The organism is Bradyrhizobium sp. AUGA SZCCT0222 (assembly GCF_018130205.1).
In the GTDB taxonomy this organism is placed as follows: Bacteria; Pseudomonadota; Alphaproteobacteria; order Rhizobiales; family Xanthobacteraceae; genus Bradyrhizobium.
Genome location: NZ_JAFCLX010000014.1, coordinates 1 through 57,671 on the forward strand (window position 1 = coordinate 1; position 57,671 = coordinate 57,671).

The window sequence follows — 57,671 nt, forward strand, 5'->3', positions numbered from 1 at the left end:
CCGTTCAGCAGGTTGATGCCGTTGAACGACGCATCCTGCGATGTCGTCGTGACCTGGGTGATGATGTCATTGTACTGTTTCACCAGGCTCGCGCGAATGGTCTGCGAAGCCGAGTCGGCAACCGCCGCGACCACGGTCGTCGAAGCGGGCAGGAATGCCTTGCCCGCACCAATCGCGGTGCCACCGAGCGCGCCGACGGTGGCCGAAGCCTTATCGTTGGTCGTCGTGATCGTGATCGCGCCGGTGGTGTCGTTAACCGAAGCCTGCAGGTTGTTGGGTGCGAGAGCCGCGTTGAGTTCGGTCAGCGTGTCAACTTCGGCGCCACCGGTACCGAACGTGATGCTCGACGCCGTGCCGCCGCCGGTCGCTGCGATCGTCAGGACGTCGCCCTGCACGAGCGTTGCGCCTAGCAGGTTGGCTGCCGTTCCCCCGGCGTTCGCGCCGCTGGTGACGCTGGATTTGGTCGAATAGCCGGCCGGGGCCTGCAGCACCTGGTTGGCGATCGACTTCGCGGTATCGACCAGCTTCTGCAGCGAGGTGATGCCGGTGTTGGCGGCCTGCAGAACCTGCACGCCGTTGCCAATGCTGTCGAGCAGGTTGTTGATGTCGCTGGCGCGGTTGTTGAGGCCCTGCGCGGTGAAGAAGTTGGTCGGGTTGTCGAGCGCCGAGTTGACCTTGTTGCCAGTCGCAAGGCGATTCTGGGTGGTCGACAGCAGGTCGGCGGTGGACTGGAGCGAGAGCAGGTTCTGACGAACCGAGGCAGAGAGAACGATGGACATGTTTCATACCTTTCTGGTGTGAAAATCGAGGAACAGTCGTTGTCCCAATCTTTTTCGATCGGGTGAGGCCAAACTGGAGCGAAGCCCCCTAAAGAGAAATGAATCGAAACTGGACTCCTCCCGCGCAAAAAAAGGAACAAATTGCCTTCATTGACGCGCCTTACCTCGAAAAACCATTGATATTGCTGCACATTGGGCGACAGACGAAAAAGCAGCCGGTTGGCCTCGTTCACCAATGGTTAACTATAATGGGAAAGGATTGCGTTTGAATCGCCTGGAGGAGCGCCAGCGCGTAGCTGGCGGCACGCTTTCCCTCTTCAATGACTGCGCTTTCAAAACGGCGACGGAGAACAGGCATGGCCTTGAAGGTTGAACTCAAGCCGAACGAGCGGATCATCATCGGCGCCTGCGTGGTGACCAACACCGACCAGCGCGCGCGCCTGTTGATCGACGGCGACAGGATCCCGATCCTGCGCGAAAAAGACATCCTGACGCCCGAGACCGCCGATACGCCGGCCAAGCTGATCTATCTCTCGGTGCAACTGATGTATCTGTCGCCGGATCCGATGGCGCATCACCCGACCTATTTCAGCCTGGTGCGGGACATCCTGAGCACCATGCCGAGCGCGTGGCCTTTCATCGAAGGCATCAACAATAACATCCTGAACGGCGACCTGTACCACGCCCTGAAGGAATCAAAGAAGCTGATCGGCCACGAAGAAGAGCTGATCGCCGACGCGAGAAACCTGCGGGCGGCTAACTCCGGCAGCGAAGCCGATCGCAAGTCGGCCTGATCGGCACCGGACAATACCACAACGACAAAAGGCCTCCGCAAGGAGGCCTTTTTGCGTGTCGGAGGAGCTATCAGCCGGCGATCATCAGAGATATTTGGTCAGCGAGGTCTGGTAGAGCATCGCTGTGGTTTGGTACGAGGCCTGCAGACTGGTCTGCAGTGCGAGAATCTTGGTCGCGACCTCGTCGTCGTTGATGCCCTCGATCGAATCCAGCATCGTCTGCGTGATCGCCTTGGTCTGGGCCTGGCGATCGGTGGCCGCCTTGATTGACGCCCCGGCGCCGGCGAAGTCGGCCTGGATGTCCTGGATCGACTGCGTCCCCGGCACGTCCGCGAGATTCCGGGCAATGCGCTGGTTCAGCGCAGCGATCTGCGCGTTGGCATTGGGATCGGTCACCGACGTCGTCACCGCGGCAAAAACCGCGACGGTCTGCAGTTGCGAGCGCAACGCCTGTTCGTCGGCGCGGGCGCCGTATTGCACCGTGATCGATTGATCGATCTGCGCGACGGCGGTACCGCGCGCGGAATCGGTGCCGGTTTCGCCCTTGTACCAACTGACAGTGTTCGCCGGCGTGCCCGCCACCAGTGTGGTCGCCGCGCCGAACGGTGTGGTGCCGACGCGCATCGGCGGTTGGTCGAAGAAATTGTCGCCAGCCGTCACCGCTGATGCCGCCACCAGCGGCCCATTGGCGAGCTTGCCGATCGAGGTATTGAGGGCGGCGTTGAGATTGGCAGCCGTCGCGGCCGGGTTGGCACCGATGGCGAAGGTGTTGGCCGGCAGCGGCGTCGCCGTCGAGGCCGTCAAAGTGATGTCCTCGGTGGTGCCATCCGGCAGATTGAAGGTGAACTTGACCGATTCGCCTTCAGCCGGGTTGGTGGCACCCAGATCAACCGACATCGCCGCCGGCGTGCCGGTCGGCTGGGTGATCGTCGCGCCCGTCAGCGTCGAGGTGATCGCATTGAGCTTGAGGCCGAACTCGGACGGCGAAGCGTCCTCGGCGATCTGCACTGATGTCACCGACGGCGCCGTCAACACGACGCGGCCGAGGCCGCTAGTGCCGACGTCAGCCTGCTTGCGCTCCAGGATCAATTGCTTGAGCCCGGCCTGGGCGCCGTTGCCGTTCATGATTACGTCGGCGGGAGTCACCGGCGGCGTGTCGGTGGCACGGCCGGAGAACAGGTAGCGATCGCCGGACTTGGCATTGAGCATATCGACGGAATCAAGGAACCCGAGCGATGCGGTTTTCTGTCCCGCGGTCTGGCCGGTGTTGTCGATCTCGCTGACCGCACTGACCGCGGCGCCCTTTACCGACGAGCCGACGTCGACAAGCCGCTGCAGCGACAGGTTGGCGACGCTGATGCGCGTGTTCAGGTTTACCGCGGTATCGGTATAGCCGGCCAGGCCGCTGAGCTGCGAGCGCAAGCCGATAGCGAGGCTGCGGCCACTGCCCTGCCCCGCATAGGTGTTGGAGATCTTGCCGCTCGCCAACTGCTGAGTCAGCGCGTCGAGCTGGCTGCGCAGATCAAGGATGCCTGAGCCGATGTAGGATGTCCGTCCGCTGACGCCGCTAATGGTCATGACTACCTCAAATCGCCTGCATCAGGGTCTTGTACATTTCGTTCACGGTCGACATCACACGCGCATTGGCCGAATAGGAGTTTTGCAGCGACAGCAGATGCGCCATCTCCTCGTCGATGTTGACGCCCGAGGTCGACGACATCTTTTCCTGCAGCGTGTTGAGCACCACATCCTGTCCGCCGGCGAGTTGCGCCGCCGCGTCGGCGGCCGCGCCCTGCGAGCTGGTGAACTGTTGCATGTAGCTCAGCAGCGTGCCCTTGAACGGCGCGCTGGCGCTGCCGACGCCCGATGCCGGCGAATATTGAAACTTTGCCGTGGTCAGTTGCGACAGAATGAAATCGGAACGCGTGGTGTCGCCCGCGGCCGTCGAGGCGCTGTAGAGCACGAGCTTGGAGGGATCCGCGACCAACCCGTTGTTGACGGTGAGACGTCCCGCGAAGCCCGTGATCTGCGAACCCGTCGCACCGATCGCGCCGGTGTAGGGCGAGCCGCTGTCAGTGAACAGCGAGAGCTCGGCGCTGCCGTTGGTCAGGTTGATTTGCGTCGTGGTGACCGAAGCTGCGTTGACCGTGGAGTTGCCGGCGCTGTTCAGCACCGTCAGCGTGGAGCCCGAGCCGGAGAACTGCAGGTCCGATCCGCCCAGCGCCGTGTTCAGTTGAGCAACGACGGAGGCCATGCCTCCCGAAAAATCGATACCGACCACCCGGTCGTTGGGATCGACGGTCGCACTGTTCGGCAGCGGCAGCACGCTGGCGTTGTCGACGCGCATAATCGATATCTGGTGCTGCGTATTGGTCGCGGTGTCGGTGTAGGTGACATGGATGATGTTGCCGGCCTTCAGGTCGGCAACATTCAAATCAAATCCCGACTGCGGGCCTGACGTCACCGCGGTGCCCGCGGTGGTCTTGTCCGACAGCGCACTGGACAGCGATGCCGCGAACTGGTCGAGCTGGTTCTGCGCCTCGACCAGCGACTTGTCGCGCAACTCCGTATAGGCGGCGATCTTACCCGACCTGATGCCGCCCGAGGCAGTTAGATCAATCGATCCGCCATTGGTATAGGAGATGACGACCGAGCCGAGGTTGCTTTTCGACGGGTCGGTGTTCCACTGCGTGTTGGGGGTGACCGTGCCCTGCGCATTGAATGAAAGCCTGGCGGCCTGGTTGCCCACGAGCTCCACGCCGGAGGTGGTGAAGACCGTAATCTGGTTGGCGCCGTTGGTGGTGACGCGAATGTCCATCAGTTCGGACAATTGCGTGATGTACTGATCACGCTGGTCGAGCAATGCCGCCGTCGATGCGTCGGTCGAAGTGCCGCCGAGCGGATTGGCCGATAGTTGGTTGTTGATGGTCGCGATCTGCGACATCAGGTTGTTGGCGGTGTTGACGGAATCGCTGATGCCGTTTTCGGCAGCGCCGCGCAGCGTCTGAATGCCCTGCGTCATCGAATTGAGCTGGCTCGCCAGCACGTTCGCCGCGTTGACGACGCCGATCCGCGCCGACTGGCTGTCGGCGCTGGTCGACAGCGCCTGTACCGCCGTGGTCAGCTTGTTGAACGCATCTTCGAGCGTGCCGACCGAACCCGGGTTGCCGTAGAGGCTCTGCAGTTGCTGCAGAAAGTTGGATCGCAGCGAGGTATAGCCGGCGCCGGAGGTTTCCGTGCGTAGCTGTGCCTGGATATACTGATCCAGCTCGCGGTTGACGCCAACGCTCCGGACGTTGCTGCCAAAGGCCCCGGCATCGGTCGCGACCTGATTCAGTGTCTTGCGAACGTAGCCGGGCGTTTCTGCGTTGGCGACATTCGACGACACCAGTGACATCGCGGCCTGATTGGTGCGCAGGCCGGACATCGCAATGGAGAGTGCGTCGCTGAGACTCATGACAAACTACCGCTCTCGGAAACCGCCACGGAATACTGCGTGGACTATCGCATCACGTTCAGAAGATCCTGGACCATCGTGTTCGCCGTCGTGATCACCTTGGTGTTGGCCGAGTAGGCCTGCTGCGTCACGATCAGCTTGGTGAACTCGTCGGCGATGTCGGTGTTGGACGATTCCAGCGACGAGCCGGAAATGTTGCCACCCTTGCCGTAGAGGGCTTCACCGGATTCGTTGGTGACCTCGAACGCACCGCCATCGATACGCTTCAGGAAGTCGGCGCCGTTGAAGGTCGCCACGCTGACCTCCGCCAGATCGATGTTGCGGCCATTGGAGTAGCTGCCGACGACGCGGCCTTCGTTGCTGACCGATACGCTCTGCAGTTGACCGGCCGCGTAGCCGTCCTGCTGCAATTGGTTCACCTGAGCATTACCGTTGGTATCAGCGAATTGCGTGAGACCACCGGTGCCGAAGGCCATTGTGACATTGCCGAGGCTGGTGCCGGCGACCGTCAAACCGGTCAATGTAATCTGGCCGACAACCGGCTGCATCTGGCCGTTGGTGCCGAACTTGAAATCGGTGCCGACGTTTTGCCAGGAGACGGTGTTGCCGGTGGCGCCGGGATTGACCTGATAGAACAAGTTCCAGGTGTCCGTTGCGCCCTGTGTGGCCGATTCCACTTTGGCCCATCTGAATTGCAAGGCGACTGGAGCGCCGTTGCCGTCGTAGGCGGTGCTGGTGCCGCCGCTGATCGACTCGTCGAGAAACGCCTTATTGTCGCTGCCGATCACGATGCCGGTACCAGCCGTGCCGCCGCCACCGCGAAGCCCCGTGACGGTGCCCGTGAAGCCGAGCGCCTGGAATGCCGATACAGCCGATGCCGACGCACCGGCCGCAAGGGTAAAGTCGTTCGTGGTACCGGTATTCAGCGTGATGGCCCCTGCAGCGGAGACGCTCGAAGCAGGCGCACCGCCCGTGAGGCCATCGATCGTGGTCAGCAGGCCTCCAACTGTCGCGGTGGCAAGGTCGATGAAAGTGGTGCCGGCTACCGGAGCAGGCGCAGCACCGGTGTAGAAGGACAGTGTGTTGGTCGTCGTGACGCCACCGGTGGTGGTCTTGAGCACGAGCGTATCGCCGTTTGCAAATCCAGCAGGAAGTGAGTTGGTGCCGGACGTGCTTGTGAGCAACGTGCCTGCCGATATCGGCTGCGGTATCGTTTCATAGTTGTTCCGCGCGTTACCCAGCACGGCCGTATTGGAATACGGAGTCGCAGGGGTCCCGAGGATTCTCGGATTTGAAATGAAGTCGGCCGGCCGCAGCAACTCCGATCCCGGCACCGAGGTGTCGTGCTTGTTGGTCAGCGGGTAGCTCGCAAGGTTGGCGCGGTAGTCGATCTTGGTTGTTGCCTGCGACGGCAGAAAGTCATTCTGGAAGCGCAGAACCTGCGGCACGCTGCCGCTCGGATTGCCCGTGGTCGGATCGATCGGCACGCCTTCCAGATAGTAGCCGGCGCCATTGACGAGGTAGCCGTTCTTGTCGAGCGAGAAGTCACCGCGCCGGGTGTAACGATTGATGCCGTCGAACACCGGGTTGTTGTCGGAGATGCTGCCGGGCTTCTGCACCGCAAAGAAGCCGTCGCCGTTGATCGCCATGTAAGTCGATACCGCCGCCGACTGCACCGACCCTGCGATGGTGTTGGTGCTGCGCGAGCCGGCGGTGACGCTGCCCGCGAGTTGCGCGGTGCTACCGGTGTCGGGAATGATATCCATGAAACTGGTGTCGATCCGCTTGAAGGCGGTCGTTTGCGAGTTCGCGATGTTGCCGGAAATGTTTTCTAGGGCGTAGGAATTCGCCCGCAGGCCCGCGACGGACGTGGTGAGAGCGCCGAAGATACCCATTACATCGTCTCCAACTTCGATCCGGGCGGCGTGCCGGTGTTTGCCAAAATTCAGGGCCGCAATCGAAGGAAGACGTCGCAAGCGTTATGCCAACATAGAAAATATATTTATATCAATATCTTAAATGAAAAACCCCGGTCCAAGGACCGGGGCACAATTGCCGGGCGGGCAACAATTGCCGGGCAGCAGAGGTGGAATCGGTCAGGTCGCCGACGCCATGGCCGGGTGGAACACCATCCCAAATCCATCGATGCAGTAGCGCAACCCCGTCGGTTTCGGTCCATCGTTGAAGACGTGACCGAGATGGCCGCCGCAACGCCTGCAATGCACCTCGGTGCGCAGCATGCCGTAGGTGCGGTCCTCGGTCTTGCCGAGCGCGTTGTCGAGCGGCTGGTAGAAACTCGGCCAGCCGGTGCCGCTCTCGAATTTCGTCTCCGAGGCGAACAGCGGCAGGTCGCAGCCGGCACAGGCAAAGATGCCCTTGCGGTGCTCTTTCAGAAGCGGGCTCGAGCCCGGACGCTCGGTGCCGTGCTTGCGCAGGATTTCATATTGCTGCGGCGTCAGCTGCGCGCGCCACTCGGCGTCGGTCTTTTCGATCTCGAACTTCTCGGCGGCCTCCGCGGGAGTTGTGCGCAACCAGCGGAAGGCCACAAGGCCGAACAGGCCGGCCACGGATGCGAGCAGGATACGGCGGTCGATCATCTGATGTCTCCGTGCGAGGCGGAACAAGGTGGTTCGCCATCAAATACGGCGCGCGCGTGCGGAAGTTACACGGATCCGTCCGGAATTCGCTCACTTTCCTGCGAGGCGGCGACCGGCGGTATTGCACCGTCCGGGGCTTCCGACGGCGGCTGCGGGCGGACCGGCCGCGACGGACCCGGCGGCGGACGGTGACGGATCGGCGGCCTGGCTCCGGCCTGCCGGCTGGCCTCGGCCACCCGCGCCTCGCGAATCCGCTCCTTGGCGCGCATGCCTTCCCGATAACGGGCCAGCGCGCCCGCGGCCGCTGAACTTCCCCGCCCCCACATGCCGATCAGGTGACCGGCGACCCGCCCGGTCGTGCCGCCTGCCCAGACCAGTTCGAACGGCGAAAAAAGCCGCCAGCGCTCGTCACCCCACAGAATGCTGCGCGCCACCAATTGCCCCGCCATCGCCGCGGTGTTCATCCCCTGGCGGCCGAAGCCGGAGGCGACCCACAATCCTTTCCGCAACTGGCCGATCTGCGGCATGTCGTGGACGGTCACACCGACGGCACCGCCGAAGACATCGGATATTCCGACTTTGCCGAGCTGTGGAAAAATGGTGGAGATTCGCTGCTGGATGGTCGCGCCGAAGCGGCGCGGCCGCGCGTCCCAGGTCGTTTCCGGACTGGCCCACATCAGGCGGTCGCCCTCCACGATCCGGAAATGATCGATGCCGTCGCTGTCGCTAACAGACCCCTGAAAGGTGATGGCGTCCGTGAGGCGCGCGCCGAGCGGTTCGGTCACGGCGGCATAGCGCCAGACCGGCAGCAGCGTTTCCGACAGCCGCCGCAACGGCGCCCCGAGATGGATGTTGCCGGCCAGCACGATGTGCGATGCGCGAAGCCGCGCCGACGGCGTCACGATGCGTTTGCGAATGCCCGAAGGATCGATGCTGACCACGGGCGTGTCCTCGAAGATGCGCGCCCCTGCCCGCCTTGCGAGCGCGGCCAGGCCATGGACATATTTGCGGCCGTCGACCTGAAACGCCTTGGGGTAATAGATGCCGTGGAAATAGTGCCCGGTCTTGAGCTGATCGCGCACCCGATCGACCTGCCAGCCCTCGACTTCGGTCTCGAAATCCTCGCTCAGCGTCTGCAGCCGGCTGATCAGCGTTTCGCCGGCATCAACATTGGAGACTTCCAGCGCCCCCTCGGTCAGCGCGATGCCCGGCATCGCCTCTTCGGTCGCTACGGCGCGAATGTAATCAGCGCCCTCCTTCGACAGCGCCCAGAGCTCGCGGGCATCCTCAAGGCCGACGCGCTCGATCAACTCGCCGATCGGAAGACTATAGCCCGGCATGACGGTGCCGAGCTGGTTGCCGGACGCGTTCCAGCCGACGTGCCGGCCCTCGAGCACAGCAACGCTGGCGCCAAGCCGCGCGGCCTCCAGTGCCACGGTCAGGCCGGCGAGGCCTGCTCCGACCACGCAGATGTCGACATCGAGGTCGAACGACAGGCGCGAGCGAAACGGCGCGTCGTCCGGACCGTTGGTCGCACTTGTGAAAGTCTCTGCCATGGCGTTTTCTTACGGACCGCTGCGGCGCTTGTCACCTTGTCCTGGGCATGAGCCTGTAGATTAATTCAGGCCGAAACGAATCGAGATTGCGCCCATGCGCCGTTTGATGCTGCTGCGTCACGCCAAGACCGAACACGATGCGCCCTCCGGGCAGGACCAGGACCGCCGTCTCGACGATCGCGGCCGGCTGGATGCCGCCGCCGTCGGTGGCTGGATCGGCCGGCACCTGCCCGTTCCCGACACGGTTCTGGTCTCGACCGCGGTGCGGGCGCTGCAGACTTGGGAGATCGTCCGGCAGGCGATGCAGGATGCGGCCAAGGATTTCGCCCCGCCGCAGGTCGAGTTCCTGGCCGAACTCTACGGCGCCGACCCGACGCATCTCCTGCAGATCATCCGCATGGCCGAAGCCACCGATCCGAAGCGGTTGATGGTGATCGGCCACAATCCCGGCATGCATGAACTGGCGCTGGCGCTGTCCGGCAGCGGCGATGCGGCCGCGAAAAAAGCCCTCCATGACAATCTGCCGACCAGCGGCCTTGCGATCCTCGATTTTGCGATCGAGGACTGGAACGAGGTGGCGTTTCGCCGCGGCAACCTCGTGCGCTTCACCAGCCCGAAACTGCTGAGGCAGACGTCGGACGACTAGCCCAGAGATAAAATCGCGAAAACAACCCCATGCAAAGTAGGCCGGGCGGACTTCGGGTCGCCGTCATGCTAGGCTCGTTTCCGACAGGAGGCGCGGATGTTCAAATCCATTCTGGTGCCGCTCGATCTCGCCGACACCGATCTGGCCAAGCCCGCGATCGCAACAGCGGCAACGCTGTCACAGACCTGGAGCGGCACGGTGCGGCTGCTCAACGTCATGCCGATGACGCCGGTGATGCTGGCGGAATATGTGCCGGCCGATTTCGACGCCCAGCAGCGCCAGACCTCGGAAGAGGCGCTCGCGATCGTGGCGCAGGAATCCGGCATCGAGGCGTCGCGCATTTCCGCCGTGGTGCGGCAAGGCGGTATCTATCACGAGATCCTGGAAGAGGCTGCGGCGATCAAGGCCGATTTGATCGTGATGACGTCGCACCGGCCGGCGATGCGGACCTATTTTCTCGGCTCCAATGCCGGCCATGTGGTGCGCTACGCCAAATGCTCGGTGCTGGTGGTCCGGCATTGATGCAGCGATAGCGATACGCAGTCACAATGCAGCCCGGCCGATCGACCGGGCCACAATTCTGTGTTGGTCCAGATCAAGGCACGCAGCCTTTACCGGAGCCGCCCGAGATCCGGGTCTGCGAGACCCCAAACCGCCTGCTCGATGTGGCTGCGGGTTATTCCGATATCGCGGAGTTCACGATCGTCCAGCTGGCGCAGCGCTTTGACCGCCGCCCGGCGATCCAGATACGCGGCGATTACATGCGCCCAGATCCCGAACCGGCGGAGAAATCCGCTCGATGCGAAGGGAATGGCAGGCTGGGCTGCAGCTTGGGACATCATGGTCATTGGTCTTCTCCAATTGGTTTTCACGCGGCAAGGCAATGCCGCCGACGCAATCGCTGGGAATCAGCGGCAGCGCCTTTGGGTCTGATTGTTTGCACTCTCCTCAGTGCAATCTCAGGCTTGATAGGTTCAAAATGATCCGGTACATTCCTCGGTGCAAGTAAAACATTGCTCTCGGTGCAATTATGTCAAAGTTCGAATATCTCAGGCTTGCCGATGCCGTTGCCTCCGAGATCGCCAATGGCGGGCTCAAACCGGGCGATCGCCTGCCGCCGCAGCGCAGTTTCGCCTATGAGCGCAAGATCGCGGTCTCCACCGCGAGCCGCGTCTACACGGAATTGTTACGGCGAGGCCTCGTGGTCGGCGAAGTCGGACGCGGCACGTTCATTTCCGGACAGGCGCCCCGTGCGATCACCACGCTGACCGAACCACGCGGCGCCCGCATCGATCTGGAAGTCAATTATCCGCTGCTGCCGACACAATCAGCCCTGATCGCGAAAAGCCTTGAGGGACTGGAGCGGCCAGAAGCCCTCGAAATCGCGTTGCGGCAAGGCACCAGCGCCGGCACGCAAGCGGCAAGAAACATCGCGGCGGACTTCCTCTCCCAAAACGGCTGGTCGGCGCGCCCCGAGCAGATCGTCTTCACCGCCAACGGCAGGCAATGCATCGCCGCCGCATTGGCCGCGATCGTACCGGCCGGCGGCCGTTGCGGCGTGGAGGCCCTGACCTATCCTTTCATCAAGGGCATCGCCGCCCGGATCGGCGTGACACTGGTGCCGCTGACGATGGACGAGCACGGCGTGCGTCCCGATGCCGTGCAAAAGGCTCACCGAGAAGCGCATCTGTCGGCGCTGTACATCCAGCCGACGGTTCAGAATCCATTGGGCATGACCATGCCGGCCTCGCGCCGCGCCGAGTTGCTGCGCGTCGTCGAGAAACTCGATCTCACCATCATCGAAGATGTGGTCTATGGATTCCTCGACGACGAGGCACCGCTGGCGGCATTGGCACCCGATCGCTGCGTCGTGCTCGACAGCCTTTCCAAGAAGGTCGCGCCGGGTCTGGCGCTCGGCTTCATCGTGCCGCCGCCACGTTTGCGCGAGAGCATGATGGCATCGGTTCGTTCCGGCGGATGGACGGCCTCGGGATACGCTTTCGCGGCCGGGCAACGCATGATGGCCGACGGCACCGCGTCCGAACTCGTCAGGCTCAAGCGCATCGATGCGCAGCGGCGTCAGCACATTGCCGCCGAACGGCTGGCCGGCTTCGAGCTGCAGGCCAACCCGAAATCCTACCATCTGTGGCTGACGCTGCCGCACCACTGGCGGTCGCAGACCTTCGTCGCCGCCGCAGCCCGCCGGGACATCGCGTTGACACCCTCGTCGACCTTTGCGGTGAGCCCCGGACATGCGCCGAACGCAATCAGGCTGGCGCTGGCCGCACCGCCCGTCGACCAGCTCGATGCGGCGCTGCGCACGCTGGCGGGAATGCTGCGCGCCAGCGAAGAAGATTTCGAATCGACCGAATAGACCGGTCGCCCTCATCTCACCGGCCACTCGGCGATGAAGCCCTTCGCCTTGTACGGCTCGATCTTGTCCCATTCACAGAGCATGCGCCGCCTGAATTCGGGATCGGTGTGCCAGAGCGACCGCGGTGTCGCAAAGCTGTCGACCGTGACCAGCATTTTCTCCACTTCCGGCCAGTGCCGGTGCAGCGTCATCGGATAGCGGCGCGCGGTCCAGGTATTGCCGAGGCAAATCACGCTGCGAACATGCGCCAGCCCCAGCGCGGCGTCGATGACCGGGAGCGAGAAGATCACATTCTCGCCGGTGTTCATCGCGCGATCTTCCCGCAGGATCCGCCCGGGCGGGATGCCGCGTGCGATCATCGCGTCCGCAATGATTTCGCATTCCGAGCGCGCCGATCCCGGCGTGATCCCGCCGCTGACGACCGAGCAGCGAAAATAGCCGTCGCGCCAGAGCCTCACCGCCTCATCGACGCGCTCCCTGACATCGACGCGGGTGCCGAACACGAACAAGAGATCAGCCGGCTTCAGCGGCGTGCGGATCAAATGCTGCGCATTGATGGCGGCAATCTCGGCCTCGGTCGGCAATCGCGTGCTTCGATCCGTCACTTCATGCTCGCAGCAATGCTCATCCAACCGCGGGGAACGCATTGGCACGTTGCCGCATGCGGCGCCCTTGGCGAAGTCACATTTGATTGCGCTTGATTGCGCGTTCTACGGCAGCAATGCTTGCGGCAAATGGTCGAAGTCGTAAGCGCGCGGCCGGTTGCGCTTGATGAAGCCGCCGATCTGCCAGCTGAACAGCGCGACGAAGCCAACCAGAAACAACGCGCCGTACCATTCACCGGTCGCGAACGCGCGCACCAGAAGTCCGGCCATCGCGATGCCGAGCAACGTCACCATCGCAAGGGCCGCGGCGTAGGTGATCCGTCCGATACCGGCGATCAACGCGGCCTTGCTGCCCGCCTTCGCCATACGCCGATGCAACTCGGTGATGAAGGCACGATAGTCGTGATCCTGCGGCACCATCAGCGAGACGGTTTGCCAGGTGGTCGAGAGAATGGTGATGCGTCCACCATCCCTGCCCTGGAGGTCGGCGCGGAAACGGCGGGACTGCATCGACGACGGCTTGTAACTGAGGCGGATCGCCGCGATGTCGGCGTAACCCCAGACACCGGACTTGCCCGAGATATGCCAGGACAAGCCGGCATCGGTCAGCTTGAATTCATGCGCCGATCCGATCAGCGACGCCTTGTAGACATAGCGGGTTTCGGGCGCGCTATCGCCCGATGTCTCCGTCCTGTCCGGTAGTGAGGTTGGCAATTCAAAAATCCCGGTAGGGGCCGAGCGCGCAGCTTGCGCGGCCAGCCGGCTTTACCTTACAAGCAGGCCATGGCCGAGACGACCTATTTTCCGCGACGCCTGATTCTGGCCGGCGCGATGATATCCGGGGTGCTGCTGGCGCTTGCCGTTCACATGCTGGGCGCGCGCTACGGCCTCGACCTCGGCGGCCTGTGGCGATCCGATACCCGTGAGTTCATGCCCGCGGGCGCGGCCATTGCGTGGTGGCTGATTGCGAGCGTCGGGTTTTGCGGCGGCTATTTCACCGCCAATCTGATGCACAGTGCGGTGTCCGGCCAAATCCCGCAGCGGATGCGCCAGTTCCTGATCGCGGTCGGCGTGCTGATCCTGGCCGGCGCCGGCCAGGCCGCCTCCGCGCCGAGCCCGATCCCGACGATTTCGGGCGTGCTTTCGGGTCTTGCGGCGTTATGCCTCGGCGCCGTGATGGCATTCTGCGGCGCGCATTTCGCGCTGCGTAAGGCGTAACTTCAAACCCGATTCCTTTTTTGACGGGTTTTCTACCGCAGATAAGTCTACGCAATCTGCGTAAACTTGATTGCTATGCGAACCGGTATCCACTTCGCTCGAAAACGCTCTGCGATTACGCGACGATGCGCGCGCGCGGCTTCGACAGCATCGCGGCCACCTCGGCGGCGGGACGCGGCTTGCTGAACAGATAGCCCTGGGCCTGCGTGCATCCTTCGCGGCGCAGCAGATCGAACTGGGCCTCCGTCTCGACGCCCTCCGCGGTGGTGACGATCCCGAGACTCTTGCCCAATCCGGTGACGGCGCGGACGATGGCCATGGAATCGTCGCGCGTGGCCAGTTCAGTGACGAACGAACGGTCGATCTTGATCTTGTCGAACGGGAAACTGCGCAGATAGCTCAGCGACGAATAACCCGTTCCGAAGTCGTCGAGCGAGATCCTGACGCCAAAGCCGCGAAGCTCATGCAGAACCGCCAGCGTCGCCTCGCTGTTCTGCAACAGCACCGATTCCGTGATCTCCAGTTCGAGGCGTTGTGCCGGAAGACCGGAGGCCTGCAACGCTGACTTGACGGACAAGATCAGGTTCGGATTCTTGAACTGCACCGGCGAAAGATTGACGGCGACGGTGATATCCTCGGACCAGCCTGCGGCGTCAACGCAGGCCTGCCGAAGCACCCAATCACCGAGCGGAATGATCAGGCCAGTTTCCTCCGCCAGCGGAATGAAATTAGCCGGCGCGATCATCCCGCGAAGCGAATGATTCCAGCGTACAAGGGCCTCGAACGCGACGACGCTGTCGCTGGCGACGTCGCGGATCGGTTGATAATAGACCTCGAACTCGTCGCGTTGCAGCGCCGCCCGCAGATCCAGTTCCAGAATGCGCCGCGCCTGGGCGCGGGCATCCATTCCGCTCTCGAAGAAGCGATAGGTGCCACGGCCGTCGGCTTTGGCGCGATAGAGCGCGAGATCGGCCTTCTTCAGCAGTTCATCGGGGTGCTTGCCGTCCTCGGGCGCCAGCGAGATGCCGATGCTGACGCCGACGACGAGCTGGTGGCCCCCGATATCGTAGGGCTCCCCGATCTTCTCGACGATGTGGCTGGCAAGCAAGGCCACCGCCGACGGATCGCAGTCGCTGCAGAACTGCACGACCGCGAATTCGTCGCCGCCAAGTCTTGCCACCGTGTCGTGCTCGGTGACGCATTCGCCGAGCCGGCGGGCAACTTCTTTCAGCAGGGCGTCGCCGACCGGATGGCCGAGCGAATCGTTGATTTCCTTGAAATGATCGAGATCGAGGCAGAATACCGCGAGCTGATCGCTGCGCTTGACGAGCCGCAGCGCCTTCTCAAGCTGCTCGCGGAACAGCGTCCGGTTCGGCAGGTTGGTGAGCGCGTCATGGCGCGCCATATGTGTGATCTGCTCCTGCGCCGCCTGCCATTCGGTGATGTCCTCGAAGGTCGCGACCCAACCACCGCCCTCTTTGGGCTGATCGACGACGCGGATCGAACGACCGTTGCGGGTGACGACGCGGGTCAGGCTCTCGCCGGCTTTCGCCGCGGTCACCACAATGTTGAAGAATTCTTCGGGATCGCCGTCCCATTTTCCGATCGATTTCTGATCCTGCAGAACGTCGACCAACAGACGGCCCTGCAGGGGCATATTGGTCCGATCCATCATCTCGCTGTAGCGCTGGTTGAACAGCATGATGCGGCCGTCCGCATCGAACATGCAAAGTCCCTGCGACATGTTTGTGATCGCCGAGTCGAGCAGGACCTTCTGCTGGTGCAGCTCGCTGCTTGAACGGCGATCGAGCATCGCCGCCAGGAACGATATACCGAGGATGGCGAACGCCGCCACCGCGGTCAGAAAGGAAAGCGCGGCCGGCGAGATCGTCAATTCATCGGTGACGAGGGTGGGATCCGCAACGAGCGTCACCGCGCCCATCGCCGTGAAATGGTGGGAAACGATCGCGATCGTCAGCAGGCCCGTGGCGGCCAAGGTATGTTTGCGGTCATCCCGGCGCGCGGCGACAACGAACGCCAGGCCTGCGAACATGCTCCCGAGCATAACGGATGCCAGCACGATGCCGGGTGACCAGACGATGCGCGCCGGAAGCTCGAGCGCCATCATGCCGGTGTAGTGCATCGCTGCGACGCCAGCACCTACAATCGCGCCGCCCATCGCAAGCGTCGACCGGCGATCGTTGAGCAGGGCGACGCTGAGCCCGGCCGCCGCGATCGAGACGGCAAAAATCAGTGACAGCAGGGTGACCGGAATGTTGTACCCGGCCCCGGACCCGGGATCGTAAGCGAGCATCGCCACGAAATGGGTGGCCCAGATTCCGCAGCCGCCGACCGCAGCATCAAGGCCGACCCAGATCGCGCGGGTGCGGCCCTGTGAGGCCCGGGCGCGATGAAACAGGCTGATCGCTACCGCGCTGGCGAGCCAGCAAATGATGCCGCCAAGAACGACCAGCCGCAAATCATGCTCGGTGACGAGGCAATTCAGAACTTGATACATCACAGACCTCTGCTATCGGCCTGTAATGACGACGCTAATGGTGCATTTGGGGTAACCGACGCGGTTTCGTCTGCTTCGATGGTGAACAAATGCTTGGCGTCCTCGCGTGCCGGTTGCGGGTTCCTGCCGTTACCCGGTGATTCCCGGTATCGACCGAGCGCGGCCTCAAATGACGAACCGGTGAAGTGATCGGTGAGTACCTGTACCGGCAGTGGCGCCGGACAGAACCGCAGCCACGGACGCAAGAACGCGCGATTTGCATGCGCGGCGTTTTGCCTCAATGGACCGGACAAATCAGCTCGCGGCCCGCAGACCAACCGTGGGCTCCGCCGGCGCGTCGTCGCGCGGCAGCTCCACACCCGGGCGATCAAGTGGCCATAGCGACAAGCGCAGCGACGTAGGCGACATTGCTCAGCGTTGCTTCCAGCACGGCCGCAAACTCGCCCACGACTTCGTCACTTTCTGGATGATGCCGTCGATCGACGGGCAATTGACCGCCGTGCCCATCGGCCCCCCGCAGCGGAAGCACCTTTCCGGGCATGCGCCTGTTTCGTCGAGATGACACAAAAAGCCCCGTTTAAGCTGCTTTTCGGCCGCGTTCTCAGGCGTCTTCGGCGGCGACGCTTTCACGAGTTGTCTCTCAGCGTAATACTAGATGTCCGCAATTCGGGATGAACAAGCCGTTCATGGTCGTGATGCCTCCGAATAACCGTCCCTCGGCTTGGGAATGCGAACCGCGGCCCCCTCCTCAAGCCGATCTACGCGGGGCGGGCCCCGGTGACAGCGGAACGGCGCTTGCAAGAGAGCGTTGGGAATACGCCTGGCCGCGACTCACAATCGTTAACGCGGCCGCATATGTAGGACGTATGACAGGGTTGCCGAACGAACGCAGAAGCTAGGCTTGTCAAGGGCTGCACAACGGTTCGATTTTGGCTTATGTGTCTTCGCGCACGGTGCGTCTGACCGTCCCTGTCGCCTCGTTTGACAGGTTTTCTTTTGCCATCCCGCCGGGAGGATGAATGCATCGGCTGCTGACCACGCTTGGGCGTGGCTTCAAGGAGAAGATCGGCTGGAAACGGCTAGGGATCGCTGCGAGTCTCCTCATCATCATCCTTGCCGTCACCCATCTGGTTCACACCCTGAAGGGCGTCGACACCGCGATTATTCTGACCGCACTGACGGAAATCGCGCCGCATCGCATCGCGCTGGCTGCGCTGTGCGTGGTAGGCGCGTTTTGCACGCTGACCTTCTATGATTTCTTTGCGCTGCGAACCATCGGCAAGACGCACGTCCCCTATCGCATCGCCGCGCTGTCAAGTTTCACCAGCTACACCATCGGCCACAACATCGGCGCCACCGTTTTTACCGGCGGCGCGATCCGATTCCGGATCTATTCCGACTACGGCCTGACCGCGATCGATGTCGCCAAGATCTGCTTCCTCTCGGGTCTGACCTTCTGGCTCGGCAATCTGTTCGTGCTCGGCATGGGCATGGCCTGGCATCCCGAAGCGGCGACGGCCATGGATCTGCTGCCGCCTTCGGTGAACCGTCTGATCGCGCTCGGCTGCCTCGCCGGCATCGCGGCCTATTTCCTCTGGCTGGTGATGGGCGAGAACCGCCGCGAACTCGGCCAGAACGGCTGGAAGGTGGTGCTGCCCTCGGCGCGGCTGACGCTGCTGCAGGTCATGATCGGCGTCGTCGATCTCGGGTTCTGCGCGCTGGCGATGTATCTGTTGATGCCGACACAGCCCCATATCGATTTCGTTTCGCTGGCGGTGGTCTTCATCCTCGCAACGCTGCTCGGCTTCGCCAGCCATGCGCCGGGCAGCATCGGCGTGTTCGACGCCGCGATGCTGGTGGCGCTGCCCCAGTTCGGCAAGGAACAATTGCTGGCAACCCTGGTGGTGTTCCGGATCCTGTATTTCCTGATTCCCTTCGGCATCTCGATCTGGATCATGGGCGCGCGCGAACTCTGGCTCAGCGTGGTGCAGCCCTGGCAGGAACGCCGCAGGCTCGCGCAGGCCAGCCGCCAGATGAACGAACAGCCCCGCACGGCGGAGGTCCCGGTCAGGCAGCCGCTCAAGCGAGCCAAACGGTAACAGCGACGTTATCTGCCTGCTTCAGTCTTTTGGGTTACGAGGGTCGGGTTCTCTTATTTCTGCCTTACCGCTAACGTCAAACGCGCCATGGCCGGTATTTTACCTCGATCGATAGTATCAGTCGCGCTGCTCGCCGGCGCGCTGGCGGCGCTATCGCCTCCCCCTGCGGAAGCGCAGATCGCCCAAGGCGCCTTGCAGATTTCCTGGGAGGTCCGCAACCGCTTCCGGCTGTTCCGTGAAGAACGGGATTTCCAACTGCACGCCGAGGCTAGCCGCGGCCGCAGCATTCTGGCCGCGGAACAGGCGCTGGGATTGCAAAGCGACGGCCGCGGCTGGGCGCGCAACACCGTCAACCGGCTCTGCATCGATCTTGCCGGCCGCGTCAGCGAGCCCTGCACGCGCGACAACGTCAAGGAAAGCTATCTGACGCCGGTCGATCATCCCATCACCGTCCGCCTGACGGGACCGGTTCCGGTCGGCGCCACCTGCGCCTGGTCGTTCGACGACGGCGACGGACCGCAAGGATCCACGTTCGACTGCGCCGAGCCGGTCAATTTCAGGGTCCGCTACGGCCGTACCACCGTTGCCAGCGTCGACGTCTCCGCCGGCTCGGACGGCAGCCAGCGCGTCGCCACCGAGATCACGGTGCGCGACATCTTCATCGCCGGCCTCGGCGACAGCGTCGCCTCCGGCGAGGGGAATCCGGACCGGCCTATCGCGCTGTCCGATGAAGGCTTTTGCTTCCGCTCCTATCTGGGATCGGCCGCCTCACAATATTACCGTCCAAGCCGCGCCGGCTATAAAGGCGGACGGGCCTGTGAAGCCCCGGATACGATGGCCGTCTGGCAGCGGCAGAGCGCGCTCTGGCTCAATGCAGCCTGCCACCGCTCGCTCTACAGCTATCAGACGCGGACCGCATTGGCGCTCGCCGTACAGTATCCGCATATCGCGGTGACGTATCTGCCGCTGGCCTGCACCGGCGCCACCATCGCCGACGGCCTGTTCGGCTCGCAGCGCGCCCGTGACTGCCCGCCGTCGAAATCGGGCAGCTGCCGGGGCACGGTCAACGCCCAGCTCGCTGAACTGCGCGAAGCCGTCACGGCGGCCAAAGGCCGCCAGCCCGACCGCAAGCTCGATCTGGTGCTGCTGTCGGTCGGCGCCAACGACATTTATTTTTCAGGGCTCGTCGCCGACGTGATCGTCGACACGGCGACGGAGCGCGCCCTGTTCCGGCGCAGCGGCGTGCTGGCATCGGTCGAGGAGGCACGCGGCGCGCTGATGCGGGACCTCCCGCAAGGATTCGCCAAGCTGCGCGAGGCGCTGAAGCCGCTGGTCGGCGATATGTCGCGCGTCGTCTACACCTCCTACGCCAACCCGACGCTGGCCAATAACGGCACGCCGTGCCCCGGCGGACGGGCGGGCTTCGATATCCACCCCTCGTTCAACGCCGAGCCGCAACGGCTCGCCGCCGTCTCGAATTTCGTCGAGGGCGAATTCCTGCCGCAGCTGAAGGCGCTCGCGCTGTGCCAATCCGGCATCCTGTGCCGCAATCCGCGCGCCGACCGCATGACCTTTGTCGATGCGCATCAGGCGACGTTTGCGAGCCACGGTTTCTGCGCGCGTGCGGAGAGCGATCCCGAATTCGATCGCCAATGTTTCTCGGCCCGCGGCGAGAGCTTCGATCCCGACATCGTCACCGCCGCCAGCCAGCCAATGCTGTGCGGCCGCAGCGCCGGCGAATATCGCGCCTATCTGCCGCGCGCGCGCTGGATCCGCGACGCCAATGACAGCTACTTCGCGGCAATGACCTATCCGCTGGGCTTGCCGTCGTCGCAGCAGCCTGCCGACATCCACGACGCGACCTGGGGGGTTCTGTCGGCGGTGTATGGCGGCGCCGTGCATCCCACCGCCGAAGGCCACGCCGCGATGGCGGACGCGGCGCTGCCGGCCGCAGCCGCTGTGCTGCAACTGGATGCCGCCGTGCCTGAAGTGATTTCGCAGCCGGTATCGCCGATCCCGGCATTGCCGGGGACGCGTTAGCGTTCGATGACTTTTCTTCGGATCGTCATCCCGCTCTATCATTTTGGTTGAGCGTGATCTCCGCGCAAACGTTTCGCGTTTGTCGCAAGGGACAACCGGTGCCGCCCATCGGGTCGTGGCCCGAGGGCATGCTTGGCCGGATCATCTCCTCCAGCAGTTTTGCTCAACGCGCGGGGGCCGGCGCTCCAGGTGCAGGCGCGGGCGCCGTCGTCTTCTTTGCGACAGGCGCTTTCGGAGCGGGCTGCTTCATCGCCGCCGCCTGGGCCGGCAGATATTTCGCGATGATGGCCGGATCGAGCGAAACGATCGAGGAGTCCGGCAGCCGGGTCCAGATCTCATCCTTGCCCAATAATGAGAAGCCGAGATAGCCGCGCATGGTCAAAGTCTGTCCGTCGGGACTGACCGTCATCTTGGCTTTGTAGATCTTGCCATCGCGCGGATCGAGCACATTGCCATTCTCGTATTTCAGTCCGTCTCGCTTCATGTCGCGGATGAAGGAGAGCCCGAGCCACGGCTGATCTTTTCGATCGTCGGTGCATTTTGAGCAGACCGGATTGGGAGCATCGCCTGGCTCAGGAAAAAGCTTGGCAAACGCGCCTTCATAGATGCCGTCGCGATCGACCACCAGAAACCATCCGACCGGCTTCCCCTTCTCGACCTTTTGCCACAGCCCGGCGGCTGACGGCTCCGCCGTTTGCGCAGCAAGTTCGCAAACGAACGCAAGCCCCATCACGATCGGCAATATCAGTCGAACCACAAAAAGCGCACTTCGCATCGTCATCACCTGACTAATTTCACAAGATGAATGGCCGCAGACTAAGGCCATTTCGCGGACGGTTCCAGTGCCTGGAAGACGATCGCGAGACCGCGGCGAACGCGCCGCGGCCATTCGGTCATATTTTTGTTGGAATCGCCTCCGGCAAGAGCCGGAAATCGGCTCCATATGCAAACCGGCTTCAATGGTTGCCGCCACACTTGTTGGTCTTGGTATTGTAGTTGCCGCATTTCTTGCCAACCCAGTCGCCGATCAGGTCCCTGGAGCCCTCGAGTTCGTTCGACCATGCATCGCCGGCCACCAGGCCCGGGGCCTTCCACACCACGTCGAACTGACCATTGATTTTGACTTCACCAATGAACACCGGCTTGGTGATGTGATGGTTCGGAAGCATCTTCGCGATACCTCCGGTCAGATTTGGAGTTTCGATGCCCGGCAGCGCGTCGATCACCTTGTCGGCGTCGGTCGACTTCACCTTCTCGACCGCCTTGACCCACATTTCGAAACCGATGACGTGCGCTTCGATCGGATCGTTGGTCACGCGCTTCGGATTCCTGGTGTAGGCCTGCCAGGCCTTGATGAACTTCTCGTTGGCCGGATCCTTGATCGACTGGAAGTAGTTCCAGGCGGCCAGATGGCCGAGCAGCGGCCTGGTGTCGATGCCGGCAAGCTCGCCTTCACCGACCGAGAACGCGACAACCGGGATGTCGGTCGCCTTGATGCCCTGGTTGCCGAGTTCCTTGTAGAAGGGAACATTGGCGTCGCCGTTGATGGTGGAGACAACAGCCGTCTTCTTGCCGGCCGAGCCGAATTTCTTGATATCGGCCACGATCATCCGCCAGTTCGAATGACCGAACGGCGTGTAGTTGATCATGATATCTTCCTGCGCGACGCCTTTCGACTTCAGATAGGCTTCGAGGATCCTGTTGGTGGTGCGCGGATAGACGTAGTCGGTGCCGGCCAGCACCCAGCGCTTCACCTTCTCGTGCTTCATCAGGTAGTCGACCGCGGGGATCGCCTGCTGATTCGGCGCCGCCCCGGTGTAGAACACGTTGCGCTCGCTCTCTTCACCCTCGTATTGCACGGGGTAGAACAGGATCGAGTTCAGCTCCTTGAACACCGGGAGCACGGATTTGCGCGACACCGAGGTCCAGCAGCCGAATACGACGGCGACCTTGTCCTTGGTGATCAGCTCGCGGGCCTTTTCCGCAAACAGCGGCCAGTTCGACGCCGGATCGACCACGACCGCCTCGAGCTTCCTGCCGAGCACGCCGCCCTTCTTGTTCTGCTCGTCGATCAGGAACAGGACGGTGTCCTTCAGCGTGGTTTCGCTGATGGCCATGGTGCCGGAAAGCGAATGCAGGACGCCGACCTTGATGGTGTCGTCCGAACTCTCGCCACCAACGGCGCTACCCGCCGCCGGCAGCAGGGCGCACAAAAACAAGATGACCGCGCACCGCCTCACTCGGTTCGACCAACGTTTCACGGTGCTCTCCGAATGGGACAGCTCAGGGGCGCTGCTCTAAATGAACGTCAGTCGAACTCTTAGTCAAACACTTTCGTCGGATGCGCCGGCTGTCAGTTGACGCCGAGCTTCTTCTGCAGGCTCGATGACGAGGTCGTGTACTGGAAGACGAGGCGCTTGTCCGGGTAGACGTAACGGTGCGCCTTCTGCGCCATCAGCGCGCCCTCGTGGAATCCGCTCAGGATCAGCTTCAGCTTGCCCGGATAGGTGTTGATGTCGCCGATCGCAAAAATGCCCGATACATTGGTCTCGAAGGCGGCGGTTTCGACCGGCACCAGGTTGTTCTCGAGCGCAACGCCCCAGTTCGCAACCGGTCCGAGCTTCATGGTCAGCCCGAAGAACGGCAGCATCGTATCGCACTCGACTTTCGAGACCGCGTTGTCGTTGCCTTTCATCATGGCGCCCGAGAGCTTGCCGCCCTCGCCTTCAAGCGAGGTGACCTGACCGATCCTCAGGTCCATTTTTCCGGAAGCCACCAGTGCGCGCATCTGCTCGACGCTGTGCGGAGCGGCGCGGAAATCATCGCGCCGGTGCAACAGCGTCACGCGCTTGGCAATGGGGTGCAGATTGAGCGTCCAGTCGAGTGCGGAATCGCCGCCGCCGACAATCAGGATATTCTTGTCGCGGAACTGCTCCATCTTGCGCACCGCGTAGAACACCGAGGTGCCCTCATAGGCCTCGATGCCCGGCACCGGCGGGCGCTTGGGCTGGAACGAGCCGCCGCCCGCGGAGATCACGACCACCTTGCATTCGAACACCTGGCCGGCGTCGGTGGTGACGCGAAAGAGCGGATCGCCGATCTTCTCGATCGTCTCCACCATCTCGTTGAGGTGAAAGGTCGGATTGAACGGCTTGATCTGCTCCAGCAGCGCGTCGGTGAGGCCCTGGCCGGTGACAAAAGGAATGCCGGGAATGTCGTAGATCGGCTTTTCCGGATAGAGCTCGGCGCACTGGCCGCCGATCTTGTCGAGGATGTCGACCAGATGCGTCTTCATATCGAGGAGGCCCAGTTCGAACACGGCGAACAGTCCGCAAGGACCTGCACCAATAATCAGCACATCGGTTTTGATCGCTTCGCTCATCTCAGCTTCTTTTCGGTTGGACCGCGCCGATGGCCTGGGCGGCGCTTCTGGGGCAGCGTCTGTCTAGCCAACGCCGGTGGAACAGGAAAGCCATAATATGGCAGGTGGCCTTCGCCTCAACCCCTTGCCGGAGCAGGATAACTGGGCTGTAACAACGTGAAACGTTCGGAGACCGCCCCGTGAACGCCCCTGCCCGCCTCGATTCAACGCCGCGCCTGGAGGATTTCCCCTACCGGCTGACCGACAATGTGCGTTTCGCCGACCTCGACCCCAACCAGCACGTCAACAACGCGGTCTATGCGACCTATTTCGAAACCGGCCGCGTCACGCTGATGAAGGATCGCAGTTACGGGCTGATGCCGCACGGCGTCACCTGGATCATGGTCCGGCTCGACATGCATTTTCGCGCCGAGCTGCGCTGGCCCGGCACCATCGAGATGGGACTAGGGGTGGTGAAATTCGGCCGCACCTCCGTGACCTTCGACCAGGTGGTATTTGCCGAAGGCACATGCATTGCCTCGGCACAATCGGTGTCGGTGCTGCTCGACGAAGCCACCCGCAAGCCGACACCGCTGACCGAGGAGATCATCGGAAACTTCCAGCGCTGGCTGCGGCGCGGAATGGACGGACGATAATGCGCGCCGCGCTGCTGGCGGTGTTGATCGTCTCCGCGACGATGCAGCCCGCCGCGGCCGATGGATTCTATCGCGAGGATTTGCGCATTCCGATGGCGGCTGCGGAAACGGCGGGCCTTGAGGCAATGCTGGTGCGGCCCTCGGGCAGCGGACGCTTTCCGCTGGCGCTGATCAGCCACGGCGCACCGCGCGATCACACCGCGCGAGCCACCATGTCGCCATATGGAATGTACCGGCAGGCGATCGAATTCGCGCGGCGCGGTTTCGCAGCGCTGGTCGTGATGCGGCGAGGCTATGGCGACTCCGGCGGCCGATATGCCGAGAGCAACGGTCGCTGCGCCAATCGTGATTATTTGCGATCGGCCCGGGCGTCTGCCGAGGATTTGGCCGCCGCGATCCGGGCCATGCAGGACCGCACCGACGTGTCCACCAGCGGCATGATCGCGGTTGGCTCCTCGGCGGGCGGTTTTGCCAGCATCGCGCTCGCCGCCACTGCGCCGCCCGGCCTCGTCGCCGCAATCAGCTTCGCCGGCGGTCGCGGTTCACGTGCCGATGACGATGTCTGCGACGAGGCGGCACTGGTCCGGGCATTTGCGGCTCTGGGCCGGACGTCGCGAATTCCGATGCTGTGGATCTATGCGGAGAACGACAAGTTCTTTCGCCCCGACCTCGCGCACCGGATGCACGCGGCGTTCACCGGCGCCGGCGGCCGCGCCGAATTGATCGACGCCCCAGCGTTCCGCGATGACGGGCACACGCTGTTCTCAAGGGGCATTGCGCTATGGACCCCGATGGTCGATCGCTTCCTGCACCAGCAGAATCTGGGAACGCGGGAACTGGCCGCAGCACCACTTCCGGCAGCGCTTTCGCCGCCGCCCCGGTTGGGTGAAAAAGGCCGTTCGACCTTTGCAGATTATTTGTCCGCGAGCCCTCACAAGGCTTTTGCGGTGTCTCCGACCGGCAGCTTCGGCTACCGCGGCGGGCAGCGGTCGGCCGTCGCGGCGCAGGACGCAGCCCTTGCCGCATGCGCAAAAATTGCGGCCGACTGCGCGGTTTATGCGGTCGATGAGGAACTGGTCGGAAAGGAGCGCGCCGGAGCGCGCTGAACCATCCGGCGGAGCCGGACCAGGTCTAGGCCTGCCGTTCCGGCGTCGAGACCACGAGGCCGTCGAGTTCGTCGGAGACCTTGATCTGGCACGACAGGCGCGAATTTGGCCGTACGTCGAAGCCGAAATCCAGCATGTCCTCTTCCATCGGGGTGGGCGAGCCGACCTTCTCGCGCCATTCTTCCTCGACATAGACGTGGCAGGTCGCGCAGGCGCAGGCCCCGCCGCATTCGGCTTCGATGCCCGGAATGGCGTTGCGGATCGCGGCTTCCATCACGGTCGCGCCGTTTTCGACTTCAATGGTTCGTTTTTCGCCGGAATGGTCGACAAAGTGGATTTTGGCCATGATCGCTCGTGCTGCCGGTATACGGTAGGAGGGTCCCCGGCAGTCCTATAACGGGTCGATCCGCACAGCGCCAGCGGTCGGGACGAAAACCTAAGGGGCTAATTTGGCGGGGTTTTGGCGGGCGTCAGATCGCAGGTCCGCGTCAGGACCGGCGCAGAGTCGCCTCGATCGCCGCCCGCGCCCGCGCAATGGCCTCGCCGAGTTCGGCAACAAGCCGGGACGGATCGGCGCCATCAGCAAGAACCGCCTCCAGCCGGGCGGCGGCTTCCGCCACACCGAAGGCGCCGATCGCGCGGGCCGAGCCCTTCAGCGTATGGGCCAGCGCATCGGCATCTGCCGGCACGGTGGCAAGCATGGCCATCAGCTTGGCCGACTGGGCCGCGAACATCGCCAGCACCTCCTGTTCGAGGCCGGCGTCGTCCAGCGTCATCCGCTTAAGGTGTTCGAAATCGATCGGACCGTCATCGGGAGCGAGCGGCGGCGATGGCATCCATTGTATCCGTTCAAGGTGCAGCGGCATGGCCTGACCCACATCTCCCCGCCGGACCGATCCAGGCAGGGCCGTTTTGGCCACCCAATCACGAAACTGGTTAATGGAACGTTCACCGGAATTGCCGCAACTTCGCCTACTTTTCGCCGAGGAGTTGCCGTAAAGAACAGTCTCCCACGGGAATTTCGAGTATCCGTAAGGCCTTAAGCCACAAAGCTGTTAACGATGATTAAGAATGTCTTAATCGCGGCCATTTCATTCGCATCACTCAACCAATAGGATGTTTGCGGATGTAGCGGACAAGCCGCCGACGGGGCGCGGCTGCGGTCCGTGTGGGGGCAAAGATCCGGTTTGGGCTTGCGGGGGCGTTTGCAAGACCAGCTGGACGCGTAAAAAGTAAGAGGGCTCGACTGAACATGGCGAACAATCCCAAGAAGGTCAAAGATCCCACCGAAGTCGCGCTTTCCGCCATTCAGGAAGCGCTGAACATCAGTGACACCACTGTCGATCCCAATCGCAATTCGATCGGCAACAACGACCTTTCGCCATCAAGCATTTCGTCCGCGCCCCCGCCCTACTCCGAAACCTCGTTCGATACGCGCGTTGATACGCGTTCTGGCGTCGACCGCCAGGTATTCGATCCGATCGAAGAGCCGCGCGCGCCGCGTCGCGCCGCCAACGATGACCGCGAAACCATCGGACAAATTCTCCAGGCAATCCAGAAGGGCCGCCCTGCCCGCGGCGTCTATACGCTTGCCACCGTGTTCGCCGGCGTCTGGATCGTCGGCTGCGCGCTGCTGACCGCCGCTTTCCTGCCTTCGCTGCAGGCCGCAATGGGACAGAGCGGCGGCGTGCTGGTGCTGGGCGGCCTCGCCGCGCTGTTCTTTGCGCCGGTGCTGCTGTTCTATTTCCTCGCGAGCCTTGCCTGGCGCGGCCAGGAAATGCGGATGATCGCGCAATCGATGGCGCAGGTCGCGATCCGCTTCTCCGAGCCCGAAGGTGCCGCTTCCGACTCGATGGTGACGGTCGGCCAGGCGATCCGCCGCGAAGTAGCTGCCATGGGCGACGGCGTCGAACGCGCGATCGCGCGCGCCGGTGAACTGGAAACGCTGGTGGCCAACGAAGTCGCGGCGCTGGAGCGTGCCTATTCCGACAACGAAGTGCGCATCCGCGCGCTGCTGCAGGACATCGCCCATCAGCGCGACAATCTGGTCGGCCAGGCCGAGCAGGTTCGCAGCGCCATTTCCGGCGTGCAGATCGACCTGCGCCACGACATCGCGCTGATCTCGGACGCGATCGCCTCGCGCGTCGACGAAGTCGCGAAAAGCATCACCGGCGCGCTGGAAGAACGCGGCGCCCACATCACCACCGCCTTGAGCCATGCCGGCGACAACATGATCCTCGCGCTCGGTGAGCGCGGCGGCGACCTGCTCGACCGCCTCGAGGAAGCCAGCGCCGAGACCACGCGCGCCGTGCTCGACGCCTCGGAACGGCTGACCACCAGCCTCAACTTCAAGACCGGCCACGTCCATGACGAGTTCGTCGATCTGGCCGATCGCGTCCACGAGATGCTGAACGAGCGCATCGACCGCATCACCGGCGAGTTCGAGCAGCGTTCCTCGACCATCGTCGACGGCATTTCCGACCGCACCGAACAGGTCCACGACTCCTTGAAGAATTCCAGCGACTCGCTGCTGCTCGAACTCGAGCTGCGCAGCGGTGATCTCGTCAGCAAGATCGACGAGGCCGGCAACCGCCTGGCGACCCGCATCATGACCTCCGGCGACAAGGCCAGCGACGCGCTCGACGTGACCGTGAACTCGCTGGTCGCCAAGGTCGTCAGCCAGACCGAGACCGCGCACGACAGCCTCTCGCTGCAGATGAGCGCGTTCGACGAACTGGTGCAGAACCAGGGCAGCGAACTGGTCGAGAAATTCGCCCGCGACTCAGGCACGCTCGGCGCCCTGATCACCCGTCACATCTCCGAATTCGACCGCACCGTCAAAACCTTCGGCGGCGAGATCGTCGAACGCATGGGCCAGCGGACGCAGGACATCGCCGACAGCCTGAAGAACTATGTCGATACCTTCGACACCCGCCTGATCTCCAACAGCGGCGAGATCACCGCCTCGCTCGATCAGCGCCTGCTGCAGTTCGAAACCACGCTGAGCACGCGCGTCAACCATCTCGACAACTCGCTCGACACCAGGATCAGGTCGTTCGACGAGACCGTCGACGGCCGCCTGAAAGCGCTGGAGCAGACCTTCGACACCCGCGCCAGGTCCGTCACGGAGACGATCGATGATCGCCTCGGCACACTGGCGAGTTCGCTGACCGACGGTGCCGCGCAGGCGATCCACTCGATCGACTCGCGTCTCACCGAACTCACCTCGTCGCTGACCGGAGGCACCACGCAGGCCATCCAGTCGATCGACTCCCGCCTCACCAACCTGACGACGTCGCTGACGGTTGGCGCCGCGCAAGCCGTCGAAGCTATCGACCAGCGCCTCTCCAACGTCACCACGTCGCTGACTGTTGGCGCTGCGCAAGCGGTCGAAGCCATCGACCAGCGCCTCTCCAACGTCACCACGTCGCTGACGGTTGGCACCGCCCAAGCGGTCGAAGCCATCGACCAGCGCCTCGGCAACGTCACCACGTCGCTGACCGTTGGCACCGCGCAAGCGGTCGAAGCCATCGACCAGCGCATCACCAGCGTGACCCAGACCATCGACGGCCGCAGCGCCTATCTGACCGACACCATCGCGGCGCGGTTCCAGGATATCCACCAGGGTATCGAAACCCGGGTCGGCGCCGTCGCCACCGACATCGACATGCGCGTCGCCCAGTTCGAGGATTTGCTCGGCTCGCGCGTCGAAGCCGTGGCCGGCCGTATCGAAAGCAGCGGCCGTCAGGCCAGCGACGACCTCATGGCGCGCGCCGAACTGTTGTCCTCGGGCATCAGGTCGCACGTCGAGGACGCCGAGCGCTCGCTCACCAACCTCGTGGTCAACACCTCTGAAACCATCCAGACCGGCGCGCGCACCGCGCAGCAGGCGCTGCTCACGGTTTCGTCCGATGTCGGCGCCCAGCTGAGGCTGACATCGGCCGAGGTCGAAAACTCCCTCACCGCCGTCGGTACCGGTGCCGCGAACTCGATCCTCACCAGCGCCCGCGAGGCCCAGACCTCGCTGGTCTCGGCTTCCAGCGAAGCTGCGTCCCAGATCAAATTGCTGGCCGACGACGTCGAGCGCACGCTCTCGGCCGCTGGCAACGCCACCGCTGCGTCGGTGCTCTCCGGCGCCCGCGAGGCCCAGACCACGCTGGTTACGGCGTCCGCGGACGCGGCAAGCCAGGTCAAGTCGCTCGCCGCAGACGTCGAACGTGCCCTGTCGGCCGCCGGCTCCGCCACGGCCGAAGCCGTCACGACCGGCGCTCGCGAAGCCCAGAGCACCTTGATCGCAGCCTCCACGGAGGCCACCAACCAGGTCAAGTCGCTGGCCGCCGACGTCCAGCGCTCGCTGTCGATCGCCGGCACCGCCACCGCCGAATCGATTACCGCCGGCGCCCGCGAGGCGCAGAGCACGCTGGTCAACGCATCCACGGATGCGGCGAACCAGGTCAAGTCGCTCGCCGCCGACGTCCAGCGCTCGCTGTCGATCGCCGGCACCGCCACCGCCGAATCGATTACCGCTGGTGCCCGCGACGCCCAGAACACCCTCATCAACGCGTCCGCGGATGCAGCCAGCCACGTCAAGTCGCTCGCTGCCGACGTCGAACGCTCGCTCTCGGCCGCCGGTACCGCCACAGCCGAGGCCATCACGTCAGGTGCACGCGAAGCCCAGAACACCCTCGTCACCGTTTCCACGGATGCAACCAGCCAGGTCAAGTCGCTCACGGCCGACGTCGAGCGTTCGCTGTCTGCCGCCGGCACCGCCACTGCCGAGGCCATCACATCGGGTGCTCGCGAAGCCCAGAACACCCTCCTCACCGCATCAACGGATGTCGCGACCAAGGTCGCGTCGCTGGCAGCCGACATGCAACGTTCGCTCTCGATGGCAGGCAATGCCACCGCCGAGTCGATCACGATAGGCGCCCGTGAAGCGCAGAGCGCGCTTTCCACCGCGTCGACGGAAGCCGCCGACCACGTCAAGTCGCTGGCCATCGATGTCGAACGCACGCTGAGCGCGGTCGGCGCCGGCACCGCCGCCTCGATCCTCGGCACCGCGCGCGAAGCGCAGAGCTCGTTCGCCGCGACCTCGGCCGACGCCGCAAGCCAGATCAAGGCGATCGCCAGCGACATCGAGCGCTCGCTCGCTGCGGTCACCGCCGCCACCACCGACAACATCCAGACCACGGCGCAGACTGCGCAGAACGCGATCCAGGCCAGCGCGCAGAATGCACAGAGTGCGCTCGTCGCCGCCTCGAACGAAGTCAGCTCCAAGGTCAAGACGACCTCCGCCGATATCGAACGCTCGGTGCTGTCAGCCAGCAGCAATTTCGGCTCGACGATGACCGGCAAGACCGACGAAATCGTCACCTATGTCCAGCAGCAGACCGATCGTCTGGCGCAGATCGTGGACAGCCGCCGTGGTTCGCTGGTCGAGGCGCTCAGCGCCAAGACCACCCAGCTCACGACCGAGCTCGACCGCGTCACCGCCGACTCGCTGAAGTCGATCGAGACAAGGGGCCAGGCGTTCTCGCAATCGATGGCGACCCATGGCTCGGAAGTCGCCCGCACGATCACCTCCGCGGGCGATATGGCAACCGGCGCGGTGGCGAAGTCGCTGAAGGATCTCGAGCAGTCGTCGCGTTCGGCCATCGACCAGTCGCGTCAGGTTTCGATCGCGGCCGTCACCGAAATGCAGGAGACCAGCAAGATCCTGCGCACCGACACCGTCGCGCTGTTCGAGCGGCTGCGTGAAGGCAACATCCTGCTGCAGGAAGTGCTGACCGGCGCCCACGACAACCTCAACTCGCTGGAGCGCGCTTTGGTGACCCGCGTGGCCGACTTCGTGTCCGCCATGAACGACGTCACCTCGCGCAACGGCGTTGCGACCCAGACGCTGGAAGACCAGCTCACCACCTTCAACACCAAGACCTCGAAGGCGCTGGAGGATCTCGGCTCGCTGTCGAGCGAGTTCGAAACCCACGGCAAGGCGCTGGTCGATGCCGCCACGGCGGTCGAACACGCCAACCGCACCACCACGACGTCTGTCGCCGAACGCAAATCGCAACTTGAATCGCTGGTGACCACCATCGATCTGCGCACCACCGACCTCGATCAGCGGCTGTCGCGCTTCACCGGCTTGCTGGATGAATCGCTTGCCGCCGCCGAGGAACGCGCCCGCGACATCGCCCGCGTGGTGGCGGAAACCGCCGGCGCCGGTTCTGCCGCGATCAGCCGGCAGTTCGAAGCGGTTCGTGTCGCGGCCGAAAACGAGCGGCACCAGACCATCGACGCCATGAACGAACTGTACCAGCAGAGCAACGCCGAAACGGACGCGATGTTCAAGCAGTCGACCGAGAAGTTCGGCGCCATGGTGGTGGCCATGAAGCAGATGGCATCCGAGATGCATCACGAGCTCGAGGCGACCCGCAACGAACTGCGCCGCGGCGTGCTCGAAATGCCGCAGGAGGCCGCCGACAACACCGCGCAGATGCGCAAGGTGATCGTCGACCAGATCGAGGCGCTGGCCGAACTCAACCGGATCGTCGCCCATCATGGCCGCGGCCTCGACGTCATGACGACGAGCCGCGCCAGCGTGCAACGCCAGGAAGAACCCGTGATGGCAGCAGCCGCTAGCGGCGGCCGCAACGACGTGCGCATGCGCGACACCGGCAGCGCATCGAACCTGCCGCCGCCGGATCTCGGCATGCCGGCGACGCGCCGCACCGAAGCCCCGCCGGTCAGCCCGGCGAGCAGCCAGGATGGTGGACGCGACGGATGGCTGTCCGACCTGCTCAGCCGCACCGACGCCGGTGGTCCGAGCGGACGCGAGGCTCCCCGCCCGCGCGCGCCGCAAGGCGGGCCGGCCAATCCGCTGGAATCGCTGTCGCTCGACATCGGCCGGCTGATGGATCGCAATCTCGCGGCCGAGATGTGGGATCGCTATCAGCGCGGCGAGAGCAAGGCCTTCACCAAGCGGCTCTACACGCCCGCCGGCCAGAAGGCGTTCGATGAGGTCGCCCGCAAGTATCGCGCCGACCGTGCCTTCAAGCAGACGGTCGACCGCTACATCGCCGAGTTCGAACGCTTGCTCGACGAAGTTGCGCGGGAGGATCGCGGTCCGCAGGCGCTGCGCGGCCACCTGACCTCGGAGACCGGCCTCGTCTACACCCTGCTCGCGCATGCGGCGGGACGGCTGGGGTAAGGTTTGGGTTTCAAGCATTCGGGATAAAAAACGGAGGCCTCGCGGCCTCCGTTTTGCTTTGGGCGGAGAAAAGCTGATGGCCGATCTGGAAGGTGAAGTAGCGCGCCTCCGGTGACCACTCTCCGCTCGTCATTGCGAGGAGCGAAGCGACGAAGCAATCCATCTATCCGGTATGCGGCTAGATGGATTGCTTCGCTGCGCTCGCAATGACGGCTCTCGCAGCGATCTATTCGCTACTCGCCAATTACTGTCGCTTCTGTCCGCTCGGTGCTGCCGCCGCGGCAGGCGGTCTGGGCGCGGCGGGCCTGCTGGCCGGCGGCGGTGTTGCCGCGGGCTCTGCCGGCGCGGCGTTGTTGCCACCGCCGAAGATCACCCGGCTCGGATTGCGGTCGAAATTGTTCACCGCACGGCTGATATCGGCGAGCGTACGGCGGCCGTCGGAAATCAGAGCGCCCGTGCGCTTGTCGAGATCGTCAGCCAGTTCCTTGATCGACTTCACCATCAGGTTCAACTCGCCGCCATTGGCACCGCCCGCGATGGTGTTGAGGCCGAGCATGAGATTGTCGGCCTTGAGCATGACGCCGTCGACCTTGAGCATGACGTTGTCGATCTTCTCGGAGTTGCGCGCGAGCGCTCCGGTAAAGGTCTCGAGGTTCCGCAGCGAGTTCTTCACTGACTCCTGGTTGTCGGCGACGATCCGGTTGACGTTTTGCAACGTGGCGCGGATCGACTCCGTGACGTCCTGCAGCGCGGCCGGATCGGCGGTCAAAACCGGAACGCCGTCCTCGTCCAGCGGCACGGGAGGCGCGCCCTCCTCGCCGCCCTTGAGCGAGATCGCAGCCACGCCGGTCAGCCCCTGGAATTCGAGGCCGACCAGGGTGTCTTTGCGGATCGGGGCGTTGTTCTCGACCATCGCCAGTGCGACGACGCGACGCGGGTTGTCCAGCTTCACGCGGACAACTTCGCCTACCCGGATACCGTTAAAATTGACGCTGCCGCCATTGCGCAAGCCGGTCGCCGGGCCTTCGAAAATCACCCGCAGCGGGCTGCGCGCCTTGGTGGTGTGCAGACTCTGGAACCAGAGCACAAAGCCGAACGCCGCCGCGATCACCGCCAGGGTGAAGGCACCGATCAGGACGTAATTCGCCCGCGTTTCCATAACTCGAATTACTCCGGTACTAGACGTTCGGTTCTGATCAGAACCAGGCGCCCGACTTTATCCTTTTGACGCGTTTTCTTCACGCGAACCGGTACCCGCTTCGCTCGAAAACGCTCTAGCCCATCACAGCGCGGGCGCGCTTGCCGTGAAAATATTGCTGCAGCCATGGATGCTGCGAGGCCTGCATGTCGGCAATTGATCCTGCTGCAATGATCTTACCGTTCCCTAAAACGGCGATACGGTCGCAAGCCGTGTAAAGGCTGTCGAGGTCGTGGGTTACCATGAAAACGGTCAGCCCCAAAGTACGCTGCAGGGTGCGGACCAGTTCGTCGAAATCGCCGGCGCCGATCGGGTCGAGGCCCGAGGTCGGCTCGTCCAGGAACACCAGTTCCGGATCGAGCGCGAGCGCGCGCGCCAGCGCCACGCGCTTGATCATGCCGCCGGAAAGCTCGGACGGAAACCGGTCCGCGACTTCGGGCTTCAGCCCCACCATGCCGAGCTTGGCCACCATGACCTCGTCGAGCAGGCGCTGCGACAGCTTGAGATATTCGCGCACCGGGAACTGGATGTTCTGCCGCACGGTGAGCGAGGAGAACAGCGCGCCTTGCTGGAACAGCACGCCCCAGCGCCGTTCGACACCGCGCCGCTCGGTCGTAGAGGCCTTGTCGAGATCGACGCCGAACACTTCGATGCTGCCGGCGACCTTGGGCACGAGGCCGATGATGGTGCGCGTCAGCACGGATTTGCCCGCGCCCGACGGGCCGACAAAGCCCAGGATCTCGCCGCGCTTCACATCGAGATTGAGCCCGTCGAGAATCCGCGTCTTGCCGAACTGCACGGTGATGTCGCGGACCCGGATGATGGCGTCGGAAATCTCGCCCACCATGGTCAGATTCCGATCGATGCGAAGAAGATGGCGAACACGCCATCCATGACGATGACCAGGAAAATTCCCTTCACCACCGACGATGTGGTGTGTTGTCCGAGCGATTCGGCGCTGCCCTGCACCGCGAGCCCCTCGACACAGGCCACGATGCCGATCACCGCGGCCATGACCGGCGCCTTGATGAGCCCGACGATGAAATGATTGATCGAGATGGCGTCGCGCAGCCGCAGCAGGAAGGCTTCTGGTTCGACGCCGCCATAGAGATACGCCACGAGGCCGCCGCCATAGAGCGCGGCCATCGCGCCGAGGAAAGCCAAAATCGGCAACGCCATTACCAGCGCCAGCATGCGCGGCAGGATCAGGACCTCGATCGGATCGAAACCCATGGTGCGCAGCGCGTCGATCTCCTCGCGCATTTTCATCGAGCCGAGTTCGGCGGTGTAGGCTGAGCCCGAACGGCCTGCCACCATGATCGCCACCAGCAGCACGCCGATCTCGCGCAGCACCAGCACGCCGAGCATGTCGACCACGAAAATATCGGCACCGAACTGACGGAAATGGAAAATGCCCTGTTGCGCGATGATGCAACCGATCAGGAACGTGATCAGCACCACGATCGGCACCGCGCGCCAGCACACCTGCTCCAGATGATGCACGGTGGAGGTCAGGCGGAAACCGCGGGGACGAATCAGGACACGGCCGGCCGCTGCCAGCACCGCGCCGAGCATCTCGATCAATCCAACCAGGGTGCCGCCGACGCCGGCCACGCTGCGCCCGATCTGCTCCAGCATGCCCGTGATCGTCACCGAACGGGCCTGGACGACAGGCTCGGCTTTGACCCGGCGCACCTCGTCGACGAGACTGGAATAATTCGCCGACAGGCCCGCGATCTTGGCCTCGATGCCACCTTCGGTCAGGCTGCGGCGCAGCCGTTCGATCAGCCAGGCGCCGAACGTATCGAGCTTCGACACCTGCGAGACGTCGATGAAGATGTTGGGGCGGCTGCCACGAAGCTTCTCGGCCTCGGCCACCATTTTCTCGAGCACCGGGGCAAAGCGGGCCGTCCACGAACCGGCAGCGCACAGCGCAAGCCCGTTAGCCTGGGCTATCCGCTCCAGTGTCGGGTCTGCGCTCACGATGCCCGCCCCCTGGCCCGCCCGCTAATGATGCAAAAGGTATGGTCCGGCACGCCGCATTGCCTTGTAGAATCTGTCCCTAACCAGCCATAGTTGGTTGCGGCGAGCAAGCGCGCGGTTCAGAAATTGCCAGATTTTAAAATGACTTCCAGCCGATCCCAAGAATTTGCCCGACAGCTTGTTGCCCGCATTGAACGCTGGCCGATCGCCGGCTCGTTCACCATCAGCCGAGGAACCAAGACGGAAGCGGTTACCGTCGTGGCCGAAGTCAGCCATGGCGGCCATACCGGGCGCGGCGAGTGCGTTCCCTATCCCCGCTATGGCGAAACGGCGGAAGCGACCCTGGCTGCCCTTCAGGCGATGCAGGAACCGCTGTCCAGGGGATTGGACCGAACGGCCCTGCAGGCCGCGATGCCAGCAGGCGCCGCCCGTAACGCGCTGGATTGCGCGCTGTTGGACCTCGAGGCCAAAAGCAGGGGCCAGCGGGTCTGGACCCTGCTCGGCCGGCCGGCGCCGCGAGCCTGCACCACCGCCTTCACGATTTCGCTGGGAACGCCGCAGGCGATGGCGGCAGCGACCGCCAAGGCCGCGCGCCGCCCGCTGCTCAAGATCAAGCTCGGCGGCGACGGCGACGAGAGGCGGATCGCTGCCGTCCGCAAGGCTGCCCCCGAATCCGAATTGATCGTGGACGCCAACGAGGCCTGGACCTCGGACAATCTCGAACGGAACCTGCACGCCTGCGCGGAACTCGGCGTGACGCTGGTCGAACAACCGCTTGCCGCGGCCAATGATGCCGCGCTGGCGCGCATCAAGCGGCCGATCGTGGTGTGCGCCGACGAAAGCGTGCATGACCGCGCTTCGCTGAGCGGCCTTCGCGAACGCTATGACGCCGTCAACATCAAGCTCGACAAAACAGGCGGACTGACGGAAGCGCTTGATATGGCGGATGCCGCGCACGCACTCGGCTTCGAAATCATGATAGGCTGCATGGTGGCCACCTCGCTCGCGATGGCCCCTGCAATGCTGCTGGCGCAACACGCGCGCTTCGTCGATCTCGACGGCCCGCTGTTGCTTGCGCACGACCGCGAGGACGGGCTGCGCTACGAAGGCAGTCTGGTCTATCCGCCGGAAGCCGCGCTCTGGGGCTGATGCGGTAGATTCTATTTTTGACGCGTTTTCTAGCGCGAACCGGTGCCCACTTCGCTTGAAAACGCTGTTAGCCGGTGCCGCGCCAGCCACATCACGATCGCAGCCAGCAGCGCCATCGCCGCCATCACGTAATAGACCCGCTGCCCGTATCCCGCATAGACCAATCCCGATACCACCGACGCCGTGCCGCTGACGATGCCGCCGCAGGCCGCAAGATAGCCCTGCCCGCGCGCCATCACATGGCCGGGCACGTGACGCACCAGCAGACCCATGATGCCGACCTGCGTCAGTCCATAGGTCAGGCCATGCGCGAGCTGCACCAGGGACAACACCACGACCGAGGGCTCCTGCGCGGTGATCAGCCAGCGCGCCACCGCGCTGAGCGCGCCGATCACCACCAGCAGCGCCGGTGCCAGCGTGAAACGCGGCGAGAGCGCGAACACCACGATCTCGGCGAGCACGCCCAGCACCCACAGGCCGGCGATGGTCAGCCCGTCCAGGCCGGACGCCTGCCAGGTGATGGAAGCAAAGGCGTAATAGGCGGCGTGGCTGCCCTGGATAAGGGCGGCTGCGACGATGATGGCCAGGAAACCGGGATCTCGCAGCAAGGCGCTCGCGCCAAGCACCGCGGTCGCTGGCGGTTTTGGCCGGTCCAGCGGCTGCAGCCCCAGGCTCGCGACCGCGCCGAGCGCCGCCATCGCCGCAATGACCCAGATCAGCTGGCTAGCCGCAATGAAGTCGACCAGCAGACCGCAGATCAACGCGCCCACCACGAAGGCCGCCGAGCCCCACAGCCTCAGCGGTCCGTAATTCAGGCCATAGCGCGCCACCCCACCCAGCGCGTAGGCGTCCGTCAGCGGCACCATCGGCGTCCACAGGCAGCAGGTCACGGCATAAGCGAGCAACACCGCAAGCGGCAGATATTGCGTGCCGATCACCGCAAAGCCGAGCGCGGTGGCGGTCGCGGTGACGATCAGGACCGCGCGCAGCGAATAGCGCCGCCCCGCGGCGCCGGTCACGAATGGCAACACGGTAAATCGCGTCACCGCAGGAACCGCGGAAATGATTCCGATCCAGGAAGCATCGATGCCGACCGACTTCAGCCACAGCGTGAAAAACGGCAGATGGGTGCCCATCGTCCCGAACGTCGCGCCGTAGAACAGCGCCAGCCGCGCCGCGAATCGCTTCGATGCGCCTTGAGATGCGATGGGGATTTGTGATTCGCTTGGCATCAATTCAATTGCGATTCGCCCGATATCGTGTTGTTTCGTTATCGCAACGCGCGGTGATTTGCGCGAAGAGTTTAGCATGGCCGACGAAGCATTCGCCCTTTCGCCGATCTCAGCACGCGCCGCGCTGCCGGGCGAGGAAGACTATGCTGCGATCAGCGAAGCCTTCATGGAGACTTCGCGCGGCCGCTGGTTTCTCGGCGAATATGCCAAACGCAACCGCAACGCCGACACCAGCATGGTGCTCGATGCGGTGGCGCGGATCGAGCAAAGCCTTGCCGCGCAGAAGGAAGAGAGCCTCGCGATCCAGCGGGAGGCTGCGAACGCACAGCGCGAAGCTGCCAACGCACAGCGAGCGGCGGCGGACGCCGTCGCGGACAATAGCCTCGCCGAGGCCAAATTAATTGAGGCCTTGATTGCGATTCGCGGGGCGCTGGAGGCGGCGCAGAGCTCGGCGATGGGGGCGATCGACGGACTGGCGCTGGACGAGAAGCTGGCGCCGGTGCGCAAGGGCGCGCGGGTGATTCGGGAGATCGCCTGGCGGTTGCGCGAAATCGGCAATGATAGCCGAATCTGCGACCTGATCGATTCGCAGGTTCAGGTCATCGAGAAGGGCGCCGAGCAAATCTCCTCCGACGAGGCCAAGGCGGCGCTGGAGACCGCGTTCGCCTCGCTTGCCGGACGGATCGCAGAATTCAGCGATGAAGAGACGCCCACCCCGGTTGCCGAGGCGCCGACTGCTGAGACACCAATTGCCGAAGCGTATGTCGCCGCACCCGCCCCGGTAGCGCAGGATGAGTCCCCGCCTGTCGCCGAGATCATCGAGGAAGCGCCCGCATCGGAAGCCCAGGCTGCAACCAGTTCCGTTTCGACCCTCGCCGTAGCTCCGGCCGCCGAAGCCGTCGTCGCTGAAGTTATGGTCGCTGAAGCTGTGGTCGCTGAAGCCGTTGTCTCCCAGGCCGAGGCCGCGCTGGAGGAAGGGGAAACAGCCGAGACGGCTGGGATTGAACTCACCGCCGAGGCTGCCGACGCCCATGACGAGGCGGTCCTCGACATGATCGCGATGGAGATGGGCGCGCCCGATCCGTTCGACGACGACGAGTTCGCCGAACCGGAGATCGAGCTAGCCCACATCGCAGCGGCTGTGATCGAGGAAACCCGGCTTGCGGAGCCGATTGCTGAGGAGGCTCAGATTGTTGAGCCGCTTCCGGCCCCGCCCGAAATCGTCGCTGCATTGCCCGAGCCAATGATGTCCGCACCGGTCGCGCCGCCGGTTCAACCACCGCCTCAGCCCGTTGCCGCAGCCATGCCGGAACCGGCGCTGGAAGTCTCGCTCGGCTCGTCGATCATCGCCAGCGGCATCGTACGCAGACCTGTCGCGGCCAATGATCCGCTGGCCCCGATCCGGCGCATGAGCCAGGCCGAGAAGATCGCGTTCTTTTCGTAGGTCACATGTCCGGCAACGATGAGACACTGACCCTTTGGCGACCAGTCGGCCCGCGAGAGCTCGAACTGGTCCGGCAGACCGGCATGCGAGCCTTCCCTCCACGGCTACCCGAACAGCCAATTTTCTATCCTGTCCTCACTGAGGAATACGCGGTCAAAATTGCGCGCGACTGGAATGTTCCAGCGGGCGGTTCCGGATTCGTAACCCGCTTTAAGGTGAAGCGGAGCTTCATCGATCGTTACGACGTAAGAGACGCAGGCGGACAATCTCACCTGGAGTACTGGATCCCGGCCGAGGATCTGAACGACTTCAACGCCGCGATCGTCGGTACGATCGAGGTTGTTCGCAGCTTCCCCTGAAATCGGGTTCACGTTGCGTAACGGAACTAAGTGACCAAGGTCACGTACAGCACCCCCACCTCAATCTAGCCTGTCCGCCGGACATCTCGCCTTGAGATTGGATGGAGGACACCCATGCCAGGGTTCAAATCATTGGCGCTTTGCGCCGGTCTGCTGGGCAGCCTGCTGAGCTTGGCGCACACCAGCACCGCTTTCGCCGAGGCGGTGAACGCTGACATCAGCGACGGCGTTCGATCGTTGCCGGCCGAGCAGCGGGTCGCCCTCGTGATCGGCAACGCGAACTACCAGACCGCGCCGCGGCTCGCCAATCCGAGCAACGATGCGCGATCGGTAGCGCAGCTCCTCAACACGGCGGGCTTTGAAGTCACCGCGGCGACCGATCTGACGCGCAGCGACATGATCAAGGCGGTGGAGGATTTTGTTGACCGGGTTTCCAATCGCGGACCCAATGCCGTCGCCATGATCTATTATGCCGGGCACGGCGTGCAGCTTGAGGGCGAAAATTACCTGCTGCCGATCGACGCGAGAATTTCCAAGCTGTCGGATCTCGACAGCAATTCGCTGCGTCTGGTCGATCTGATGGGAACGCTGGAAACCATCTCGAGCCGGATGCGGATCGTCGTGCTCGACGCCTGCCGCAACAATCCCTTTCCCGACGTCGACGATTCCGGGCGCGGCCTTGCGATGGTCGATGCGCCGGCCGGTTCGATCGTCGGATATTCGACGGCGCCGGGCATGGTAGCCCATGATGGCGATGGCAATCACAGCCCCTATACGTCGGCGTTCCTGAACATCGCGCGCCAGCCCAATCTGCCGATCGAGCAATTGTTCAAGCGCGTTCGTCTCGAAGTGAACAACGCCACCGGCGGCCGGCAGACGCCGTGGGAAAGCTCGTCGCTGACCAACGACTTCTATTTCTTCGGCGACACGGCGGTTGCGGCAACCCGCGCGCCTGATCGCGGCCCGGTGGTCCAGATGGCATCGAACCTGCCTTCGCGTTCGGTGCGTCAGGCCTATGATTACGTGCTGTCGGAAGGTTCGCCCGAACATTATGAGGAATTCATTCAGCTGTATCCGTCCGACCCGCTGTCCGATCGCGTCCGCGTGCTGCTCGGCAACTGGCGGCAGTCATATGCATGGCACAAGGCGGTGCTCACGAACACGTCTGGCGGCTACAGGTCGTTCCGCGACCGCTTCCCCGATAGTCCGTATGCGCGCACGGCATTGAGGCTGCAAGCACAGCCGAGAAACGTTCCGCTGATGCACTTCAACCGCCTGTCGAAGCATTCGGGCCACCATGGACATGGCTTTTCGCACGGCCATCGGGCACCGAGCCTGGCCTCATCGCCGAAGGGAATGAATGCGTCCGCCTCCATGAACGGCCACAGGACGGGCAGGTTCACGAACACTTCCTCAGGGATGAACGCCCACGCCCACGCCAATCACATGCATGGCAAGAGCCGATTCCACGACCGCGGACCGCGCAGGATGGGCGGCGGCATGCACGGCCACAGCCACAGCCATTCCAGCCACCGCTTCGCCGCGAACCATTCGCGTAGCTCGTTTGCTCACTCGCGGCATTCGTTCGGTGGTGGCCGCTCATTCAGCGGTGGCGGTTCGTTTGGCGGTGGCCGCTCGTTTGGCGGCGGCGGGTTCAGGCGCTGATCGCACGATGATACAACAAGGCCCCGGTCGATGCCGGGGCCTTTTCGCTGAACAGTTCAGAGCACCGATCAGTAACGCGCGGTGACCACGGTCGGCAGCGGGCTGAAGTGATAGTTCACGCCGATTTTGACGAGGTGCAGATCCTGGGTCAGCTTGCTGCCCTGGAAGGCCGCGCCGCCGGTACCGACAAGCACGCCTGGGATGTTAAAATTCGCGGTGCCCGTGGCCGTGACCTGCTGCGCGAACATCTTGATGTAGTCGTATTCCGCCTTGACCGACCAGTTGTTGCCGAGCGCATATTCACCACCGGCGCCCACCACAACGCCGGTATGCACGGCCTTTGCGGATACATTAGCCGCCAGACTGCCCGGACCAGGGACGGCAACCGTGTTGAAACTGAAATTGTGCGTCTCCTGCGCAATCGCAAGGCCGCCCTTGCCGTAGAACATCAGACGATCGCCAACGACGAAGCCGGCACGGGCGGTTGCGAGCGCGAGCCAGTCGATCTTGCTGTCATAGTTGAGGGTCTGAGTGACACCAATATTGGCAAGCGCAATCGCCTGGCTTCCCTTGATATCTGTGCCGAGGATCTCGCCTTCGACACCGAACACGAAGCGCCCGGCTTGCGCATTGACGCCGACGGTGCCGCCGGCCAGCCACCCCGACATGTCATACTGCGGCAGGTTGGTCACAGCGACGGCCTGTCCGAGGTCCGGCCATTGCTTGCGGCCAAAACCATAGCCCGCCTGCGCACCGATATAGGCGCCCGACCAGTTGGTGCCCGGCGCGGCGGGCACCGGCGCATAGGACGGGTCCTTTGCAACGCCGCCGAAGCGATAATTGACGCCGACCTTGACGACATGGATCGCTTCTTCGATCTGCGCATCGGCCCTGAACGGAGCAGTGAGCCCGGCCTGCGTCGCGGTGCCCCTCAACGTGGTCGTCGTGGTGTCCAGATGGATGTAGTTGTACTCGCCCTTGACCGACCAGTTGCCGCCCAGCGCGTACTCGGCGCCGAAGCCGACCATCGGCGCATAGCGAATCTCGTTGCCGCTGGCGGTAGCCGTTCCGGCCTGGCCAAATCCGGTCGCGGAAGCATCCATCGAATGACGCTCGTGCGCCACGGTGATGCCACCCTTGGCAAAAACGAACCAACGATCGGCCGCAAGGCCGGCTCGGCCTGCAATGGTCACGAGACCGTCGATCTTCGATCTGGCGGTTTGGGAACTGGTGATGCCGAGCGCCGCGCTGCCGACGCTGACAAACTGCGAGCCACTGATATCGGCCCATGAACCGTCGAGTTCGAGGCCGAACACGAAGCTGGAAATCTGCTTGTTGATGCCGACCTGACCGCCGGCGAGGAAACCGCGGGCGACGAAATCGGCGTTGCGCGCATCCCAATCCTTCATGCCGCCGCCGTAACCGGCGTGCACACCGAGATAGACGCCGGACCAGTCATAAGCCGCAGCCACGATCGGCGCGGCCTTCACCGGCATGTCGGCCGCCAGGGCGGTTGCAAACGGGATCATCGCGCCGAGCGCCGTCGCCGAGACCCACAGACCGCACTTCCGGATATTCATTCCAAGCTCCACAACGTTCGTTCAGCTGTTCCTTAGCGGGAACAACGTACCTAACAATTGGGGAACTCGCATGTACCTGCGGTGCAACACTACCACAGCAATGGGTTGGACTCCGGCCGGCCACCAGGTGGATTAAGGCGCAAGCCGTTCGGGAATCACGGGATTTGGCAGTTCTCGCTATCGGGTCGGGCTCAGCCGTCGCGACCTGCGGCGTCCGGTCGCACCGATTCAGGCGACCAGCTTGGCGAACAGGTCGGCGTCAACATTGCCGCCGGAGAGAACGATGACGACGTTCTTGCCGCGCACATCGATCCGGCCGGCCAGCAACGCGGCGAGGCCGACGGCGCCGCCGGGTTCGACCACCAGCTTCAGTTCCCGGTAGGCATAGGCCACCGCCGCCCCGACTTCCGCGTCGGAGGCGACCACGCCCTGGGCCAGCAGCTTGCTGTTGATCGAGAACGTCATCACGCCGGGGATCGCGGCCATCAGGGCGTCGCAGATGGTGCGATCGGCCGCATGATGGGCTTCGCGATGGCCGGCGCGCAGCGAGAGACCGTGATCGTCATAACCCTCGGGTTCGGCGACGATCAGCGTCGATTGCGGAAAGCGCGCCTTGATGGCCGTCGCAACGCCCGCAATCAGTCCGCCGCCGGAAGCCGGCGCCACCACGATGTCGGGCGTCAGGCCGAGCGCGGCCATATCCTCTGATATCTCGCGGCCCGCAGTGCCCTGCCCGGCGATCACGAAAGGATCGTCATAGGGGCGCACCAGCGTGGCGCCGCGCTTGCGCGCGATATCTTGAGAGATCGCCTCGCGATCTTCCTTGTCGCGGTCATAGAGCACGACTTCGGCGCCATAGCCCTTGGTGCGCTCGCGCTTGGTCAGCGGCGAGTCCTTGGGCATCACGATGGTTGCCTGCATGTTGAGGATCTGCGCCGCCGCCGCCACGCCCTGGGCGTGGTTGCCGGACGAGAACGCGACCACACCGCCGCCGCGTTCGGCCTGCGGGATCGAGGCGAGCTTGTTGAAGGCGCCGCGGAACTTGAAAGAACCGGTCCGCTGCAGCATTTCCGGCTTGAGAAAGACCTTGGTTCCGACGCGTTCGTTGAGAACCGGGAACGACAACAGCGGCGTTCGCACCGCAAAGGGCGCAACCACCCGCGCCGCCGCATCGATATCTGCGGCACCAATCGGTGCCATCGAGGCTTGATCCGTCATGACGACTTTGTATCGCGTCCGTGGACAGGCCGGCAAGACGCAATCCGGTGAAGTCAGGCGGCGAAATGCGGGTCTTCCACAAACTCGACCACCTCGCCTTCGGAGCCTGGGGCCCGGACATTGAGCGCATGGTCGACAAAAACCCGCGCCGAGGCCTGCCAGGTGTGGGCGGCGGCAAATTCCACACAGGCCTGCGGCGATATCTGCAGCGCGTCGAGGCAGGCAGCGCGCAAATCGTCGGAGAGCACGCCGACCGGCGCCGCCCCGATCACGTCGAGGGGACCGGTGACCGGAAAAGCGGCAACCGGCAGCCCGCTGGCGAGCGCCTCCAGCAGAACCAGACCGAAGGTGTCGGTTCTGCTTGGGAACACGAAGATGTCGGCGGCCGCATAAATCTCCGCCAGTTCCTCGCCGTGCCGGGCGCCCAGGAATACCGCATCCGGATATTTCCGCTCCAGCGCCACACGGGCCGGGCCATCGCCGACAACAAGCTTGGTGCCGGGGAGATCGAGATCGAGGAACGCCTCGAGATTCTTTTCGACCGCGACGCGGCCGACACTGAGGAACACCGGCTGCGGCAGACAGAGGTCGGCGGTGCGCGGATGAAACAGCGAGGTGTCGACGCCGCGCGACCACAGCACCACATTGCGAAATCCGCGCTGGCGCAATTCAGCTGCAAGCGCCGGCGTCGCCGCCATCACCGCCTGGCTCGGCCGGTGAAACCAGCGCAGCGCGCGCCAGACCCATTTTTCCGGGATCGGCGAGCGCGCCGAGACATATTCCGGAAAGCGCGTGTGGAAGCTGGTGGTGAACGGCAGTCCGTGCTTGCGGCAATAGCGGCGAACCAGAAGGCCGATCGGGCCTTCGGTCGCGATGTGAATGCTGTCGGGCTTGGCCGCTTCGATCAGCGCCGCGATCTTCGCCGGGTAAGGCAGCGCGAGCTGCAAATCCGGATAGCTCGGCATCGCAAAGGTGCGAAACGATTGCGGCGTCAGGAAGCTGACATCGACGCCGAAGCCTTTGGCGGCTTCCGCCATCATGGTCAGCGTCCGTACCACCCCGTTGACCTGGGGATGCCACGCATCGGTCGCGACCAGGATATGCGTCATGCCGCGCGCGCCGCGACGCGGGGGACCGGCGCCAGCCGGCGCTGCGGATCGGCCCAGGTGATGATCTCGAACCGGCCGTCCTCGTGCTCGACCAGTGCGGTGCAGCTTTCGACCCAGTCGCCGCAGTTCATGTAACGGATGCCGTGCTCGTCGCGGATCGTGGCGTAGTGGATATGGCCGCAGATCACGCCATCGGCGCCGTGACGCCGCGCTTCGCCGGCCAGGGTCTTTTCGAATGCGCCGATATAATTCACCGCGTTCTTGACCTTCAGCTTCGCCCATTGCGACAGCGACCAATAGGGAACGCCGAACATGCGCCGGAAGAAGTTGACCAGGCGATTCATCTGAATGGCGAAATCATAGGCCTTGTCGCCGAGATGGGCGAGCCAGCGCGCGTTCTGCACCACCAGATCGAAGATGTCGCCGTGGATGACGAGATAGCGCTTGCCGTCGACGCCCTCGTGAATGGTGTTTTCCACCACGTCGATGCCGCCGAAATGGGTGCCGTAATAGTTGCGCAGGAATTCGTCGTGATTGCCCGGCACGTAGACGACCTTGGCGCCCTTGCGCGCCTTGCGCAGCATTTTCTGCACGAAGTCGTTATGCGATTGCGGCCAGTACCAGTTGGACTTCAGCGCCCAGCCGTCGACGATATCGCCGACGAGATAGATGGTGTCGGCGTCGTGGCTTTTGAGGAAGTCCAGCAACCGGTCGGCTTGCGAGCCGCGGGCTCCGAGATGGACGTCGGAGATAAACAAAGTGCGAAAGCGCCGCTCCGGGCTCTCTTCACTCGAGGAGTCACTACCCATGCCGTGCACCTAACAGATCCCTGTGACAGGGCGATGACAACCGACGCGACTGATAGCCCCACGCGAATCGATGACGCGCCCCTGCAAAAGCGGATAGCAGCGCGATGCGACAGGGAAACGACGGCGCCACCACGTGGATTTACGGAGTTCACCCGCATGCGCACATCGGATCGCTAACTGGTTCGTCGTCCCGGCGAAGGCCCATACGCCGCGGCGCTTGTTTTGAAAAACGATGTTCGACGACTTTCTTTCAATCGCTGACTTCGGTGGCTATGGGTCCCGGCCTTCGCCGGGACGACGTGGATACAGCTTCGCGATCTCGCGACCGCACTGCGCCCGAGCTTTGCCAGAAATTTCCTTGCCCTCCAATGAGAGGGCGCAGGGAAGACCGGGTGCGCGCTGCACCCGCGGTCCCGTGTGCGGTTTGCACAAAACAAAATGCACACGAGCATACAGGGCAGCGGAGAACACCCGGCCTTCCCTGCGCAATGGCTTTACGGCTTATGCCGTGCTCTCCCCGGAGACGAGTTCTTGGTTGACTCCGTCACCGCCGGTTCAGCTCACGCTTAGCCGACGGCTTGACGCCAGCAACGGGCGCCAGGACCACACGGTTTTGCCGTACGCCCATCCACGCCGTCGTCTCAGCGTAAACAAGCGTCCACCGCAACCCGCCCAACGTCCGTGACGACGGCCGACGCCCTTCTGAGTAGGACGGGATGGCCCAACACATATCCCTGATTTGCCTTCTGGTAAACAGAAATATTTTTTATTTTAGGGCTTGACACGATTTCCATAAATCCGAAGTGATTTGCCCGTCGGGCACAATTGGTATGTAGCCTGGATGAGCAACGCGACATCCGGGGCTTCTCTAATCCCGCATATCGCATGCGCTCATGCGGGCTACTTGCTGCGGATCAGCCGGGGCGCGGGCATGCGGCTCCGGCCGGCGCCTTGCGGGCGACGCCCGCTGCTGTCACACTTGTTCCACGTCCTGCGGCAATGACCGCGCAAACCGGCAGGCAGGACAAGCGAGGAAACGATGAAGTTCGTTGCGAACCTGTTCGCCGCGTTGCTGGTGCTGCTCACCGCGCAGACGGCATCGGCGCAGTCCACCTATCCGAACAAGCCGGTGAAGATCCTGGTCGGCTTCACGCCCGGCACCGCGCCGGACCTTGCGGCGCGCATTCTTGCCGAACGGTTTGCCGAGGTCTGGGGCACGCCGTTCGTGGTCGAAAACCTGCAAGGCGCCGGCAGCAACATCGCCACCGAACGCGTCGCCAAGTCGGCCGCCGACGGCACCACACTACTGATGGGCGGCAACTCGGCGCTCGTCATCAATCCGAGCCTCTATGACAAACTGCCGTTCGATCCGATCAAGGATTTTGCGCCGATCTCGCAGGTGTTCATCGCCGCGAACGTGCTCGCCGTTCCGCCCGAGGTGCCGGTCAAGACCGTGGCGGAACTGGTGACACTCGCCAAGGCGCAGCCCGGCAAACTCTCCTACGGCCATGCCGGCGTCGGCACGTCGCAGCATCTCGGCGCCGAACTGTTCAAATACATGGCGCATGTCGACATCGCATCGGTGCCCTATCGCGGCACCACGGCGTTGATGCCCGACCTGCTCGCCAACCGCATCGCGATGTCGTTTGCCAACATCGTGAACGTGGTGCCGCTGGCCAAGGAAGGCAAATTGCGCGCACTGGCCATCACCTCGGTCAGGCGCTCGGCCCTGGCGCCCGACCTGCCGACGATGGCGGAATCCGGATTTCCCGGTTTCGAGGCGGTGCCGTGGTTCGGCCTGCTCGCGCCATCAGGCACGCCACAGGATGTTATCGACAAATTGCACGGCGAAACCGTCAAGGCGCTGGCGCTGCCGGAGGTACGCAAGAAGTTCGACGAACTCGGGCTCGAGATCGTCGGCAATACGCCGGCAGAGTTTGCAGCCGTCATCAAGAAGGAGACGCCCGAATGGGCAAAAGTGATCAGGGACGCCGGCATCAAGCTCGGCAACTAGGTTAAACTGCAAGCGCGCGGACTGCGCCTACCGCTACCCCAGCCGCTCAACCCCACCTGAGGAAACCGCCATGGCCAATTGCATCGTTGTCGTTCAGTTCGATCTGCCGAAGCGATCAGAGGAACAGGCAATCACCGGCGGCACGTCGAGCGCGCCGACCTACCGCGGCCTCGCCACCAAAGGATTGATCCGCAAGGACTACCTGAATGGCGAAACCGGTACCGGCGGCGTCTACCTCTGGGACAGCCGCCAATCGGCGGAAGCCTGGTTTACGGAGGAACGCGTGGCGGAATTGACAAAGCGCTTCGGGGTGCGGCCTCGCCTGACCTGGTACGACACCCATGTCACGGTCGATAATTTGCAGGACGAGACGCGCGTCAACGGCAAGGCGATCGAGGTCGTGGCCTGACGATAGCTGTTGCGGCACTGCGCGTGATTGGATCGCGCGCACTGCGTTACGCGTGCGGAAGATTCTAGGTTCCGCGCGTCGCCGCCGAAGAGTAGCGTTTGCTGCGCTTGCCTTCATTGGGCACGAACTGGGCAAACACTTCCCTGACGCGATCGGCCGGTGTCGCATCCTGCGTGAAGCGCGGCTCCGTCAGTGTTTCCACCTCTCGGGGTGCGTAGATGGCGCTTTGATATAACGACCCATCGAAGCGTGAATCGCTCTCGCTGTCGCGCAGGCAAGCGTCGGAAACAAACAACAATACGAACAGTGCCGATCCTGTGACGTAAAAATACTGAAAAATGGGCATCGCTTATGCGCCTCCTTTTGCAGGAGGATGCACGCGCGCGATAAAGGCCCGGTTTAACGCCGCCCGGATTTTGCCGGAGCGGTTGTTCGCCACTTATCAATTTGCGTAAAATTTTAACAATCGCCGCCTAGCCGCATCGCTCACCGGGCTTCATGGTCGAGAGACGGTCGTCGAGGCTGCCAACCAAATTGCGCGATCGACCGAAGAGATGGAATGGCTCGTTATCTGCGGCGGCGCCCGAGCAGAACACCCAGCAGGAACGCGACAGTGACGGCGTGCAAGGGCGCTTCACGAGCCCAACGAGCCAGGCGATCAAGAGGCGCACCTCGTTGCCGGCCTGCTTCGATGGCGTCGGCAACCGACTGAGTGGTTTCCTTGACCGTTTGAGTAGCCGCCTGAACGGCCTCCCTGGCCTGGTCGAGCTTGCTGGGGCCATCGATAGCTTCGCCGATCATCCGGGTTCTCCGCGGCAACGTCGTAGATTGACGCCCGGGACGGACAATCGTTCCCAGCTCCTTTATTTACGTCGCCCCCGCGCTCAGCCCTTGCGCATTTTGGCGAGCAAGAAGTTGTCGTAATAGTTCTCTGCGATCTGCGTGTAGAACAGCACTTCCTTCATGTAGGCGTCGTGGCTCTCTTTTGTCTTCTTGAAGAGCGGGCTCTTCTCGGCGATTTCGTTCAGATGGTCCTGCGTGGCGGTGTAGCAGGCCTCCATGACCGGTTGCGGGAACGCGCGCAGTTCGGCGCCGCCCGCGATCAGCCGCTTCAGGGCAGCTGGATTGACGCTGTCATATTTCTCGATCATCCAGGCGCCCGCCGCCGCACCTGCCTGGCTGAGGATCGCCTGGTATTGCTTGGGGAGCGCATTCCACTTCTCGTCGTTGACGATCATGTGGAGCATGGCCCCGCCTTCCCACCAGCCGGGGTAATAATAGTATTTTGCTACCTTGTAGAAGCCGAGCTTCTCGTCATCATAAGGACCGACGAACTCCGCAGCATCGATCGAGCCTTTCTCGAGCGCCGAATAGACGTCGCCGCCCGCGATCTGCTGCGGCACGATGCCGAGCTTTGCCAGCACATGGCCGCCCATGCCCGCGATGCGGAATTTGAGGCCTTTGAGATCATCGGCGGTCTTGATCTCCTTGCGGAACCAGCCGCCCATTTGCGTGCCGGAGTTGCCGCACAGGATCGCATGCGCCTTGAAAGGCTTCAGCGCCTCGTTGCAGAGGTCGGCGCCGCCACCGAACGTCCACCAGGAATGCTGATGGCGATGGTTCATGCCGAACGGCGCGCCGGTGGCATAGGTGAGCGCCGGCTCCTTTCCGATGTAGAAATACAGCGGCGTCTGCGCCATCTCGACGGTTGCCGTGCTCACGGCATCGAGCGCCTGCAGGCCGGGTACGATCTCGCCGGCCGCAAACGTCTGGATCTGGAATTTGTTGTCGGTGGCGTCAGCGACGTATTTGGCAAAGGTCTGCGCCGTGCCGTAGATGGTCTCGAGCGACTTCGGAAAGCTCGAGGTCAGGCGCCACTTGATCTCGGGCGCGGCTTGCGCGATCGCGGGTGCCGCAACCAGCGTCGTTGCGCCGGCCACGGCGCCGCCTTTGAGGAACGTACGGCGTTTCATGTGATCACTCCGTTAGATTGCAAGCCCGTTGGCGCGGGGGCAAAGAGCCTTCCGGGACCATTTGACACACACCATAACGAACTATTGGGCATGTGTGGAAGCGCTACCTTACCCATGACCTGACGGCGCATCACCGATATTGGCAAAGTCCACACCAAGCAAGCTCGATTGATGAGTACGCGCCCTAGGCCAATACGACGCCATGAACGGCGAAATTTTCGCCATCATCGTCCTTCGCACGGCCAGTCAACCGTTTCCGATTCTTGGCGCCACCTTCGCGCCGGTGTCGAAAATCCAGCCGTTGCATTCTTTCCGGCAGACTGCCCAGCAGTCTGGCAGCGCGCGCTATCGCCTGCCTCACGATGAACAAGACGGTAGCGGCACGGGTCAAGACACCCATCAGGAACAACGCCGAGAAGACGTCGATGTAGGCCAGTAAGTCGCCGACAAGCATCAGTTCAGGGGGAATTGGAATTCTATGGTAGTAGGCAAAGATAAGAATGACGACTGGGATGAACGCGATAACTTGTCTCAACGTCAGCCTGTCCAGAAAGGCGGCTAGCTGCACGACAAAAACATCCCGCAGCCAATCACCAAGGGCTGCGGGCTTATCAATCGTCCACTTCTGCCAAAGCTCCTTCCACATAGGTCCTGCCTCCCCCTACGCAGCAGCCTAGTCCAGCTTCACATTGGCCTCTTTCACGACCTTCCGCCAGCGCACGACTTCGGCGGACACCATCTTCGCGAATGCAGGGCCCGTTACGTCAGGGACATCAGAACCGTTGCGCTCCCAGGCCTCCTTGATCGCAGCCACCTGCATGGCCTGCCGCAGCTCCTTGATCATGCGTTCGACGATCGCCGGCGGCGTGTTCTTCGGCGCGAACAAGCCGTACCAGGTCGCCACTTCAAAATCGGGCAGACCGGCTTCCTTGGCCGTGGGAAGGTCGGGGAAAGCCGCCACCCGCTTCGGTGCGGCGACCGCGAGCGCGCGGAGCTGCCCGGCCCTGATAGGCGCGGCCGACGAGCCCATGCCGTCGAACACGACAGGCACGTGGCCGGCGATCAGATCCTGCATCGCAGGTCCCGCCCCGCGATAGGGGACGTGCTGGAGGTTGGTCTTGGTCAGGATCTTGAACAACTCGCCCGCGAGATGATGCGTGGTGCCGGCGCCGGCGGAGCCGTAGTTCAACTGCCCCGGGTTCGCCTTGTTGAACGCGATGAATTCGGCGAGCGTCTTGGCGGCGACCTTCTCGGGATTGACCACGATCACCTGCGGCGGACGCGCGATCAGCGCAACCGCGACAAAATCCTTCTCGATGTCGTAGTCGAGATTGGGATAGAGCGAGGGTGCAATGGCGTGATGCGCCGCGCCCATGAAGAAGGTGTAGCCGTCGGGAGCGGCCTTGGACGCCGCCGAGGCGCCCACCGTGCCGCCGGCGCCGGCGCGGTTTTCGATCAGCACGCGTTTGCCGAGCTGGGTGTCGAGCTGGGCTGCGAGCGGGCGCGCGAAGGCGTCGGTGCCGCCACCGGCCGCGAACGGCACCACGAACGTGATCGGCTTATCCGGCCATGTCTGAGCCTGGACCGGATTTGCGGCGATGGAAAGGCCCGCCAGAACGGTCAATATGGCGTAGCGCAGGTTTTTTTGTCTCACGGCGTTTCTCTCCCGGATATTGCGGCTGGTCCGCGCGTTGGCGGCGTCGCGATGCACTTGAATTACAGGCGGTGAATTATAGGCGCCGGGCATGGCCCCGCCAATGGGCCATTCGGACATGGAACAGCCGCGGCTGCGGCGGTGCTTCCGGTAACGTCTGCCTCAGTAATACTTGTGAAAATGATGGACCGGGCCGTGCCCGTGGCCGACGCTGAAGCGGTCCGCGGCTGATATCGCGGCGCTGATCCAGGCCTTGGCGTTGCGGACGGCGGTCTCCATGTTCTCGCCCTTCGCAAGGCCTGCCGCAATCGCCGACGACAGCGAGCAGCCGGTGCCGTGGGTGTTTTTGGTGGCGACGCGCGGCGCGGCCAGCGTGATGGTCTTCCCGGCGTCGATAAAATAATCGGTGCTCTCGGCGCCCTCCCCGTGGCCGCCCTTGATCAGCACCGCGCGGCAGCCCATCGCCAGCAATCGCTTGCCCTGATTTTCGACCGCGGCTTCGTCTGTCGCAATCGGCTCATCGAGCAGGGCCGCTGCTTCCGGCAGATTGGGCGTGATGACCGAGGCGAGCGGAATGAGCTTGGTGCGCAGCGCATCGACGGCTTCCGCGGCCAGCAGGCGGTCCCCTGATGTCGCGACCATCACGGGATCGAGCACGACATGCTTCGGCGACCAGCGCGTCAGCCCGGCGACGATGGCATCGATGCTGGCGGGCTGCGCCACCATGCCGATCTTGACCGCGCCGACGGCGAGGTCGGAAAATACCGCATCGATCTGGGCGGTGATGAACTCCGCCGGCACCTGATGGATGCCGCTGACGCCGGTCGTGTTCTGCGCCGTCAGCGCCGTGATGACAGAGGCGCCATAGACGCCGAGCGCGGCAAACGTCTTCAGATCGGCCTGGATTCCGGCGCCGCCGGACGAATCGGAGCCGGCGATGGTCAGCGCAATCGGCGTCATCGCCTACCTCGTGGAATTGGTGAGTTCGGAGCCATAAACTGTCCTAGCGCGGCCGGCTATTGCCAGCAAGTTGGCTTGCCACGAGCTCCCGTTTTTGGCCTATTGAGCACAAATCTTCCCTTCCGGAGACGACAACCATGGTTCCCTTCTTCGTCCAGTTCAAATGCAAGCTTGGCCAGTCCTATGCGGTGGCCAATGCGCTCGCGGAAGCCGAGATCGCCTCGGAGATCTATTCCACCGCCGGCGATTACGACCTGCTGGTCAAGTTCTACGTCGACAACGCCACCGACATCGGCCATTTCGTCAACGAGAAGGTGCAGGTCATTCCCGGCATCCAGGACACCCACACCATCATCACCTTCAAGGCGTTCGGCGGCAGCTAGTCCATCGCCCGATTGGACTGTCTCAGACCCTGCCCGCGCGCGGAGTGCCGATCCTGACTGCAGTGACCGTAACCTTCGACCGGCTGAAGGGCTTCATCCGCGAAGCCATGACCAAGCTGGGCCTGCCGGAAGCCGACGCCATGACGGTCGCCGCGCTGATGGCGGAAGCCGATCTGCAGGGATCGGACGGCCACGGCGTCAGCCGGCTGCCGCAATATGCCCGCCGCATCAAGGCCGGCGGCTTCAACGTGCGACCCGACATCACGGTGGTGCGCGAGCACGCCTCCACCGCCTTGCTGAATGGCGATAACGGCATGGGCCACCTCGTGATGAAACGCGCGGCCGAGATCGCGATCGAAAAGGCGCGCACCACGGGGATCGCATGGGTCAACTCGCAGTACAGCAACCATGCGGGACCCGCCTCGCTCTACGCGTCGATGCCGCTGGCCCACGACATGATCGGGCTCTATTTCGCGGTCGGCAACGCCAACCATCTGCCGCCCTGGGGCGGCCTCGACATGCTGCTGTCGACCAACCCGATCGCAGCCGCAATTCCGGCCGGTGACGAGAAGCCGATCATTCTCGATATGGCGACGACGGTTGCGGCCTATGGAAAAGTGAAATCCAAGGCACTGCGCGGCGAGACCATGCCGGAGGGATGGATGATCGATCGTGAGGGCAAGCCGCTGACCGATCCGAAGCGCGCCGACGAAGGCATGCTGCTGCCGCTCGGCGGCATGGAGGCCGGCTACAAGGGTTATGGGCTCGCCATGATCATCGGCCTGCTCGCGGGCACGCTGGGTGGTGCGGCGATGGGCCGGGACGTCATCGACTTCAACCATGATGACGACAGCGTCACCAATACCGGTCAGGCGGTCGCCGCGATCAACATCTCGGCCTTCGGCGATGTTGACGTGTTCAAGGCGAGCGTCGATGCGCTGGTGCGCGATTTCAGAAACTCCGAGCGGATGCCCGGCGTGAACAGGATCTTCGTTCCCGGCGAGCGCAGCCACGCCACGCGAGAGGCGCGGATGCGCGATGGCATTCCGATTCCGGGCGCGCTGATGCGCGGGCTCGATCAGGTCGCGGATGAGCTTGGCATGGCGAAGCTGGCCTGAATCAGGACCTGCCGCCACCCTCCGCCGTTTCGGACAACGCAACGCGTCAAGCTGACGCGGATCGGTACCCCCTGCTTGTGCCTTGCGGGAGGAGCCGAAATCCGCGAGCATTCGCACCAATACGCAGCGCCTGCCTCCAACTGACGTCCCATTGCGGGCCAGGAAGCACCGGCGACAAGCGGTCTCAAGGCTGCAACGTCAGCCGCAACGGGAGGGATGAATGATCAATCCGAAGATGATGCTTGCGGCCATCGCGCTGACCGGAACCGCGGTCGCGGCATCGACGGCGGCCGCACAGGTGAAACTGCCGCCCAACGTGACGATGACCGCGTATGACACCGGGACCTCCGGCTTCAACATCACGGTTGCCGTCGGCAAGATGTTCAAGGACAAGTATGGCAGCGATGCGCGCGTGCTGCCCGCCGGCAACGACGTCGCCCGCCTGCAACCGCTGCGCCTCAACCGCGCCAGCATCTCGGCAATGGGCGTCGGGGTCTTTTTCGCGCAGGAAGGCGTGTTCGAATTCGCGACCCGGGAATGGGGACCGCAGCCCATCCAGATCACGCTGAGCTCGATCGACTGCAACGGCCTTTCACTGGCGGTCGCCGCCGACATCGGCGTCAAGACCTATGCCGACCTGAAAGGCAAGCGCATCGGCTTCGTGGTCGGTTCTCCCGCGCTCAACCAGAATGCGCTTGCCGTGCTGGCGTTCGCCAATCTGACGGCCAAGGACGTCAAGATCGTCGAGTTCGCGGGCAACAATGCAATGTGGAAAGGCATCATCAACAACGACACCGATGCGGTATTCGGTTCGACGATCTCCGGGCCCGCCAAGGAACTGCAGACATCGCCGCGCGGCATCACCTGGCCCGCGATGCCATTCTCCGACAAGGCGGGATGGGAGCGCATGCGCAAGGTCGGCCCGTATTTCACCGAGCACAAGGCAACCTGCGGCGCAGGCGAATTTTCCAAGGACAAGCCGATCGAGGTCGGCACCTATCCATATCCGATCTACAGCGTCTATGGCAGCCAGTCCGAAGACGAGGTCTACATGCTGACCAAGGCGATGATCGACGGCTATGACGGCTACAAGGACAACGCCCCCGGCGCCAGCGGGCTTGCGGTAAAGGCGCAGGCCAAGAACTGGGCGGTGCCGACGCACAAGGGCGCGGTCAAGGCGCTCAAAGAGGTGGGCGCCTGGAGCGACGACCAGGAGAAGCACAACAACGCACTGCTCAAGCGGCAGGAAATCCTGATCGCGGCGTGGAACGACTACATGAAAGGCAGCCCGTCTTCCGATCCGGCAAAGCTCACCGAGGAGTGGATGAGCGCACGCAAGGCGGCGCTCGCCAAGGCCGGCATGGTCAATACGTTCGAGTGACGCTCTAGTTTGGTTGAATTAGTCCGGCGGCAAACTGGCTCCGCTCTCCCGCTTGCGGGGGTCGAGACGAGCGAAGCTCGCTCTTAAATCGGATCGCATCGATCGATGCGATCCGATTGGAGGAAACTCCCTCCACACGAACGGTGACAATCGCGGCGGCACCCCCACTCCAACCCTTCTCCACAAGCGGGTATTGTCCGCATTCGACCCCCGGTGTCATAGAGCGTGAAGACGTCAGATCGGGGTGTCGCGCTCGCACTGTCCGCCGTCATCCTGAGGTGCGCGCTCTTGCGCGCCTCGAAGGATGAGTACGCCCGTGGCCCATCCTTCGAGGCTCGCTACGCTCGCACCTCAGGATGACGGCGAGGCTGTTGCGACCACGCCGAAGCAATCTAAAGGCATCCCGCTCTAGCTTGAGTTGGGGGTGGCCTAGTTTGAATTTTCGCCGAAGTTAAACGCCTTTGCGAAGTCGTAACATTCCGCACACAACACCTTTGGCTTGAGATGTTCCAAAGCGGAGCCGATCCACTCGCCGCCCTCACGCCTGCACCTATTTTCACATTCCAGGCACCAGGCGTCTGGCCTCGGATTGTCTGGGTCGTCCACGGTCCAAAAAAAGCCGACGCGCTGGCGGGCGAACAGCCCTTGAGCGATATGCTGGCAGACCAAGGTTTCCGGTTGGTCCCCATGGGTAGCGCATCGAACCCGCCGCATGACAGATTGATTCTCCTGATTTCAATCCAAAGAATATGCGGACCACGCTGATGTTCGGATAGAGAAACGCGTCAGGATTTCTCCGGCTTCTTCGGCCGCGGCGGTCCCTCCACCGGGGGCAGCGATTTCAGATACTCCGCCATCGCGGTGCGGTCTTCCGGCGACAATTGCGAGGTGTTGCGGATCACCCGCGCCATCGAGCCGCCGGCGGTGTCGCCCTCGGGCGTCATCCCGCTCTCGAGGAAATAGGCGAAATCCTTCGCGCTCCAGTCCGACATCCGCTTCTGGGTGATGTTGGGCACCCAG

50 protein-coding genes (1 of these 50 running past the window's edge) are annotated in these 57,671 nt (G+C 63.5%); 19 read left to right on the top strand and 31 right to left on the bottom strand.

Features of this window, described 5'->3' with window-relative positions; translation table 11 throughout:
• A partial coding sequence (locus JQ629_RS14610) for a flagellin N-terminal helical domain-containing protein (protein ID WP_502752962.1) occupies positions 1 to 779 on the bottom strand: 779 nt, incomplete at its 3' end.
• A gap of 356 nt (positions 780 to 1,135) precedes the next feature.
• On the opposite strand from JQ629_RS14610, the gene flbT reads away from it, so the two are divergent.
• Positions 1,136 to 1,573 (top strand): flagellar biosynthesis repressor FlbT, encoded by a 438-nt coding sequence (gene flbT, locus JQ629_RS14615; RefSeq protein ID WP_212264264.1) that lies wholly within the window; start codon positions 1,136 to 1,138, stop codon positions 1,571 to 1,573.
• Between the two features lie 84 nt (positions 1,574 to 1,657).
• On the opposite strand, the gene JQ629_RS14620 is transcribed toward flbT, so the two are convergent.
• From JQ629_RS14620 to JQ629_RS14640, 5 genes are all read right to left on the bottom strand, one after another.
• The gene (locus JQ629_RS14620; RefSeq protein ID WP_212413284.1) at positions 1,658 to 3,151 is read right to left on the bottom strand and encodes a flagellar biosynthesis protein FlgL; all 1,494 of its coding nucleotides are present in this window, start codon (positions 3,149 to 3,151) and stop codon (positions 1,658 to 1,660) included.
• 7 nt (positions 3,152 to 3,158) lie between these two features.
• Positions 3,159 to 5,030 carry a flagellar hook-associated protein FlgK gene (flgK, locus tag JQ629_RS14625; protein ID WP_212413285.1) on the bottom strand — a complete coding sequence of 624 codons (1,872 nt, stop codon included), beginning with the start codon at positions 5,028 to 5,030 and terminating at the stop codon, positions 3,159 to 3,161.
• A 44-nt stretch (positions 5,031 to 5,074) separates the two neighbouring features.
• Positions 5,075 to 6,925, bottom strand: coding sequence for a flagellar hook protein FlgE (locus JQ629_RS14630; RefSeq protein ID WP_212038767.1), 1,851 nt, complete (start codon positions 6,923 to 6,925; stop codon positions 5,075 to 5,077).
• Positions 6,926 to 7,126: 201 nt separating this feature from the next.
• Complete coding sequence (gene msrB / locus JQ629_RS14635) at positions 7,127 to 7,627, bottom strand: peptide-methionine (R)-S-oxide reductase MsrB (protein WP_212413286.1); 501 nt, start codon at positions 7,625 to 7,627, stop codon at positions 7,127 to 7,129.
• Between the two features lie 65 nt (positions 7,628 to 7,692).
• Positions 7,693 to 9,183 carry an NAD(P)/FAD-dependent oxidoreductase gene (locus JQ629_RS14640; protein ID WP_212413287.1) on the bottom strand — a complete coding sequence of 497 codons (1,491 nt, stop codon included), beginning with the start codon at positions 9,181 to 9,183 and terminating at the stop codon, positions 7,693 to 7,695.
• A gap of 94 nt (positions 9,184 to 9,277) precedes the next feature.
• Here JQ629_RS14640 and JQ629_RS14645 point away from each other — a divergent pair, with 94 nt between their 5' ends.
• Positions 9,278 to 9,829: a SixA phosphatase family protein gene (locus JQ629_RS14645; protein WP_212413288.1), complete on the top strand. Its 552-nt coding sequence runs from the start codon at positions 9,278 to 9,280 to the stop codon at positions 9,827 to 9,829.
• Between the two features lie 96 nt (positions 9,830 to 9,925).
• Positions 9,926 to 10,351 (top strand): universal stress protein, encoded by a 426-nt coding sequence (locus tag JQ629_RS14650; protein WP_211998895.1) that lies wholly within the window; start codon positions 9,926 to 9,928, stop codon positions 10,349 to 10,351.
• Between the two features lie 89 nt (positions 10,352 to 10,440).
• Here JQ629_RS14650 and JQ629_RS14655 read toward each other — a convergent pair whose 3' ends face one another.
• Positions 10,441 to 10,677, bottom strand: coding sequence for a DUF1127 domain-containing protein (locus tag JQ629_RS14655; RefSeq protein ID WP_212264258.1), 237 nt, complete (start codon positions 10,675 to 10,677; stop codon positions 10,441 to 10,443).
• A 182-nt stretch (positions 10,678 to 10,859) separates the two neighbouring features.
• Here JQ629_RS14655 and JQ629_RS14660 point away from each other — a divergent pair, with 182 nt between their 5' ends.
• Entirely contained in the window at positions 10,860 to 12,203 is a 1,344-nt protein-coding gene (locus tag JQ629_RS14660) for an aminotransferase-like domain-containing protein (RefSeq protein WP_212413289.1), read from the top strand.
• Between the two features lie 11 nt (positions 12,204 to 12,214).
• On the opposite strand, the gene JQ629_RS14665 is transcribed toward JQ629_RS14660, so the two are convergent.
• Both JQ629_RS14665 and JQ629_RS14670 read right to left on the bottom strand, forming a co-directional pair.
• Positions 12,215 to 12,808: a YdcF family protein gene (locus JQ629_RS14665; protein ID WP_212413290.1), complete on the bottom strand. Its 594-nt coding sequence runs from the start codon at positions 12,806 to 12,808 to the stop codon at positions 12,215 to 12,217.
• A 105-nt stretch (positions 12,809 to 12,913) separates the two neighbouring features.
• Positions 12,914 to 13,522: a hypothetical protein gene (locus JQ629_RS14670; protein ID WP_212413291.1), complete on the bottom strand. Its 609-nt coding sequence runs from the start codon at positions 13,520 to 13,522 to the stop codon at positions 12,914 to 12,916.
• Positions 13,523 to 13,591: 69 nt separating this feature from the next.
• On the opposite strand from JQ629_RS14670, the gene JQ629_RS14675 reads away from it, so the two are divergent.
• Entirely contained in the window at positions 13,592 to 14,026 is a 435-nt protein-coding gene (locus JQ629_RS14675) for a hypothetical protein (RefSeq protein ID WP_192737728.1), read from the top strand.
• Between the two features lie 115 nt (positions 14,027 to 14,141).
• On the opposite strand, the gene JQ629_RS14680 is transcribed toward JQ629_RS14675, so the two are convergent.
• The gene (locus tag JQ629_RS14680) at positions 14,142 to 16,544 is read right to left on the bottom strand and encodes a bifunctional diguanylate cyclase/phosphodiesterase (RefSeq protein WP_212413292.1); all 2,403 of its coding nucleotides are present in this window, start codon (positions 16,542 to 16,544) and stop codon (positions 14,142 to 14,144) included.
• 411 nt (positions 16,545 to 16,955) lie between these two features.
• Positions 16,956 to 17,174, bottom strand: a complete 219-nt coding sequence (locus JQ629_RS14685; protein ID WP_212413293.1) for a hypothetical protein — start codon at positions 17,172 to 17,174, stop codon at positions 16,956 to 16,958.
• 389 nt (positions 17,175 to 17,563) lie between these two features.
• On the opposite strand from JQ629_RS14685, the gene JQ629_RS14690 reads away from it, so the two are divergent.
• Both JQ629_RS14690 and JQ629_RS14695 read left to right on the top strand, forming a co-directional pair.
• Positions 17,564 to 18,643 (top strand): lysylphosphatidylglycerol synthase transmembrane domain-containing protein, encoded by a 1,080-nt coding sequence (locus JQ629_RS14690; protein ID WP_212038756.1) that lies wholly within the window; start codon positions 17,564 to 17,566, stop codon positions 18,641 to 18,643.
• 87 nt (positions 18,644 to 18,730) lie between these two features.
• Positions 18,731 to 20,683, top strand: a complete 1,953-nt coding sequence (locus JQ629_RS14695; protein ID WP_212413294.1) for an SGNH/GDSL hydrolase family protein — start codon at positions 18,731 to 18,733, stop codon at positions 20,681 to 20,683.
• 163 nt (positions 20,684 to 20,846) lie between these two features.
• Here JQ629_RS14695 and JQ629_RS14700 read toward each other — a convergent pair whose 3' ends face one another.
• From JQ629_RS14700 to JQ629_RS14710, 3 genes are all read right to left on the bottom strand, one after another.
• The gene (locus JQ629_RS14700; protein ID WP_212413295.1) at positions 20,847 to 21,458 is read right to left on the bottom strand and encodes a DUF2147 domain-containing protein; all 612 of its coding nucleotides are present in this window, start codon (positions 21,456 to 21,458) and stop codon (positions 20,847 to 20,849) included.
• Positions 21,459 to 21,639: 181 nt separating this feature from the next.
• Positions 21,640 to 22,902, bottom strand: a complete 1,263-nt coding sequence (urtA, locus tag JQ629_RS14705) for an urea ABC transporter substrate-binding protein (RefSeq protein ID WP_249135056.1) — start codon at positions 22,900 to 22,902, stop codon at positions 21,640 to 21,642.
• A 134-nt stretch (positions 22,903 to 23,036) separates the two neighbouring features.
• Entirely contained in the window at positions 23,037 to 24,065 is a 1,029-nt protein-coding gene (locus tag JQ629_RS14710; RefSeq protein WP_212264249.1) for an NAD(P)/FAD-dependent oxidoreductase, read from the bottom strand.
• A gap of 179 nt (positions 24,066 to 24,244) precedes the next feature.
• Here JQ629_RS14710 and JQ629_RS14715 point away from each other — a divergent pair, with 179 nt between their 5' ends.
• Both JQ629_RS14715 and JQ629_RS14720 read left to right on the top strand, forming a co-directional pair.
• Positions 24,245 to 24,700, top strand: a complete 456-nt coding sequence (locus JQ629_RS14715; protein WP_212413296.1) for an acyl-CoA thioesterase — start codon at positions 24,245 to 24,247, stop codon at positions 24,698 to 24,700.
• Entirely contained in the window at positions 24,700 to 25,806 is a 1,107-nt protein-coding gene (locus JQ629_RS14720; protein WP_212413297.1) for an alpha/beta hydrolase family protein, read from the top strand. The genes JQ629_RS14715 and JQ629_RS14720 overlap by 1 nt, the downstream gene beginning before the upstream one ends.
• A 25-nt stretch (positions 25,807 to 25,831) precedes the next feature.
• On the opposite strand, the gene JQ629_RS14725 is transcribed toward JQ629_RS14720, so the two are convergent.
• Positions 25,832 to 26,152, bottom strand: coding sequence for a 2Fe-2S iron-sulfur cluster-binding protein (locus JQ629_RS14725; RefSeq protein WP_192737738.1), 321 nt, complete (start codon positions 26,150 to 26,152; stop codon positions 25,832 to 25,834).
• 142 nt (positions 26,153 to 26,294) lie between these two features.
• Entirely contained in the window at positions 26,295 to 26,672 is a 378-nt protein-coding gene (locus tag JQ629_RS14730; RefSeq protein ID WP_212413298.1) for an Hpt domain-containing protein, read from the bottom strand.
• A gap of 386 nt (positions 26,673 to 27,058) precedes the next feature.
• On the opposite strand from JQ629_RS14730, the gene JQ629_RS14735 reads away from it, so the two are divergent.
• Entirely contained in the window at positions 27,059 to 33,013 is a 5,955-nt protein-coding gene (locus tag JQ629_RS14735) for an apolipoprotein A-IV repeat region-like domain-containing protein (RefSeq protein WP_212413299.1), read from the top strand.
• 244 nt (positions 33,014 to 33,257) lie between these two features.
• On the opposite strand, the gene JQ629_RS14740 is transcribed toward JQ629_RS14735, so the two are convergent.
• The 3 genes from JQ629_RS14740 to JQ629_RS14750 form a co-directional block, all read right to left on the bottom strand.
• Positions 33,258 to 34,172: an MlaD family protein gene (locus tag JQ629_RS14740; RefSeq protein ID WP_212413300.1), complete on the bottom strand. Its 915-nt coding sequence runs from the start codon at positions 34,170 to 34,172 to the stop codon at positions 33,258 to 33,260.
• Between the two features lie 115 nt (positions 34,173 to 34,287).
• Complete coding sequence (locus JQ629_RS14745; protein WP_192737743.1) at positions 34,288 to 35,058, bottom strand: ABC transporter ATP-binding protein; 771 nt, start codon at positions 35,056 to 35,058, stop codon at positions 34,288 to 34,290.
• Positions 35,059 to 35,060: 2 nt separating this feature from the next.
• Positions 35,061 to 36,194, bottom strand: coding sequence for an MlaE family ABC transporter permease (locus JQ629_RS14750; protein WP_212413301.1), 1,134 nt, complete (start codon positions 36,192 to 36,194; stop codon positions 35,061 to 35,063).
• Positions 36,195 to 36,335: 141 nt separating this feature from the next.
• Between JQ629_RS14750 and dgcA the strand changes: the two genes are divergently transcribed.
• On the top strand, positions 36,336 to 37,343 hold the full coding sequence (dgcA, locus tag JQ629_RS14755) for an N-acetyl-D-Glu racemase DgcA (RefSeq protein WP_212413302.1): 1,008 nt from the start codon (positions 36,336 to 36,338) through the stop codon (positions 37,341 to 37,343).
• A 29-nt stretch (positions 37,344 to 37,372) separates the two neighbouring features.
• Here the strand turns inward: dgcA and JQ629_RS14760 are convergent, their stop codons facing one another.
• Positions 37,373 to 38,575 carry an MFS transporter gene (locus JQ629_RS14760; RefSeq protein ID WP_212413303.1) on the bottom strand — a complete coding sequence of 401 codons (1,203 nt, stop codon included), beginning with the start codon at positions 38,573 to 38,575 and terminating at the stop codon, positions 37,373 to 37,375.
• A gap of 76 nt (positions 38,576 to 38,651) precedes the next feature.
• Between JQ629_RS14760 and JQ629_RS14765 the strand changes: the two genes are divergently transcribed.
• The 3 genes from JQ629_RS14765 (at position 38,652) to JQ629_RS14775 (ending at position 42,043) form a co-directional block, all read left to right on the top strand.
• Positions 38,652 to 40,019 (top strand): hypothetical protein, encoded by a 1,368-nt coding sequence (locus JQ629_RS14765; RefSeq protein WP_212413304.1) that lies wholly within the window; start codon positions 38,652 to 38,654, stop codon positions 40,017 to 40,019.
• A 5-nt stretch (positions 40,020 to 40,024) separates the two neighbouring features.
• Positions 40,025 to 40,378, top strand: a complete 354-nt coding sequence (locus tag JQ629_RS14770; protein WP_212413305.1) for an ADP-ribosylation/crystallin J1 — start codon at positions 40,025 to 40,027, stop codon at positions 40,376 to 40,378.
• Between the two features lie 114 nt (positions 40,379 to 40,492).
• Positions 40,493 to 42,043: a caspase family protein gene (locus JQ629_RS14775; protein WP_212413306.1), complete on the top strand. Its 1,551-nt coding sequence runs from the start codon at positions 40,493 to 40,495 to the stop codon at positions 42,041 to 42,043.
• A gap of 68 nt (positions 42,044 to 42,111) precedes the next feature.
• On the opposite strand, the gene JQ629_RS14780 is transcribed toward JQ629_RS14775, so the two are convergent.
• The 4 genes from JQ629_RS14780 to JQ629_RS14795 form a co-directional block, all read right to left on the bottom strand.
• Positions 42,112 to 43,623: an outer membrane protein gene (locus tag JQ629_RS14780; protein ID WP_212413307.1), complete on the bottom strand. Its 1,512-nt coding sequence runs from the start codon at positions 43,621 to 43,623 to the stop codon at positions 42,112 to 42,114.
• A 228-nt stretch (positions 43,624 to 43,851) separates the two neighbouring features.
• Positions 43,852 to 44,823, bottom strand: coding sequence for a threonine ammonia-lyase (locus tag JQ629_RS14785; protein WP_502752972.1), 972 nt, complete (start codon positions 44,821 to 44,823; stop codon positions 43,852 to 43,854).
• A gap of 71 nt (positions 44,824 to 44,894) precedes the next feature.
• Complete coding sequence (locus JQ629_RS14790) at positions 44,895 to 45,950, bottom strand: glycosyltransferase family 4 protein (protein ID WP_212413308.1); 1,056 nt, start codon at positions 45,948 to 45,950, stop codon at positions 44,895 to 44,897.
• Positions 45,947 to 46,759, bottom strand: coding sequence for a UDP-2,3-diacylglucosamine diphosphatase (locus JQ629_RS14795; RefSeq protein ID WP_212038858.1), 813 nt, complete (start codon positions 46,757 to 46,759; stop codon positions 45,947 to 45,949). Before JQ629_RS14795 ends, JQ629_RS14790 begins: the two co-directional genes overlap by 4 nt.
• A 1,039-nt stretch (positions 46,760 to 47,798) precedes the next feature.
• Between JQ629_RS14795 and JQ629_RS14800 the strand changes: the two genes are divergently transcribed.
• Together JQ629_RS14800 and JQ629_RS14805 are read left to right on the top strand one after the other, a co-directional pair.
• Positions 47,799 to 48,773 carry a Bug family tripartite tricarboxylate transporter substrate binding protein gene (locus tag JQ629_RS14800; protein WP_212413309.1) on the top strand — a complete coding sequence of 325 codons (975 nt, stop codon included), beginning with the start codon at positions 47,799 to 47,801 and terminating at the stop codon, positions 48,771 to 48,773.
• A 70-nt stretch (positions 48,774 to 48,843) separates the two neighbouring features.
• The gene (locus tag JQ629_RS14805; RefSeq protein WP_212413310.1) at positions 48,844 to 49,182 is read left to right on the top strand and encodes a monooxygenase; all 339 of its coding nucleotides are present in this window, start codon (positions 48,844 to 48,846) and stop codon (positions 49,180 to 49,182) included.
• Between the two features lie 64 nt (positions 49,183 to 49,246).
• Here the strand turns inward: JQ629_RS14805 and JQ629_RS14810 are convergent, their stop codons facing one another.
• From JQ629_RS14810 to thiD, 6 genes are all read right to left on the bottom strand, one after another.
• Complete coding sequence (locus JQ629_RS14810; protein WP_212413311.1) at positions 49,247 to 49,528, bottom strand: hypothetical protein; 282 nt, start codon at positions 49,526 to 49,528, stop codon at positions 49,247 to 49,249.
• A gap of 221 nt (positions 49,529 to 49,749) precedes the next feature.
• Entirely contained in the window at positions 49,750 to 49,983 is a 234-nt protein-coding gene (locus JQ629_RS14815; protein WP_212413312.1) for a hypothetical protein, read from the bottom strand.
• Positions 49,984 to 50,066: 83 nt separating this feature from the next.
• Positions 50,067 to 51,155, bottom strand: a complete 1,089-nt coding sequence (locus JQ629_RS14820; RefSeq protein ID WP_212413313.1) for a TRAP transporter substrate-binding protein — start codon at positions 51,153 to 51,155, stop codon at positions 50,067 to 50,069.
• A 184-nt stretch (positions 51,156 to 51,339) separates the two neighbouring features.
• On the bottom strand, positions 51,340 to 51,801 hold the full coding sequence (locus JQ629_RS14825) for a hypothetical protein (protein WP_212413314.1): 462 nt from the start codon (positions 51,799 to 51,801) through the stop codon (positions 51,340 to 51,342).
• 27 nt (positions 51,802 to 51,828) lie between these two features.
• Positions 51,829 to 52,809: a Bug family tripartite tricarboxylate transporter substrate binding protein gene (locus tag JQ629_RS14830; protein WP_349631268.1), complete on the bottom strand. Its 981-nt coding sequence runs from the start codon at positions 52,807 to 52,809 to the stop codon at positions 51,829 to 51,831.
• Positions 52,810 to 52,971: 162 nt separating this feature from the next.
• On the bottom strand, positions 52,972 to 53,769 hold the full coding sequence (gene thiD, locus JQ629_RS14835; RefSeq protein WP_212413315.1) for a bifunctional hydroxymethylpyrimidine kinase/phosphomethylpyrimidine kinase: 798 nt from the start codon (positions 53,767 to 53,769) through the stop codon (positions 52,972 to 52,974).
• A 137-nt stretch (positions 53,770 to 53,906) separates the two neighbouring features.
• On the opposite strand from thiD, the gene JQ629_RS14840 reads away from it, so the two are divergent.
• The 3 genes from JQ629_RS14840 to JQ629_RS14850 all read left to right on the top strand — a co-directional run bounded on the left by JQ629_RS14840 (position 53,907) and on the right by JQ629_RS14850 (position 56,651).
• Positions 53,907 to 54,152, top strand: coding sequence for an Lrp/AsnC ligand binding domain-containing protein (locus tag JQ629_RS14840; protein ID WP_192737765.1), 246 nt, complete (start codon positions 53,907 to 53,909; stop codon positions 54,150 to 54,152).
• A 44-nt stretch (positions 54,153 to 54,196) separates the two neighbouring features.
• Positions 54,197 to 55,270: an Ldh family oxidoreductase gene (locus JQ629_RS14845; RefSeq protein ID WP_349631269.1), complete on the top strand. Its 1,074-nt coding sequence runs from the start codon at positions 54,197 to 54,199 to the stop codon at positions 55,268 to 55,270.
• A 235-nt stretch (positions 55,271 to 55,505) separates the two neighbouring features.
• A complete protein-coding gene (locus tag JQ629_RS14850; RefSeq protein WP_502753007.1) occupies positions 55,506 to 56,651 on the top strand; it encodes a TAXI family TRAP transporter solute-binding subunit in 1,146 nt (381 codons plus the stop codon).
• Positions 56,652 to 57,436: 785 nt separating this feature from the next.
• Here JQ629_RS14850 and JQ629_RS14855 read toward each other — a convergent pair.
• On the bottom strand, positions 57,437 to 57,671 hold the end of the coding sequence (locus JQ629_RS14855) for a c-type cytochrome (RefSeq protein ID WP_212413317.1). Its footprint extends 692 nt past the window's final position; the window shows 235 of its 927 coding nt (coding positions 693–927); the start codon falls outside the window, past its right edge — the gene reads right to left on this strand; its stop codon occupies positions 57,437 to 57,439.

Coding starts and splice junctions, on each gene's coding strand:
- JQ629_RS14655 (WP_212264258.1), bottom strand. CDS start 10,677: ATGACCATGATGTCCCAAGCTGCAGCCCAGCCTGCCATTCCCTTCGCA.
- JQ629_RS14775 (WP_212413306.1), top strand. CDS start 40,493: ATGCCAGGGTTCAAATCATTGGCGCTTTGCGCCGGTCTGCTGGGCAGC.
- JQ629_RS14700 (WP_212413295.1), bottom strand. CDS start 21,458: ATGCGAAGTGCGCTTTTTGTGGTTCGACTGATATTGCCGATCGTGATG.
- JQ629_RS14720 (WP_212413297.1), top strand. CDS start 24,700: ATGCGCGCCGCGCTGCTGGCGGTGTTGATCGTCTCCGCGACGATGCAG.
- JQ629_RS14820 (WP_212413313.1), bottom strand. CDS start 51,155: ATGAAACGCCGTACGTTCCTCAAAGGCGGCGCCGTGGCCGGCGCAACG.
- JQ629_RS14760 (WP_212413303.1), bottom strand. CDS start 38,575: ATGCCAAGCGAATCACAAATCCCCATCGCATCTCAAGGCGCATCGAAG.
- JQ629_RS14795 (WP_212038858.1), bottom strand. CDS start 46,759: ATGGGTAGTGACTCCTCGAGTGAAGAGAGCCCGGAGCGGCGCTTTCGC.
- JQ629_RS14785 (WP_502752972.1), bottom strand. CDS start 44,823: ATGGCACCGATTGGTGCCGCAGATATCGATGCGGCGGCGCGGGTGGTT.
- flbT (WP_212264264.1), top strand. CDS start 1,136: ATGGCCTTGAAGGTTGAACTCAAGCCGAACGAGCGGATCATCATCGGC.
- JQ629_RS14810 (WP_212413311.1), bottom strand. CDS start 49,528: ATGCCCATTTTTCAGTATTTTTACGTCACAGGATCGGCACTGTTCGTA.
- JQ629_RS14660 (WP_212413289.1), top strand. CDS start 10,860: ATGTCAAAGTTCGAATATCTCAGGCTTGCCGATGCCGTTGCCTCCGAG.
- JQ629_RS14805 (WP_212413310.1), top strand. CDS start 48,844: ATGGCCAATTGCATCGTTGTCGTTCAGTTCGATCTGCCGAAGCGATCA.
- JQ629_RS14735 (WP_212413299.1), top strand. CDS start 27,059: ATGGCGAACAATCCCAAGAAGGTCAAAGATCCCACCGAAGTCGCGCTT.
- thiD (WP_212413315.1), bottom strand. CDS start 53,769: ATGACGCCGATTGCGCTGACCATCGCCGGCTCCGATTCGTCCGGCGGC.
- JQ629_RS14790 (WP_212413308.1), bottom strand. CDS start 45,950: ATGACGCATATCCTGGTCGCGACCGATGCGTGGCATCCCCAGGTCAAC.
- JQ629_RS14780 (WP_212413307.1), bottom strand. CDS start 43,623: ATGAATATCCGGAAGTGCGGTCTGTGGGTCTCGGCGACGGCGCTCGGC.
- JQ629_RS14745 (WP_192737743.1), bottom strand. CDS start 35,058: ATGGTGGGCGAGATTTCCGACGCCATCATCCGGGTCCGCGACATCACC.
- JQ629_RS14725 (WP_192737738.1), bottom strand. CDS start 26,152: ATGGCCAAAATCCACTTTGTCGACCATTCCGGCGAAAAACGAACCATT.
- JQ629_RS14850 (WP_502753007.1), top strand. CDS start 55,506: ATGATGCTTGCGGCCATCGCGCTGACCGGAACCGCGGTCGCGGCATCG.
- JQ629_RS14690 (WP_212038756.1), top strand. CDS start 17,564: ATGCATCGGCTGCTGACCACGCTTGGGCGTGGCTTCAAGGAGAAGATC.
- JQ629_RS14620 (WP_212413284.1), bottom strand. CDS start 3,151: ATGACCATTAGCGGCGTCAGCGGACGGACATCCTACATCGGCTCAGGC.
- JQ629_RS14770 (WP_212413305.1), top strand. CDS start 40,025: ATGTCCGGCAACGATGAGACACTGACCCTTTGGCGACCAGTCGGCCCG.
- JQ629_RS14840 (WP_192737765.1), top strand. CDS start 53,907: ATGGTTCCCTTCTTCGTCCAGTTCAAATGCAAGCTTGGCCAGTCCTAT.
- JQ629_RS14675 (WP_192737728.1), top strand. CDS start 13,592: ATGGCCGAGACGACCTATTTTCCGCGACGCCTGATTCTGGCCGGCGCG.
- JQ629_RS14695 (WP_212413294.1), top strand. CDS start 18,731: ATGGCCGGTATTTTACCTCGATCGATAGTATCAGTCGCGCTGCTCGCC.
- msrB (WP_212413286.1), bottom strand. CDS start 7,627: ATGATCGACCGCCGTATCCTGCTCGCATCCGTGGCCGGCCTGTTCGGC.
- JQ629_RS14630 (WP_212038767.1), bottom strand. CDS start 6,925: ATGGGTATCTTCGGCGCTCTCACCACGTCCGTCGCGGGCCTGCGGGCG.
- flgK (WP_212413285.1), bottom strand. CDS start 5,030: ATGAGTCTCAGCGACGCACTCTCCATTGCGATGTCCGGCCTGCGCACC.
- JQ629_RS14645 (WP_212413288.1), top strand. CDS start 9,278: ATGCGCCGTTTGATGCTGCTGCGTCACGCCAAGACCGAACACGATGCG.
- JQ629_RS14710 (WP_212264249.1), bottom strand. CDS start 24,065: ATGAGCGAAGCGATCAAAACCGATGTGCTGATTATTGGTGCAGGTCCT.
- JQ629_RS14740 (WP_212413300.1), bottom strand. CDS start 34,172: ATGGAAACGCGGGCGAATTACGTCCTGATCGGTGCCTTCACCCTGGCG.
- JQ629_RS14815 (WP_212413312.1), bottom strand. CDS start 49,983: ATGATCGGCGAAGCTATCGATGGCCCCAGCAAGCTCGACCAGGCCAGG.
- JQ629_RS14680 (WP_212413292.1), bottom strand. CDS start 16,544: ATGTATCAAGTTCTGAATTGCCTCGTCACCGAGCATGATTTGCGGCTG.
- JQ629_RS14650 (WP_211998895.1), top strand. CDS start 9,926: ATGTTCAAATCCATTCTGGTGCCGCTCGATCTCGCCGACACCGATCTG.
- JQ629_RS14800 (WP_212413309.1), top strand. CDS start 47,799: ATGAAGTTCGTTGCGAACCTGTTCGCCGCGTTGCTGGTGCTGCTCACC.
- JQ629_RS14825 (WP_212413314.1), bottom strand. CDS start 51,801: ATGTGGAAGGAGCTTTGGCAGAAGTGGACGATTGATAAGCCCGCAGCC.
- JQ629_RS14730 (WP_212413298.1), bottom strand. CDS start 26,672: ATGCCGCTGCACCTTGAACGGATACAATGGATGCCATCGCCGCCGCTC.
- JQ629_RS14640 (WP_212413287.1), bottom strand. CDS start 9,183: ATGGCAGAGACTTTCACAAGTGCGACCAACGGTCCGGACGACGCGCCG.
- dgcA (WP_212413302.1), top strand. CDS start 36,336: ATGACTTCCAGCCGATCCCAAGAATTTGCCCGACAGCTTGTTGCCCGC.
- JQ629_RS14765 (WP_212413304.1), top strand. CDS start 38,652: ATGGCCGACGAAGCATTCGCCCTTTCGCCGATCTCAGCACGCGCCGCG.